This is a genomic window from Kitasatospora sp. NBC_01302 (assembly GCF_035976515.1).
Taxonomy (GTDB): Bacteria; Actinomycetota; Actinomycetes; order Streptomycetales; family Streptomycetaceae; genus Kitasatospora.
This window is the reverse complement of sequence record NZ_CP108404.1, coordinates 3,596,903-3,652,152: the sequence shown is the minus strand read 5'-3', so window position 1 is coordinate 3,652,152 and position 55,250 is coordinate 3,596,903. Positions and strand designations below refer to the sequence as shown.

At 73.5% G+C, this 55,250-nt stretch carries 50 protein-coding genes, 4 tRNA genes and 3 pseudogenes (1 of these 57 cut by a window edge); 18 read left to right on the top strand and 39 right to left on the bottom strand.

The window, feature by feature from the left end:
* Nucleotides 1-49: 49 nt before the first annotated feature.
* The 8 genes from OG294_RS15475 to OG294_RS15440 all read right to left on the bottom strand — a co-directional run bounded on the left by OG294_RS15475 (nucleotide 50) and on the right by OG294_RS15440 (nucleotide 8,020).
* A tRNA-Lys gene (locus tag OG294_RS15475) sits at nucleotides 50-123 on the bottom strand.
* Nucleotides 124-216: 93 nt separating this feature from the next.
* Entirely contained in the window at nucleotides 217-1,575 is a 1,359-nt protein-coding gene (locus OG294_RS15470) for a nitrate/nitrite transporter (protein ID WP_327067086.1), read from the bottom strand.
* Between the two features lie 28 nt (nucleotides 1,576-1,603).
* Nucleotides 1,604-1,948: a hypothetical protein gene (locus OG294_RS15465; protein WP_327067085.1), complete on the bottom strand. Its 345-nt coding sequence runs from the start codon at nucleotides 1,946-1,948 to the stop codon at nucleotides 1,604-1,606.
* Complete coding sequence (locus tag OG294_RS15460) at nucleotides 1,945-2,613, bottom strand: Rieske (2Fe-2S) protein (RefSeq protein ID WP_442789168.1); 669 nt, start codon at nucleotides 2,611-2,613, stop codon at nucleotides 1,945-1,947. The genes OG294_RS15465 and OG294_RS15460 overlap by 4 nt, the downstream gene beginning before the upstream one ends.
* Nucleotides 2,614-2,668: 55 nt before the next feature.
* Nucleotides 2,669-3,847: an MFS transporter gene (locus OG294_RS15455; protein WP_327067084.1), complete on the bottom strand. Its 1,179-nt coding sequence runs from the start codon at nucleotides 3,845-3,847 to the stop codon at nucleotides 2,669-2,671.
* 146 nt (nucleotides 3,848-3,993) lie between these two features.
* Nucleotides 3,994-6,069, bottom strand: a complete 2,076-nt coding sequence (locus OG294_RS15450; protein ID WP_327067083.1) for an ABC transporter ATP-binding protein — start codon at nucleotides 6,067-6,069, stop codon at nucleotides 3,994-3,996.
* Nucleotides 6,069-7,040 (bottom strand): ABC transporter permease, encoded by a 972-nt coding sequence (locus OG294_RS15445; protein WP_442789167.1) that lies wholly within the window; start codon nucleotides 7,038-7,040, stop codon nucleotides 6,069-6,071. Before OG294_RS15445 ends, OG294_RS15450 begins: the two co-directional genes overlap by 1 nt.
* On the bottom strand, nucleotides 7,040-8,020 hold the full coding sequence (locus OG294_RS15440; protein ID WP_327067082.1) for an ABC transporter permease: 981 nt from the start codon (nucleotides 8,018-8,020) through the stop codon (nucleotides 7,040-7,042). The genes OG294_RS15445 and OG294_RS15440 overlap by 1 nt, the downstream gene beginning before the upstream one ends.
* 414 nt (nucleotides 8,021-8,434) lie before the next feature.
* Here OG294_RS15440 and OG294_RS15435 point away from each other — a divergent pair, with 414 nt between their 5' ends.
* The 3 genes from OG294_RS15435 to OG294_RS15425 all read left to right on the top strand — a co-directional run bounded on the left by OG294_RS15435 (nucleotide 8,435) and on the right by OG294_RS15425 (nucleotide 12,526).
* On the top strand, nucleotides 8,435-10,150 hold the full coding sequence (locus tag OG294_RS15435; RefSeq protein WP_327067081.1) for an ABC transporter family substrate-binding protein: 1,716 nt from the start codon (nucleotides 8,435-8,437) through the stop codon (nucleotides 10,148-10,150).
* 473 nt (nucleotides 10,151-10,623) lie between these two features.
* On the top strand, nucleotides 10,624-11,814 hold the full coding sequence (locus tag OG294_RS15430; protein ID WP_327067080.1) for a low temperature requirement protein A: 1,191 nt from the start codon (nucleotides 10,624-10,626) through the stop codon (nucleotides 11,812-11,814).
* A gap of 73 nt (nucleotides 11,815-11,887) precedes the next feature.
* Nucleotides 11,888-12,526 (top strand): pentapeptide repeat-containing protein, encoded by a 639-nt coding sequence (locus OG294_RS15425; protein ID WP_327067079.1) that lies wholly within the window; start codon nucleotides 11,888-11,890, stop codon nucleotides 12,524-12,526.
* A 125-nt stretch (nucleotides 12,527-12,651) separates the two neighbouring features.
* Here OG294_RS15425 and OG294_RS15420 read toward each other — a convergent pair whose 3' ends face one another.
* Nucleotides 12,652-13,578: an SDR family oxidoreductase gene (locus OG294_RS15420; RefSeq protein ID WP_327067078.1), complete on the bottom strand. Its 927-nt coding sequence runs from the start codon at nucleotides 13,576-13,578 to the stop codon at nucleotides 12,652-12,654.
* A 91-nt stretch (nucleotides 13,579-13,669) separates the two neighbouring features.
* Here OG294_RS15420 and OG294_RS15415 point away from each other — a divergent pair, with 91 nt between their 5' ends.
* Nucleotides 13,670-14,236, top strand: coding sequence for a TetR/AcrR family transcriptional regulator (locus OG294_RS15415; RefSeq protein WP_327067077.1), 567 nt, complete (start codon nucleotides 13,670-13,672; stop codon nucleotides 14,234-14,236).
* On the opposite strand, the gene OG294_RS15410 is transcribed toward OG294_RS15415, so the two are convergent.
* From OG294_RS15410 to OG294_RS15375, 8 genes are all read right to left on the bottom strand, one after another.
* Entirely contained in the window at nucleotides 14,233-14,439 is a 207-nt protein-coding gene (locus OG294_RS15410) for a hypothetical protein (protein ID WP_327067076.1), read from the bottom strand. The two genes, OG294_RS15415 and OG294_RS15410, sit on opposite strands and share 4 nt — an antisense overlap.
* A 35-nt stretch (nucleotides 14,440-14,474) precedes the next feature.
* On the bottom strand, nucleotides 14,475-15,620 hold the full coding sequence (locus tag OG294_RS15405; RefSeq protein WP_327067075.1) for a class I SAM-dependent methyltransferase: 1,146 nt from the start codon (nucleotides 15,618-15,620) through the stop codon (nucleotides 14,475-14,477).
* An 89-nt stretch (nucleotides 15,621-15,709) separates the two neighbouring features.
* Complete coding sequence (locus tag OG294_RS15400) at nucleotides 15,710-15,916, bottom strand: DUF397 domain-containing protein (RefSeq protein WP_327067074.1); 207 nt, start codon at nucleotides 15,914-15,916, stop codon at nucleotides 15,710-15,712.
* A 25-nt stretch (nucleotides 15,917-15,941) separates the two neighbouring features.
* Nucleotides 15,942-16,148 carry a DUF397 domain-containing protein gene (locus tag OG294_RS15395; protein WP_327067073.1) on the bottom strand — a complete coding sequence of 69 codons (207 nt, stop codon included), beginning with the start codon at nucleotides 16,146-16,148 and terminating at the stop codon, nucleotides 15,942-15,944.
* A 26-nt stretch (nucleotides 16,149-16,174) separates the two neighbouring features.
* Nucleotides 16,175-16,381, bottom strand: coding sequence for a DUF397 domain-containing protein (locus OG294_RS15390; RefSeq protein WP_327067072.1), 207 nt, complete (start codon nucleotides 16,379-16,381; stop codon nucleotides 16,175-16,177).
* 25 nt (nucleotides 16,382-16,406) lie between these two features.
* Complete coding sequence (locus OG294_RS15385; RefSeq protein WP_327067071.1) at nucleotides 16,407-16,613, bottom strand: DUF397 domain-containing protein; 207 nt, start codon at nucleotides 16,611-16,613, stop codon at nucleotides 16,407-16,409.
* A 26-nt stretch (nucleotides 16,614-16,639) separates the two neighbouring features.
* Nucleotides 16,640-16,849 (bottom strand): DUF397 domain-containing protein, encoded by a 210-nt coding sequence (locus tag OG294_RS15380; protein ID WP_327067070.1) that lies wholly within the window; start codon nucleotides 16,847-16,849, stop codon nucleotides 16,640-16,642.
* Nucleotides 16,846-17,637 (bottom strand): helix-turn-helix domain-containing protein, encoded by a 792-nt coding sequence (locus tag OG294_RS15375; RefSeq protein ID WP_327071557.1) that lies wholly within the window; start codon nucleotides 17,635-17,637, stop codon nucleotides 16,846-16,848. The genes OG294_RS15380 and OG294_RS15375 overlap by 4 nt, the downstream gene beginning before the upstream one ends.
* Nucleotides 17,638-17,816: 179 nt before the next feature.
* Between OG294_RS15375 and OG294_RS15370 the strand changes: the two genes are divergently transcribed.
* Nucleotides 17,817-18,167 (top strand): hypothetical protein, encoded by a 351-nt coding sequence (locus tag OG294_RS15370; protein WP_327067069.1) that lies wholly within the window; start codon nucleotides 17,817-17,819, stop codon nucleotides 18,165-18,167.
* Nucleotides 18,164-18,352: a hypothetical protein gene (locus OG294_RS15365; protein WP_327067068.1), complete on the top strand. Its 189-nt coding sequence runs from the start codon at nucleotides 18,164-18,166 to the stop codon at nucleotides 18,350-18,352. Before OG294_RS15370 ends, OG294_RS15365 begins: the two co-directional genes overlap by 4 nt.
* On the opposite strand, the gene OG294_RS15360 is transcribed toward OG294_RS15365, so the two are convergent.
* Nucleotides 18,339-18,785: a MarR family winged helix-turn-helix transcriptional regulator gene (locus OG294_RS15360; protein ID WP_327067067.1), complete on the bottom strand. Its 447-nt coding sequence runs from the start codon at nucleotides 18,783-18,785 to the stop codon at nucleotides 18,339-18,341. The two genes, OG294_RS15365 and OG294_RS15360, sit on opposite strands and share 14 nt — an antisense overlap.
* Nucleotides 18,786-18,853: 68 nt before the next feature.
* On the opposite strand from OG294_RS15360, the gene OG294_RS15355 reads away from it, so the two are divergent.
* Together OG294_RS15355 and OG294_RS15350 are read left to right on the top strand one after the other, a co-directional pair.
* A complete protein-coding gene (locus OG294_RS15355; RefSeq protein WP_327067066.1) occupies nucleotides 18,854-19,720 on the top strand; it encodes an SDR family oxidoreductase in 867 nt (288 codons plus the stop codon).
* 97 nt (nucleotides 19,721-19,817) lie between these two features.
* Complete coding sequence (locus OG294_RS15350; protein WP_327067065.1) at nucleotides 19,818-20,066, top strand: hypothetical protein; 249 nt, start codon at nucleotides 19,818-19,820, stop codon at nucleotides 20,064-20,066.
* A gap of 117 nt (nucleotides 20,067-20,183) precedes the next feature.
* Here OG294_RS15350 and OG294_RS15345 read toward each other — a convergent pair whose 3' ends face one another.
* Together OG294_RS15345 and rfbB are read right to left on the bottom strand one after the other, a co-directional pair.
* On the bottom strand, nucleotides 20,184-23,390 hold the full coding sequence (locus OG294_RS15345) for a S41 family peptidase (protein WP_327067064.1): 3,207 nt from the start codon (nucleotides 23,388-23,390) through the stop codon (nucleotides 20,184-20,186).
* A gap of 49 nt (nucleotides 23,391-23,439) precedes the next feature.
* Nucleotides 23,440-24,426: a dTDP-glucose 4,6-dehydratase gene (rfbB, locus tag OG294_RS15340; RefSeq protein ID WP_327067063.1), complete on the bottom strand. Its 987-nt coding sequence runs from the start codon at nucleotides 24,424-24,426 to the stop codon at nucleotides 23,440-23,442.
* On the opposite strand from rfbB, the pseudogene OG294_RS41130 reads away from it, so the two are divergent.
* From OG294_RS41130 to OG294_RS41120, 3 genes and pseudogenes are all read left to right on the top strand, one after another.
* A pseudogene (locus OG294_RS41130) lies at nucleotides 24,382-24,525 on the top strand (hypothetical protein); the annotation flags it as partial. The gene rfbB and the pseudogene OG294_RS41130 overlap by 45 nt on opposite strands.
* Before the next feature lie 52 nt (nucleotides 24,526-24,577).
* Nucleotides 24,578-24,699, top strand: a pseudogene (locus tag OG294_RS41125) (carboxyl transferase domain-containing protein); the annotation flags it as partial.
* Nucleotides 24,676-24,852 (top strand): acyl-CoA carboxylase epsilon subunit, encoded by a 177-nt coding sequence (locus tag OG294_RS41120; RefSeq protein ID WP_329587566.1) that lies wholly within the window; start codon nucleotides 24,676-24,678, stop codon nucleotides 24,850-24,852. The pseudogene OG294_RS41125 and the gene OG294_RS41120, both read left to right, overlap by 24 nt.
* Here OG294_RS41120 and OG294_RS15325 read toward each other — a convergent pair whose 3' ends face one another.
* Nucleotides 24,853-25,302, bottom strand: coding sequence for a hypothetical protein (locus tag OG294_RS15325; RefSeq protein WP_327067062.1), 450 nt, complete (start codon nucleotides 25,300-25,302; stop codon nucleotides 24,853-24,855).
* A gap of 151 nt (nucleotides 25,303-25,453) precedes the next feature.
* On the opposite strand from OG294_RS15325, the gene OG294_RS15320 reads away from it, so the two are divergent.
* Nucleotides 25,454-26,098, top strand: a complete 645-nt coding sequence (locus tag OG294_RS15320; protein ID WP_327067061.1) for a TetR family transcriptional regulator — start codon at nucleotides 25,454-25,456, stop codon at nucleotides 26,096-26,098.
* 91 nt (nucleotides 26,099-26,189) lie between these two features.
* On the opposite strand, the gene OG294_RS15315 is transcribed toward OG294_RS15320, so the two are convergent.
* Nucleotides 26,190-26,263 (bottom strand) — tRNA-Lys (locus OG294_RS15315).
* A gap of 160 nt (nucleotides 26,264-26,423) precedes the next feature.
* Between OG294_RS15315 and OG294_RS15310 the strand changes: the two genes are divergently transcribed.
* Nucleotides 26,424-28,004, top strand: coding sequence for a Na+/H+ antiporter (locus OG294_RS15310; RefSeq protein WP_327067060.1), 1,581 nt, complete (start codon nucleotides 26,424-26,426; stop codon nucleotides 28,002-28,004).
* 97 nt (nucleotides 28,005-28,101) lie between these two features.
* Nucleotides 28,102-29,751 carry a glucose-6-phosphate isomerase gene (gene pgi / locus OG294_RS15305; RefSeq protein WP_327067059.1) on the top strand — a complete coding sequence of 550 codons (1,650 nt, stop codon included), beginning with the start codon at nucleotides 28,102-28,104 and terminating at the stop codon, nucleotides 29,749-29,751.
* A 180-nt stretch (nucleotides 29,752-29,931) separates the two neighbouring features.
* Here pgi and OG294_RS15300 read toward each other — a convergent pair.
* From OG294_RS15300 to OG294_RS15275, 6 genes are all read right to left on the bottom strand, one after another.
* Nucleotides 29,932-30,005, bottom strand: a tRNA-Lys gene (locus OG294_RS15300).
* Nucleotides 30,006-30,035: 30 nt separating this feature from the next.
* Nucleotides 30,036-30,668, bottom strand: coding sequence for a bifunctional DNA primase/polymerase (locus OG294_RS15295; protein ID WP_327067058.1), 633 nt, complete (start codon nucleotides 30,666-30,668; stop codon nucleotides 30,036-30,038).
* A gap of 201 nt (nucleotides 30,669-30,869) precedes the next feature.
* The gene (locus OG294_RS15290) at nucleotides 30,870-31,217 is read right to left on the bottom strand and encodes a hypothetical protein (RefSeq protein ID WP_327067057.1); all 348 of its coding nucleotides are present in this window, start codon (nucleotides 31,215-31,217) and stop codon (nucleotides 30,870-30,872) included.
* 184 nt (nucleotides 31,218-31,401) lie between these two features.
* Nucleotides 31,402-32,886, bottom strand: coding sequence for an AAA family ATPase (locus tag OG294_RS15285; protein WP_442789166.1), 1,485 nt, complete (start codon nucleotides 32,884-32,886; stop codon nucleotides 31,402-31,404).
* On the bottom strand, nucleotides 32,877-34,538 hold the full coding sequence (locus OG294_RS15280) for a hypothetical protein (protein ID WP_327067055.1): 1,662 nt from the start codon (nucleotides 34,536-34,538) through the stop codon (nucleotides 32,877-32,879). The genes OG294_RS15285 and OG294_RS15280 overlap by 10 nt, the downstream gene beginning before the upstream one ends.
* Entirely contained in the window at nucleotides 34,535-35,830 is a 1,296-nt protein-coding gene (locus tag OG294_RS15275; RefSeq protein ID WP_327067054.1) for a hypothetical protein, read from the bottom strand. The genes OG294_RS15280 and OG294_RS15275 overlap by 4 nt, the downstream gene beginning before the upstream one ends.
* Nucleotides 35,831-35,999: 169 nt before the next feature.
* On the opposite strand from OG294_RS15275, the gene OG294_RS15270 reads away from it, so the two are divergent.
* On the top strand, nucleotides 36,000-36,650 hold the full coding sequence (locus OG294_RS15270; RefSeq protein ID WP_327067053.1) for a histidine phosphatase family protein: 651 nt from the start codon (nucleotides 36,000-36,002) through the stop codon (nucleotides 36,648-36,650).
* Nucleotides 36,651-36,670: 20 nt separating this feature from the next.
* Here the strand turns inward: OG294_RS15270 and OG294_RS15265 are convergent, their stop codons facing one another.
* Nucleotides 36,671-38,113: a tetratricopeptide repeat protein gene (locus tag OG294_RS15265; protein WP_327067052.1), complete on the bottom strand. Its 1,443-nt coding sequence runs from the start codon at nucleotides 38,111-38,113 to the stop codon at nucleotides 36,671-36,673.
* 469 nt (nucleotides 38,114-38,582) lie between these two features.
* On the opposite strand from OG294_RS15265, the gene OG294_RS15260 reads away from it, so the two are divergent.
* Both OG294_RS15260 and OG294_RS15255 read left to right on the top strand, forming a co-directional pair.
* Nucleotides 38,583-38,984: a hypothetical protein gene (locus OG294_RS15260; protein ID WP_327067051.1), complete on the top strand. Its 402-nt coding sequence runs from the start codon at nucleotides 38,583-38,585 to the stop codon at nucleotides 38,982-38,984.
* A gap of 106 nt (nucleotides 38,985-39,090) precedes the next feature.
* The gene (locus tag OG294_RS15255; RefSeq protein ID WP_327067050.1) at nucleotides 39,091-39,993 is read left to right on the top strand and encodes a spermidine synthase; all 903 of its coding nucleotides are present in this window, start codon (nucleotides 39,091-39,093) and stop codon (nucleotides 39,991-39,993) included.
* Nucleotides 39,994-40,059: 66 nt separating this feature from the next.
* Here OG294_RS15255 and OG294_RS15250 read toward each other — a convergent pair whose 3' ends face one another.
* The 6 genes and pseudogenes from OG294_RS15250 to OG294_RS15225 form a co-directional block, all read right to left on the bottom strand.
* Entirely contained in the window at nucleotides 40,060-41,130 is a 1,071-nt protein-coding gene (locus tag OG294_RS15250) for a hypothetical protein (RefSeq protein WP_327067049.1), read from the bottom strand.
* Between the two features lie 324 nt (nucleotides 41,131-41,454).
* On the bottom strand, nucleotides 41,455-41,901 hold the full coding sequence (locus OG294_RS15245) for a DUF4442 domain-containing protein (protein WP_327067048.1): 447 nt from the start codon (nucleotides 41,899-41,901) through the stop codon (nucleotides 41,455-41,457).
* 122 nt (nucleotides 41,902-42,023) lie between these two features.
* Nucleotides 42,024-42,099 (bottom strand) — tRNA-His (locus OG294_RS15240).
* Between the two features lie 160 nt (nucleotides 42,100-42,259).
* Complete coding sequence (gene orn / locus OG294_RS15235) at nucleotides 42,260-42,862, bottom strand: oligoribonuclease (RefSeq protein WP_327067047.1); 603 nt, start codon at nucleotides 42,860-42,862, stop codon at nucleotides 42,260-42,262.
* Between the two features lie 1,683 nt (nucleotides 42,863-44,545).
* A pseudogene (locus OG294_RS15230) lies at nucleotides 44,546-45,593 on the bottom strand (helix-turn-helix domain-containing protein); the annotation flags it as partial.
* Between the two features lie 1,654 nt (nucleotides 45,594-47,247).
* A complete protein-coding gene (locus OG294_RS15225; protein WP_327067046.1) occupies nucleotides 47,248-48,132 on the bottom strand; it encodes an HAD family hydrolase in 885 nt (294 codons plus the stop codon).
* Nucleotides 48,133-48,864: 732 nt separating this feature from the next.
* On the opposite strand from OG294_RS15225, the gene OG294_RS15220 reads away from it, so the two are divergent.
* Nucleotides 48,865-49,317: a universal stress protein gene (locus tag OG294_RS15220; RefSeq protein WP_327071555.1), complete on the top strand. Its 453-nt coding sequence runs from the start codon at nucleotides 48,865-48,867 to the stop codon at nucleotides 49,315-49,317.
* A 341-nt stretch (nucleotides 49,318-49,658) separates the two neighbouring features.
* On the opposite strand, the gene OG294_RS15215 is transcribed toward OG294_RS15220, so the two are convergent.
* The 4 genes from OG294_RS15215 to OG294_RS15200 form a co-directional block, all read right to left on the bottom strand.
* Nucleotides 49,659-50,849, bottom strand: a complete 1,191-nt coding sequence (locus OG294_RS15215; RefSeq protein WP_327067045.1) for an acyl-CoA dehydrogenase family protein — start codon at nucleotides 50,847-50,849, stop codon at nucleotides 49,659-49,661.
* 174 nt (nucleotides 50,850-51,023) lie between these two features.
* The gene (locus tag OG294_RS15210) at nucleotides 51,024-52,076 is read right to left on the bottom strand and encodes a hydroxymethylglutaryl-CoA lyase (RefSeq protein ID WP_327067044.1); all 1,053 of its coding nucleotides are present in this window, start codon (nucleotides 52,074-52,076) and stop codon (nucleotides 51,024-51,026) included.
* Nucleotides 52,073-54,352 (bottom strand): acetyl/propionyl/methylcrotonyl-CoA carboxylase subunit alpha, encoded by a 2,280-nt coding sequence (locus OG294_RS15205; protein ID WP_327067043.1) that lies wholly within the window; start codon nucleotides 54,350-54,352, stop codon nucleotides 52,073-52,075. The genes OG294_RS15210 and OG294_RS15205 overlap by 4 nt, the downstream gene beginning before the upstream one ends.
* Nucleotides 54,353-54,456: 104 nt before the next feature.
* Nucleotides 54,457-55,250: the end of a carboxyl transferase domain-containing protein gene (locus OG294_RS15200; RefSeq protein ID WP_327071554.1), read on the bottom strand. Its footprint extends 901 nt past the window's final position; only the last 794 of its 1,695 coding nucleotides appear in the window; the start codon falls outside the window, past its right edge; it ends in the stop codon at nucleotides 54,457-54,459.

Sequence of the window (55,250 nt, the reverse complement as noted above, 5' to 3'; positions counted from 1 at the left end):
GGGAAACGCCGAAGGCCCCTCGCTCTCGCGAGGGGCCTTCGACCGTCTGTGCGCCGCCAGGGACTCGAACCCCGGACCCGCTGATTAAGAGTCAGCTGCTCTAACCAACTGAGCTAGCGGCGCTTGCTGACGTCGAAGACTTTACACGGCCCGGTCGGAATCACCGAATCGTCACCGGGCCGTCGCGCACTGTCAAGGCTGCGTACGCGGGCGGGCTCAGCCCGGCGCCGGTGCCCCGTCCCGGGCGTAGCACCACCAGCAGACCGCCAGGCAGAGCGCGTAGAAGGCGACGAAGACGTAGAGCGCGTCGGTGGCGGGGGCGAGCGCGAACATCGCCGGGACGAAGAAGGCGCCGCAGGCCGCCACCGCGGTGCCGAGGCCGGCGGTGGCCGACAGCTCCGCGGGGCCCAGCGGCAGGCGGGAGAGCTGGCGCAGGCCGGAGCCGGTGCCGAGGCCGGCGAAGAGGAAGATCAGCAGGAAAGCGGCGCAGCCGAGCCGGAAGTTGCCCGGATCGCCGGGCGAGGGCAGCGCCCGGACCGCCACGATGACGGCGAGCGCCAGCCCCGCGAAGCAGATCGTGGTGCACCAGGCGCCGCCCGCCCGTCTGCCCAGCCGACCGCCGAGCGGGCGGGCCAGCACGCCGACCAGCGGGCCGATCCAGACGAACCCGGTGGCCGAGCAGCCGGGGTCGGCCGCGGTGAAGGTGCGGTCGAGCAGGTTCGGCAGGGCGGCGGCGAAGCCGAGGAAGGAGCCGAGGGTGCCGAGCCGGAGCAGCGCCAGCAGCCAGGTGTGCCGGCGGCGCAGCACGGACCGGTACGGCGTGGTCGGCGCGCCGGGCACCCGCAGGTCGTTCATCAGGAACCAGGCCAGCACCGCCAGCAGCGCCAGCGGCGGGACCCACCCGAAGGCGGCGTTCGGCAGCCAGGCCTCGCCGCCGCCGTGCGTGGCCCGCCCCCGCCCGGCCGGCGCGCCGAGGAACCCGGTGGTGATCACGATCGGCGTGAGCGCCTGCACCAGGGCGATGCCGAGATCGCCCGCACCGGCGCTGCGGCCGCGGGCCCGGCCCTGCAGCGCCGGCGGGTAGAAGGGGTCGAGCGTGGCCTGCGCGGAGGAGGCGACGGCGCCGCCCAGCCCGCACAGCGCGGCGAGCGCCAGCAGCACCCCGTACGGCGTGCCGGTGTCGCGCACCGCCAGGCCGAGGCCGAGCAGCGGGCCGATCAGGACCGCCGTGCTGAGCGCCGTCCAGCGGCGCCGGCCGACCGCCGGGCCGAGCAGCGCGTAGCCGGCCCGCAGGATCGCGCCGGTCAGGCCCGGCAGCGCGGCCAGCCAGAACCGCTGCCCGCCGGAGAGCGCGAAGCCCGCCCGGCCGAGCTCCACCACCAGCACCGACCAGATCTGCCAGACCGCCGTGGCCAGCAGCAGGGCCGGCGCGGAGACCGCCAGGTTGCGCGCCGCCACCCGGCGGCCGGCGGTGGACCAGAACCGCGGGTCGCACGGGGTCCAGCGGCGGATGGTGGCCCCGGGCCGGAGATCCGGGCGGGGCCGGGACACCGCGGGCTCGTCGACAACGCTCAACGGTGCTCCCGGGAAAGGCGGTCGGCGGTCAGCGGTCCCCGCGCGGCGCGCGCCACCACAGGAGCAGCACGGCCAGGAAGGAGCCGATCGAGAAGGCCGTGGTCCACCAGGCGGTGTCGGTGTCGCCGACCATCCAGGCGTTGGTGGCCACCGTCAACGCCCACAACTGGCCGACCAGGACGGCCAGGGCGAGCACCGAGCGCGCCGCGAGCAGGGCCGGGCGATCGGCACCGCCCGATCGCCCGGCCCTGCTCGCGGCGCGGCCGGCCGGCGGGCGCAGGCGCGGCCGGCGGGCCGGGGTGCGGCGGTCGGCGCGCCGCCCGGCGCCGGCCGGGGGGTACGCGGGGGGCGGGGCGTCCTGGTGGTCCGTCATGTGCTGGCCACCGCCGTGGCGCTGGCGCTGGCCGGAGCCGAGGCGGGGGCGCCGGGCGCGTCGTTGCAGCCCGCCTGGTCGGCGAGTTGCGGATCGCGCTCGCGCAGCTGGCGGCAGAGGCCGTTCTCCTCGCTCTCGCCGGAGCGGGCGGTGCCGATCGCCCAGATGCCGCCGGCCGAGTCCTCCACCAGCACCACCTTCGGCAGTCCGCGCGGCGGCGGCCCGCCCGTCACGTCACCGGTCCGCACGTCGAAGGTGCCCTGGTGGCACGGGCAGTAGAGCTCGCCGGCGGTGCCGCCGTCGGGGCGCCAGAGCACCCCGCAGGCCCGGTGGGTGCAGACGGAGGAGTAGCCGACCACCGCGCCGTTGGCCAGCCGGATGCCGATCGCGCGGTCCTGCGCGGTGGGGTACTCGAAGGTCACCGTCTCGCCGGGGTCGAGCTGGTCGGCGACCTTGAGCGGGTCCGCGCCGCCGTCGCCGTGCCGGGGCAGCACGCCCGCGGCCACCACGGTGGAGCCGACCGCGAGGCCGCCCGAGACGGTGGCCAGCAGGCGCAGGCAGTCGCGGCGGGTGGCGCCGGGGTTGCCCTGGCCGAAGGCCGGGGGCAGGGCGGTGCCGGCCTCCTCGGGCCGGCCGGGCTGCTCCTCGGGGGGCGGCACGGTCACGCGGACACTCCCTTCCCGGACGCCCGGCGTCCGGTGGCTGCGATGCGCGCGGCGGTCACCTGGCGTCCCGTCGCGGCTGGGCGAAGTAGGCGTCACCGCGCAGCAGGCGCCGGCAGCGCCCGCAGTACGCGGCCCACCGGTCGAGGCCGAGGCGCGGCAGCAGGAGGCGGGCCCGCAGGGGGTCGGCGTCGGCTCCGGTGCGTTCGGCCCCGGCGTGCCCGGCGCCGGCGGGGGCGATCGCCTCACCGCAGCGGCGGCAGGCGAAGGCCGCGCCGCGCTGCCGGCCGGGCCCGGTCAGGCCCGCGAGCACGGCCGGCCGAAGGCGTGCGGCGGCCGGGCGCGGCAGTGGCCGGGTGAAGACGCCGAACGGCAGCAGGACCAGGGTCGGCACCACCGCGGCCAGGTGCAGCACGGCCAGGAACTGGTAGCCGCCGCCGTGCAGCGCGAGCGCCGAGAAGGTCAGCAGCAGGCCGGTCACCGCGATGGTCAGCAGCGCGATCAGCGGCAGGAACGCGGGGCCCGGCCGTGCCCCCGCGCCGCTCGCGCCGTCGCGCGGGCGCTGCCACAGGAGGTAGCCGGCGCCCGCGATCACCAGCACCGCCGCCAGGTCCAGGCCGTGGAAGAGCACCCAGCCGAGCAGGCCGTCGGCGTCGAAGCCGAGGATGCGAAAGCCCCACACCCGCAGCTGGTAGCCGGAGCCGGTCGGGTCGGGCACGGTGCAGGTGAGCCAGCCCCAGGTCAGCGGAACGGTGATCACGGTGGCGAGCAGCGTGCCCCAGAAGATCAGCTGGTGGGCGACCCGGCGCCGCGGCGCGTCCGCGCCGGTGGGCGGTCGCAGGCCGATCAGCGCGAGCGCGCGGCGCGGCAGCGCGGCCGCCGCGGTGCGCAGCCCGCGGAAGGAGCGCGCGGCCCGTCCGCCCGTCCGCCCGCCCAGCCACAGGGAGCAGCGGTGGGCCAGGCCGAAGGCGAGGAAGACGGTGCCCACCGTGTAGGGGAGCAGCGTGATGTCGAAGTCGCGCAGGCCCCGGCTGCCCAGCAGGATCGCCGCCACCACCGCCAGCACCGTCAGCGTGCCCGCCAGCGAGGCCCGTTGGGCGGGGGAGCGGGTGAAGCGGTCCGGCTCGGCCCAGGGCGGCGGGTCGGCGTCGAGCGGGTCGCCGTCGGGCGGGCCGGGGACCGGTGGCTCGGCGTCCGGCGGCTGGGACGCGGCCCTCTCCTGATCGGACACGGCCACCTGGGGACCTCCACGGACGGCTGCCGCGCACGTCCGCCCGGCACTCCCTGGCACGTTAGGCGGGCCGCGGGTGCGCCGCCCGTGGGGGCGGGCGTCCGGGTGACGCGGGGTCAGTGACGGGCTGATGCCGCGTCAGCCATGACGGGTCACAGCTCCGGGTAGTGGCAGGCCGCCGCGTGGTCGACGTCCGGGGCGGCGGGGGTCAGTGGTGGCGGGGTCGTCTCGCAGGCGGGGCGGCGTTCGGGGGACAGGGCGGCGTAGACCGGGCAGCGGGTGCGGAAGGCGCAGCCGGTGGGGCGGCTGGTCGGGGAGGGCGGGTCGCCGGGGAGCAGCAGGCGGGTGCGGCCACGCTCGGCGACCGGGTCGGGGATCGGCACGGCGGAGAGCAGCGCGCGGGTGTAGGGGTGGCGCGGGGACTCGAACACGGCGTCGACGGCGCCGTGTTCGACCGTGCGGCCCAGGTACATCACGCTCACCCGGTCGGCCAGGTGGCGGATCACCGACAGGTCGTGCGAGACGAAGAGGTAGGCCAGGCCGAGCTCGGCCTTCAGCCGGCGCAGCAGGTTCAGCACGCCGGCCTGGATCGAGACGTCGAGCGCGGAGACCGGCTCGTCCAGCACCAGGAGCTGGGGCTCGACGGCCAGGGCCCGGGCGATGGAGATGCGCTGGCGCTGACCGCCGGAGAACTCGTGCGGGTAGCGGGTGGCGTGGGCCGCCTCCAGGCCGACCTGGTGCAGCAGTTCGGGGATCCGGCGGGCGATCAGGGTGCGGTCGGCGCCCTGGGCCTGGAGCGGCTCGGCGATGATGTCGCCGATCGGCATCCGCGGGTCCAGGCTGGCCATCGGGTCCTGGAAGACGATCTGCAGCCGGCCCCGCAGCCGGTGCGCGGCCTTGGCGTCGAGGGCGGCGGTGGACTCGCCGAGGAACTCGATCCGGCCGGCCTCGGGGGCCCGCAGGCCGAGGACCTCGAAGAGCGTGGTGGACTTGCCGGAGCCGGACTCGCCGACCAGGCCCAGGGTTTCACCGTGCCGGATGTCCAGCGTGACGCCGTCCACCGCGTAGACCTCGCCGACCTTGCGCTTGAAGACGGTGCCCTTGAGCACCGGGAAGGTCTTGGCCAGGTCGGTGATGCTGAGCACGGCGGGCAGCGATGCGCGCGGGACGGGCGCGGCGGCGGGCTCGGGTGCGGCGGGCAGCTCGGGGACGGGGTAGACCTCGGCCGGGGCCGGCCGGTCGGCGGCCAGCTCGGCGGCGCGCAGGCAGGCGGCCCGGTGGTCCACCGGCCCGGTGAGCGCAGGCTCCGCCTCGCGGCAGCGGTCCTCCACCAGCGGGCAGCGGGCCGCGAAGGGGCAGCCGGGCGGCAGGTCGGTCAGGGCCGGCGGGTTGCCGGGGATCGGCACCAGCGGCCCGCCGCGCCGGTCCAGGCGCGGCACGGCGCCGATCAGGCCCAGGGTGTAGGGGTGTTGGGGCGCGCCGAACAGCTCGTCCACCGAGGTGTTCTCCACCACCCGTCCGGCGTACATCACCGCGACCCGGTCGGCCATCTGGGCGATCACCCCGAGGTCGTGGCTGACCAGGACCAGGGAGGCGCCGGTCTCGCGCTGGGCGGTGCGCAGCACGTCCAGGACCTGGGCCTGGATGGTGACGTCCAGCGCCGTGGTCGGCTCGTCGGCGAGCAGGATGTCGGGCTCGTTGGCCACGGCCATGGCGATCATCGCGCGCTGGCGCATGCCGCCGCTGAACTCGTGCGGGAAGCCGTCGAGCGCCCGCTGCGGGTCGGGGATGCCGACCAGGTCGAGCAGTTCGGCGGCGCGGCGGCGGGCGGCGGCCTTGTCGAGGCGCTGGTGGACCTGGACGGCCTCGGCGATCTGGTCGCCGATCCGGTAGACGGGGGTGAAGGCGGAGAGCGGGTCCTGGAAGACCATCGCGATCCGGCGGCCCCGGATCCGCGACAACTCCCGCCCCGGCAGGCCGATCAGCTCGTGCCCGTCGAGCTCGACCGAGCCGCGCACGGTGGCGGTGCCGGGCAGCAGGCCCAGGATCGCGAGCGCCGTGACGGACTTGCCGGAGCCGGACTCGCCGACGATGCCCAGCGTCTCGCCGCGGCCGAGCGTCAGGTCGACGCCGCGCACGGCGGTGGTGGCGGCCTTGCCGCGGGCGCCGGCGAAGTCCACCCGCAGGTCGCGGACGGCCAGCAGCGGGGTGGCGGTGGTGGTGCTCATCAGGCGTTGCCCTTGACTCGGTCCGTGCGGCGCTTGCGAGGTGAACTACTGCGCCCGGCGCGGGCGGTGGGGTCGAGCGCGTCGCGCAGCCCGTCGCCGATCAGGTTGACGGCCAGGACGAAGAGGACCAGCAGGCCGGCGGCGAAGTAGAACATCCAGGGGTAGGTGGGGGCGGCCTCGGTGCCGTCGGCGATCAGGGTGCCGAGCGAGACGTCGGGGGCCTTGACGCCGAAGCCGAAGTAGGAGAGCGCGGTCTCGCTCATCACCGCGGCGCCGACCGCGATGGTGGCGTCCACGATCAGGTAGGAGGCGGCGTTCGGCAGGATGTGCCGCCAGATGATCCGCAGCGGCCGCACGCCCATGAACTGGGCGGCGCGCACGAATTCGCGCTCCTTGAGGGAGATGGTCATGGAGCGCACCACCCGGGCGGTGATCATCCAGTTGAAGGCCGCGAGCAGCACCACGAAGGCGATCCAGCCGGTGTTCTGCAGCCGGGGCGAGACGATCGCGATGATCAGGAAGCTCGGGAAGACCAGCATCAGGTCGACGAAGAAGATCAGCAGCCGGTCGGTCCAGCCGCCGAAGTAGCCCGCGCAGGCGCCGACCGCGCCGGCCAGCACGGTGGAGAGCAGCGCCACCAGCAGGCCGATGATCAGCGACTTCTGCAGCCCGCGCAGGGTCTGGGCGTAGACGTCCTGGCCGAGGCTGCCGGTGCCGAACCAGTGGGTGCCGGAGGGGGGTTCGCGCAGCGCCGTGTAGTCGACGTCGGTGTAGCTCCAGTGCGTCAGGTACGGGCCGACGAAGGCGAGCAGGAAGAGCAGCACCACCACGGCCAGGCCCACCAGCGCGCCGGGGGCGGCCAGCAGCCGGCGCAGCACCAGGCGGCCCCGGCCGACCGGTCCGGCGGGGGCGGCGTCGCCCGGGGCGGGCGGCGCGTCGAGGGCGGCGGTGGTCACGGCGGCATCTCCCATCACACACGCACCCGCGGGTCGAGGGCGGCGTGCAGCGTGTCGGCCAGGAAACCCGAGGCCAGGATCGTCACGGCGGTGAAGAGGTTGACGGCCACCACCGCGTTGATGTCGTTCTCCTGGACCGAGCTGATGAACCACTCACCCATGCCGTGCCAGCCGAAGATCACCTCGGTGAAGGTGGCGCCGGTGAAGATGCTCAGGATGTTGTAGGCGAAGAGGGTCGACATCGGGATCACCGCGGTGCGCAGCCCGTGCTTGAGCAGCACCTTGCGGCGGCTCAGGCCCTTGGCCTCGGCGGTGCGCAGGTAGTCCGAGCCGAGCACGTCGAGCATGGTGCTGCGCTGGTAGCGGCTGTAGGTGGCGATGCCGGTGAGCGCCAGCGAGAGGGTGGGCAGCAGCAGGTGCACGCCCCAGTCGAGCAGGTGGGCGCCGAGCCCGCCGCTGAGCCCCGGGGTCTCGTAGCCGGTGAAGTTGATCAGCTGGTGGCCCGAGGCCTGGTTGACCGCGATCGCGCCGTTCTTCAGGAAGAGCGCGATCAGGAAGACCGGCGAGGAGAGCAGGACGAAGGAGAAGACGGTCAGCGCCCGGTCGGAGAGCCGGTACTGGCGCACCGCGCCCCAGGCGCCGGCCGCGACGCCGAGGACGGTGCCGAGCAGACTGCCGATCACCAGCAGCCGCAGCGAGACGCCGAGCCGGCGGCCGAAGTCGGCGTTGACCGAGGTGTTGTGGATGGTCTGGCCGAGGTCGCCGTGCAGCACGCCGTCGGCCCAGTGCTCGAAGCGCACCACCACCGGGGTGTGGTCGTTGATCCCGAGCGTCGTCAACTGCCGGTCCACCGCGGCGGCCGAGGGCCGGGGCTGCTTGTTCTCGAAGTAGGCGCGGGGGTTGAGCGCGGCGCTGGAGAGCGCGTAGGCCAGGAAGACCGCGACGACCAGGAGGACCACGTAGTAGGCGAATCGTTTCGCCAGATAGCGCAGCATCAGCGCCCTCTTCTGGCGCAGCAGAAGCCGCGACTCCCGATAGTCATGCTCAATTGCCTTCGCTCGATGGGTCTTCGGAGCAGCTTCGTGCAGCGGAATTCTGGGACCGACCTGTCGGCCGGTCAAGACCACGCGCACGGACTACTTCGACGGGTTCGGCGAAGCAGCAGGTCAGAGTCTTACAGTCAGTCGCAGCCGGGGTGTTGCCGCTGTGTTGCGCCCTGTTGCGATTCGATCAGAAGTGATCACATCCCTCTGGTCGCCGACCTGATCGGCTGTTACGTTCTGCTGGCTGGACACCCACTTGGCTGCCCACGTTCAAGTGCTGCCACACCTGGCTGCCGCACGCCGATCCGCACACCTGATCCGTCCCGCGCAGCCCGATCCACCCCTGATGCCTGAGGAGAACCCTCCATGGATGCCAACCAGCGGCCCGGCCGCACCCGTTCGCGGTTCCTGCGGTCGATGGTCCCGGCCGCCGCGCTCGCCATGGTGATCACCGGCTGCGGCTCCGGCGGCTCGGGATCGGGGTCGCAGGCGGCGCCGAGCGCGGTGCCCAAGCTCAACGCGGAGGACATCAACCCGCAGCCGCTGGACAACGTCAAGGACGGCGGCGAGTTCCGCGAGCCGCTGCAGCAGTGGATCGACCAGTGGAACCCGCTGCAGGTGGACGGCACCTACGGCGACTCGGTCGAGATCATGAAGATGGTCGAGCCGATGCTCTTCCGGATCGACGCCAGCGGCACCTTCCAGCCGGTCCCGGACTTCCTGCAGTCCGCGACCGTGGTCTCCACCTCGCCGCAGGTGGTGCTCTACAAGCTCAACCCCAAGGCGCACTGGTCGGACGGCAAGGCGCTCAGCTACCTGGACTTCAAGGCCCAGTGGCAGGCCGCCAACGGCAAGAACCCGGCCTTCAACGTGGCCACCACCGCCGGCTACGACCAGATCAGCGACGTCTCCCAGGGTGACGACCCGACCCAGGTCAAGGTCACCTTCGACAAGCCGTTCGCGGACTGGCAGAACCTGTTCTACCCGCTGCTGCCGGCCGCCGGGATCTCCACCCCGGACCAGTTCAACAAGGGCTGGATCGACCAGATCCCGATCACCGGCGGGGCCTTCAAGCTCGGCTCGCAGGACAAGGCCGCGCAGACCCTCACCGTGGTGCCCGACCCCAACTGGTGGGGCCAGAAGCCCAAGTTGGACAAGTTCGTCTACCGGGTGCTGTCCTCCTCGGCGATCACCCAGGCCTTCCTGAACAACGAGATCGACTACGCGAGCGCCGGCCGCGCGGACGCCTACAGCCAGCTCAAGGCCGACTCGAACGCGGTGATCCGCACCGCCGGGCCGTGGGACGAGGTGCACATCTCGTTCGGCTCCAACGGCGCGCTGGCCGACCAGAAGGTCCGCCAGGCGCTGGGCAAGGCGATCGACCGCAACGCGCTGATCCAGGTGGCCAGCAAGGGCGTTCCGGTGGTCTTCCCGGCGCTGGGCAACCACATCCTGATGACCAACCAGGCCGGCTACCAGGACAACTCCGGCGAGTGGGGCAAGTTCGACCCGGCCGCCGCCAAGCAGCTGCTCACCCAGGCCGGGTGGCAGGACGCCGGGTCCGGCAGGACGCGCACCAAGGACGGGCAGCAGCTGGAGCTGCACTACGTCATGCCGCAGGGCTCCCCGCAGCAGGCGGTCGACATCGCCACCGCGACCCAGAACATGCTGGCGCAGGTCGGGGTGAAGCTCGACGTCGACCGGGTGCCGGACAACGACTACAGCGAGAAGTACATCAACGTCGGCAAGTTCGACCTCGCGAGCTGGCGCAACACCGGGTCCTTCCCGCCCTCGGTGGCCATTCCGAACTACCAGATGCCCAGCGGCGACAACGTCTACCAGAACTTCTCCAAGCTGAGCACGCCGGAGATCGACGGTCTGCTCAAGCAGGCCGCCTCCACCCTGGACCCGGCCGCCGCCGCGAAGCTCTACAACCAGGCGGACGCCAAGATCTGGGAGCTGGGCCACACCCTGGAGATCTACCAGCGACCGCAGGTGACCGCGTTCCGCAAGGGCCTGGCCAACTACGGGGCCGCCGGTCTGGCGGACATCGACTACACGAAGGTCGGCTGGCAGAAGTAGGACCGGGTGGACATCGGAACGGCGCGCTGTCGGGCAGCGCGGTGATCACGAGGCCGGTGCGGACCGGCGGGGGTGTGCCTTCCCCGCCGCTGCCGTACCGGCCTTGACCTTCCGCGTTGCCCGCAGGACGCCTCTCTCGCTGTTTCCCTGGGAGGGAATCTATCGGGACATTCGGGGCGATCGCACCACGCGACACCCCAGGCAGGCGTGGCGGCGGGGACGCTGTCACCCGGTTCGCGCACTGCTTCGTCAACTCTCCTTGACCGCCGGACGGTGGCCGGCGGGGCGGTTGCGCGGGCCAGGTGACGCTTCCCGGTGGCGTGCCGCCGCGGTGCGTGCGCGGACCACCCCCGACTGCCACGATCGGCCGGGAACGCCGAGCGTGTTGGGAGTGTCGAGCGTGTTGGGAGTGGCGCAGCGATGACCGGAGAAGCCGTACCCGGGGTCCGAGGGAACCGGGCAGGAGCAGTCCGATGAGTACCGGGGCCGCCGAGCAGGGCGGTGCCACCCGGGAGCCCGTGGTGCGGCGCATGGTGCCGCGCAGCCGGGAGGAGGCGCACCGCACCGCCACCTCGCTGGAGCTCTTCTTCGACCTCTGCTTCGTGGTCGCGGTGGCCCAGGGCGGACGCCAGCTGGCGAGCGCGCTGGGCGAGGGGCACCTGCGGGTGGCGCTCCTCGGCTACCTGCTGGTCTTCTTCGCGGTGTGGTGGGCCTGGATGAACTTCACCTGGTTCGCCTCCGCCTACGACTGCGACGACGTGCCGTACCGGCTCACCACGCTGCTCCAGATCACCGGTGCGCTGATCCTGGCGGCCGGGATCCCGCGGATGTTCCTGAACCGGGACTTCACCCTCGGCGTGCTGGGCTACCTGGTGATGCGCCTCGCGCTGGTCAGCCAGTGGCTGCGCGCCTCGCGCGGCGAGACCGGCGCGGCGCGTTCGATGACGCGGCGCTACGCGGCCGGGATCGCGCTGGTGCAGGCGGGCTGGGTGGTGGTGCTGTTCCTGCCGAGTTCGGTGGTCCCGTGGGTGCTGCCGCTGGGGGTGATCGCCGAGCTGTCGGTGCCCGCGATCGCCGAGCGGCAGGTGCAGAGCGCCTGGCACCCGCACCACATCGCCGAGCGCTACGGGCTCTTCACGCTGATCGTGCTCGGCGAGACGGTCTCGGCGGCCACCGTCGCGGTGCAGAGCGCGGTGGACGAGCACGAGGCGCTGGGCAAGCTGATCCCGGTCGCGATCGGCGGCATCCTGATCTGCTTCGCGGCCTGGTGGATCTACTTCGCCGCGCCGATCCACGAACACCTGCGCACCAACCGGCAGGCCTTCCTCTGGGGATACGGCCACTATCTGATCTTCGGATCGGCGGCGGCGATCGGTGCCGGGCTGGAGGTGGCCGTCGAGTACGCGGTCGGCAAGGCGCACATCTCCGCCGTCGCCGCCACCGCCACGGTGACCGTGCCCACCGCGCTCTACCTGGTCACCGTCTGGGCGCTGCACTCGCGGCACAGCAAGACCGGGGCCGAGCAGTGGGTGCTGCCGGTGCTCGCCCTCGCGGTGCTGGCCTGCACGGCGGTCGGCGAGTCGGGGGTGCTGGTGGCCGGACTGGTCGTGGCGGCGGCGATCGGGGTGGGGGTGTGGCTGCACAGCCGGCCCACGGCGAGGTGAGCGGGCGGGCGGTTGTCGGCGTCGCCTGCGAGGATGCCGTGACCCTTGTGTCCCGCCGCTGAGGAGCCCCCTCGTGTCACTCGCCGACCTGCCCTACGCGCACCTGCTCCAGCTGCACGCCGGACCACTGCGCCGGGACCACCGGTACGACACGGTGCACTTCGACGGGCTCACCGTCGAGGGCGAACAGGCCGGCGGCACGCTCTTCCTGGAGTGCGCCTTCACCGACGTCACGCTCACCGAGGTGAAGCTGCGCCAGGCCCGCTTCACCGAGGTCTGGCTGGAGCGCTTCCGCCTGGTGGCCTGCGAGCTGGTGGAGAGCGAGTGGCAGGACGTCACCGCGCTGGGCGGGCTGCTCGCCGGGATCTCGGCCTACGGGGCGCAGCTGCGCCGGGTGACGCTGCGCCAGTGCAAGCTGGAGGCGGTCAACCTGCGCGGGGCGGTGCTGCGCGAAGTGGTCTTCGAGGACTGCCAGCTGCGGGACGTGGACTTCGGCGGCGCGAAGCTGACGGGCGTGAGCTTCCCCGGCAGCTCGCTGGAGGAGGTGCGGTTCGGCGGCGCCACACTGGCCAGGACCGACCTGCGCGGGGCGAGCCGGCTGCTGCTGCCGGACGGTCACGAGGGCCTGCGCGGTGCGCTGATCTCCTCGGCGCAGCTGATCGAGCTGGCGCCGCAGTTCGCCCAGGCACTGGGCGTGCAGGTGCGCGACTGACGGACGGACGCACGACTGCCGGCCGGGGGGCGTCGGGTGGCTGAGCGCAGGGGGTGCTTGCCGGGGGCGTGCTCGGGCGGCGGCCTGCCCCCCACGGGCAGGCCGCCGCGGTGCGTCCGGTCCGGTCAGGCAGGCTGGGTGCGGAAGTAGTGGCCCGCGTCGAGGTCTTCGAGCAGGGACGGGCGGGTGGGCTGCCAGGCGAGTCGGGTGCGGGTCAGGTCCGCGGAGGCGGGGCTGTCGAGGGCGGCCAGGGCGCCCAGGAAGCCGAAGTGGTCGGTGGCCTGCTCGGGGGAGACGGACTCGACCGGCAGGTTCAGGTGCTTGCCGATCAGCTCGGCGATGCTGCGGAACGGCACCCCGGCGTCGTCGACCGCGTGCAGGGTCGAGCCGGCCGGGGCCTGCTCCAGGGCTAGGCGGAACAGATGGGCGGCGTCGAGGCGGTGCACGGCGGGCCAGCGGTTGGAGCCGTCGCCGACGTAGGCCGAGACGCCCTTGGCGCGGGCGGTGCCGATCAGCGCGGGCAGGAAGCCGTTGTCCCCTTCGCCGTGGCAGGTCGGCGGCAGCCGCAGGACGGACGAGCGCACGCCGCGGGCGGCCAGCGCGAGCGTCGCCTCGGCGTTGGCGTGGCGGACCGCTACGCCGGTCGCCGGGGTGCCGTGCAGGCCGTGGCCGTCGCGCTCGGTCGCCACCTGCCCCGAGGTCACGCCGAGCAGCCCGGAGGCGATGACGAACGGGCGGTCGGAGCCGGCGAGCGCCTCGCCGAAGGTGTCGATGGCGCGGCGGTCCGCATCGGCGGCGCCCTGGAAGTCGCCGGAGAAGGCGATGTCGTGCTTGAACGCGAGGTGGAGCACGCCGTCCGAGGCGGCGGCGGCCTCGCGAAGGACGTCGAGATCGTCCAGCGAGCCGTGCAGGGCCTCGGCGCCGGCCTTGGTGAGGGCGTCGGCCGAGGCCTGTGAGCGGGCCAGGCCGACGACCTGGTGGCCCGCGTCGATGAGTTCGGGGACGACGGCTGAGCCGAGCCAGCCGGACGCGCCGGTGACGAACACGCGCATGGGAAACCTCCACTGAGGACAGTGATGTCAGGTGCTGACATCGCCAGCGTAGCTCTGATGTCAGCGGATGTCATCACGTATGATCTGGCCCATGGGTCGATGGGAGCCGAACGCGCGGGGCCGGCTGGAGCAGGCGGCCCTGGAGCTCTATGTCGAGCGCGGGTACGTGCAGACCACCGTCGCGGAGATCGCCGCACGGGCGGGTCTGACCGAGCGGACGTTCTTCCGGCACTTCGCCGACAAGCGCGAGGTCCTGTTCGGGGGCGCGGGCGGGCTGCGCGATCTCATGGTGGGCGCCGTGGTGGATGCCCCCGACTCGGCCGCCCCGATGGAGGCGGTCGCCGCGGCGCTGCGGGCTGCCGGCGCGATGTTCGAGGAGCGGCACGAGGGCGCCCGGCTCCGGCAGAGCGTGATTTCCGCGAACGCCGAGCTGCAGGAGCGCGAGCTGATCAAGCTGGCCTCGCTCGGCGCGGCGCTGGCCGAGGCGCTGCGCGGGCGGGGCGTCGGCGACCCGGCGGCGAGCCTGGCGGCGGAGGCCGGGATCGCGGTGTTCCGGGTCGGGTTCGAGCAGTGGATCAACGGGCCCGGCGAGCCGCCGATTTCGGAGGTCATGGCGGCGGCGCTCGGCGAGCTGAAGGCCGTGGTGGCTGGCGGTTAGCGCTGGCGCGCTGCACTGTCCGTGAGGCGTCCGAGCCGGACGAAGGTGACGACCGCCTGGGCCGCGAGTGCCACCAGGACGGCGGGGAGCACGGTCCACGGCAGCACCCCGGCGATCGCCAGCGCTGTGAAGACGACCAGCGCGGTGGCGAGGGTGGGCAGGGTGGCGGACATGGAGATGCCGACTCGGGCGCGGCGGGTCATGAGCACTCCTCTGGGCACGTGGTCGAGCGAGGAGATCAACGATGCTCCCTGACGTCGCGTGAGGTGCAAGCCCGGGGCGGGCTGGTGGGAGGGTGAGGGGCGTGGGTGACGTGGGTGGGGTGTGGCGGTTGCTGCGGGGTGGGGAGGCCGTGGGAGCGGTGGAAGTCGACGAGGTCGACTTTCCGTGGCTGCGTGGGATGTTCGTGGCGGAGCCGGGCTTCGAGGGGGTGCGGCCCTGGTTCGAGGAGGCTCTCGCGGCGATCGAGGGTGAGGAGTTCGAGCGGTTCGAGGCTGTGTACGACCGGATCGAGGGGGAGCTGACGCTGGTGGCGCCGGACGGGCGGCCGGTGTCGTTCCTGCTGCATGTGGCGGGCGAGCGGGCCTGGTTCCGGTGGGACGACGAGGCGGCTGGCCCGGCGTGAGTGGGAAGTCGGCCGGGTCGACTTTCCGGTGACGGTCAGGCGAGGCGGGCGCGGATCACGAGGAAGGGGGGGCAGGCCGACGCGCTGTGGCTGGTGGGCTGCCACGGCGGCGGTCGGGGTCGGCTCGGTGACGGCTTCCAGAACGAAGCCGTGCCGGAGCAGCGCGGTCAGGTAGGTGGACAGCGTCCGGTGCTGGTTGCCGGCCCGGCGGACGGCGGTGGGGTTGGCGGAGCGCCAGAAGCCCTCGGCGAGGTAGCCGCCGACCACCCTGCGGGCGGTGCCCTCGGTGGCCTGGGTCCAGGTGGCGTGGGGCGCTTCGAAGCAGGGGTGCGGGACGCTGAAGACCAGCACCCCCTGGGGCATCAGCACGCGCCGCACGGCGGTGAGCGCGCTTGCGAGGCTGGGCACGTGGTTCAGGGACAGCCCGGCGGTCACCCAGCCCACCGAGTTGTCGGCGACCGTTTCGAGCACGCATCCGTCGTCGACCGTGTAGAGCACTGTGCCCGGCCCGGTTGTCCCGGCGGCGCGGGCGTGTTCGATGAGGCGTGCCGCCGGGTCGATGCCGATGACGGCAGCCCCGCGAGCGGCGACCGCGCGAGTGATGATCCCCTCGCCGCACCCGAGGTCGAGGACGCGGTGGCCGCGAAGGTCGTCGGGGAGGTGGTCGAGCAGAGCATCCCGGTTGAAGTCGTTCAGGGCGGAGCCGGTCCGCAGGTGTTCGGCGTACCAGTCGGCGATGGTGTCCCAGGTGTCAGTCACCAAAGCCTGGTGGCTACTTGCACCTTCCGGCTGCCTCCACCGGTTTTCGCCCCGCCAGCCCGGGGGTGGGGTGGCGGGGCGTCCGTGGATCAGGAGGTGGCGAGGTCTCCGCGCTTCACGGCTGCGAGGAAGGAGCCGAAGGCAGCGGGGGAAAGGAGGAGGGCGGGGCCGGTGGGGTTCTTGGAGTCGCGGAGGGGGATGTGGCGGGGGAGGTTGAGGGCGACCTCGACGCAGTTGCCTCCGCCGCCGCTGTGGCGGGACTTGATCCAGCGGGGTTCGGTCGGGGTGGTGTGCACGCAAGTTCCTTCCGAGGGTGGTGGATCAGGAGGTGGCGAGGTCTCCGCGCTTCACGGCTGCGAGGAAGGAACTGAAGGCGGTGGCAGGGAAGGCGAGGGCGGGGCCGGTGGGGCTCTTCGAGTCACGGACGGGGACGAGGCCGGGGATGTCGGGGGCGATCTCGACGCACTCACCGCCGTTGCCGCTGTGGCGGGACTTGATCCAGCGGGTGCTGCTCAGGTCGAAGTCCATGCGAGTCCCTTCCAGGGGTCCTGGGCTCAGGAGTTGTCGAACTGTCCGCTTTTGACACCGGCGACGAAGGAAGCGAAGGCCACCGAGGGGAAGATGAGGGCAGGCCCGGCGGGGTTCTTGCTGTCACGCACGGGGGCGGCGTCGGGGACGTTCGTGGCGACCTCGACGCAGTTGCCGCCGTTGTCGCTGTGGCGGGACGTGATCCAGTGGGGCTCGGCCGGGGTGGTGTGCACGCAAGTTCCTTCCGAGGACGGCGGATCAGACGGTGTCGAACTCGCCGTCCTTGATGCGGGCGAGGAAGGCTGCGAAGGAGGCGGCGGGGAAGGCGAGGGCGGGGCCGGTCGGGTTCTTGGAGTCACGGACGGGGACGAGGCCGGGGAAGTTGGGGGCGACCTCGATGCAGTTGCCGCCGTTGCCGCTGTGGCGGGACTTGATCCAGTGGGTGCTGCTCAGGTCGAGGTCCATGTGAGTCCCTTCCAGGGGTTCTGGGCTCAGGAGTTGTCGAACTGTCCGTTTTTGACACCGGCGACGAAGGAAGCGAAGGCCCTCGTGGGGAAGATGAGGGCAGGCCCGGCGGGGTTCTTGCTGTCACGCACGGGGACGGTGTCGGGGACGTTCGCGGCTACCTCAACGCAGTTGCCGCCGTTGTTGCTGTGGGTGGACTTGAACCAAGCGGCGCCGGACAGGTCGGGGGTAGTCATGAGAGAAGATCCTTTCGAGCCTTACGAATTAGAGCCAGGGATGCGGTCTTCGACAGCGCTTCCACTTGCAGGTGATCGTACGCTCTCTCCCATGCCGCAAGGGTGTCTCGTGCGCGTTCGAGGTGTCCTCGCGCCTGCGACTCGGCATAGCCAACTAGTTGCCGGTTGGGGAGGGTCAGTAGGACGACGGGCATGGTGAAGGGGAGGTGCTCCCCGAGCTCGAATGGCGCCACCTGAAGGGTGATGTTGGGTCTGGTTGCCAACTCCTCAAGGTGGTGGAACTGCTCCAGCATCACGCTCGGGCCGCCGACTGGTCGGACGAGGCAGCTCTGATCCATCACCGTCTGGATGATCGGTGGGGACTTCTGTTCCAGTAGGCGCTGGCGGGCGGCCAGGTACCCGATGCGCTCGTCGGCTTCGTCCTGGGTGATGGCGCCGCGCTCCACAGCTGCGGAAGCCAAGGCAGCCGCATAAGAGGGGACTTGAAACAGGCCAGGGACTACCGTCAGCTCGAACTCACGTAGGCGGATGCAGCGAGCCTCGGCGTCGGCGAACTCGGGGAAGCCTTCGAGGAGAGCGGCGGCGGCGCATCGGCGCCACAGCTCGACGAAGGTGCCACCCGTCTCGAAGAGCTCGTCGGCTTTAACAGCGAATTTGCGTGATGGTGGTCGCTTCACTCGTTCGATGTACGAGACCAGGGCGTTCGAGTAGCCCATGCGCCTCCCGAGTTCAACCTGCGACCAGCCTCGTGCGCGCCTTGACCTGCGAAGTTCCAGGGCGAAGCGCACTTGCGGTGATGATGCTACGTCAGTTTCCTTGACGTTCAAGATCGTCAGATCCTTGCTACACGCCAGTTTCGTCAAAGTGCAAGCCCTATCGATCCTAGGGCTCCATGCCGATTCTTGTAGTGGAACGACTACAGAGCGCACTCTCTTCCCGATCGGTGCGCGAGAAGCAGGGGACCGTCATGACCTCAGACCTCACGCCCCAGGCTGCCAGCCACATCGAGACCTGGCGCCCCCCGTCCCTCGACCGCGGCCTGCCCGAGTGCGCGTGTCCCGCCGGCTGCGGTGGGCGCCCCGAGGCGATGATCCGCCTCGCGCCGGCGTACCCCACGATCGTCCCCGGCGACCTTCGTCCGCCGACCGACCCCTACGAACCCACCACGAGGGGCGAGTTGGTCTACGACGCGCTGAACCGCCGTACCGGCTCCCTGATGGCGCGGCTCGGCGGTGTGGCCTACCTGCGTCCCGAGGGCGGTGGTGTGGAGTGGGAGGTCCCGCTGTCCTGGTTGCAGCGGCCGGGGGTGGACTCGTGAACCCCGTGCGCCGTCAGTTCCGCTCCTCCGTCGCCGAGTTGACCGATGCGCTGGCGGCGAGGGGTGTCGAAATCGCGCCGCTCGCCGACGGCTTCCGGCTCACCGAGACCGGTACGGTCCTGATCGTCCTGCGCCCCCTGCTCCCGGCCGAGATCACGCAACTCGCGAAGGTCATCCGGGAGTAGCCGCCGGGCCCTGCTCGTCGAGCATCAGTGCGAGCAGGTCGCGCAGGGTCTCGCGCTGCTCCTGGCTCAGCGGCTCCAGGGGATGGCTGGCGAAGGGCATGCGGGCGCGCAGGTCGGCGATCACCGTCAGGCCCGTTTCGGTGGCCGCGACGAGCTTGACCCGGCGGTCGCCCGGGCTCGGGCGGCGTTCGGCCAGGCCGCGGGCCTCCAGGCGGTCGACGATGGCGGTCACGTTGGACGGCTCGGCGTGCAGGTACTCGGCGAGGCGGCGCATCGCGACCGGCTCCTCGGCGGCGAGCAGGGCCTTGGCCTGGAGGGGGGTCAGCTCGTACGGGGTGGCGGCGGCCTCGGACTCGCGGGCGTAGCGGCGGTTGATCGCGGCGAAGAGGGCCACGACCTGGGAGGTCAGTTCATCCGAGGGCACGGGAGGCATGACACCAGTCTACCGAGATGCTTGACAACGGAAAACATCGGCCTGCATAGTTATCGAGCCAGGTAGTTATGGTTAATAAGTATGAGGAATGGACCACCGTGAAGACTGTTCTGATCACCGGCACCTCCTCCGGCATCGGTCTGGCCACCGCCGTCGCCGCTGCTCAGGCGGGCTGGCGGGCCGTGGCCACGATGCGGGACACCTCGAAGGCCGACGCACTGCTGAAGGCCGCCGAGGCCGCCGGTGTGCGCAACCGCGTCGAGGTCCGGGTGCTGGACGTGACCGATCCCATCTCGGTCGAGACCTGTCTGGCGCAGGTCGTCGCCGACCACGGGGGTCTGGACGCGGTGGTCAACAACGCCGGGGCCGGCCATCTCGGGACGATCGAGGAGGAGACGGTCGAGGACGTCCGCTCCGTGATGGAGGTCAACTTCTTCGGCGTGGTCCAGGTGACCCGGGCCGCAATGCCGCTGTTGCGCGCCGCCGGCGGCCGGTTGCTCGCCGTGACCAGCGTCGGCGGCGTGGTCGGGCAGCCGTTCAATGAGGCGTACTGCGCGGCCAAGTTCGCCGTGGAGGGCTTCATGGAGTCGCTCGCGCCGGTGGCCGCCACCGTGGGCGTCAAGGTGAGCGTGGTCGAGCCGGGTGCGGTGGCCAGCGAGTTCGTCGCCAACGTCGGGTTCGACCCGACGGCGGAGCCGGCCCCGGGCCCCTACGCGCCAGCGCTGTCCGCCTACCTGTCCCACGCCATGGCGGCCTTCGGCGCCGCGCAGACCATCGAGCAGGCCGCGGCCTCGATCATCGAGGTGCTGACCGCCGAGCAGCCCGCGTTCCGGGTGCAGACCTCGGAGGCGGCCCGTCGCTTCACGGCCGTCAAGCTCGCCGACCAGGACGGGTCCGCCGTTCGGGCGTTCACCGCGCCCTGGGTGGTGAAGTAGCGCGAGCCCGCCCGACCTCCTCCGAATGCGGCTGCGCGCGAGCGGTGACATGTTGGTGACAGCCCTGGTCGACGAACCGCGAGGAGGAGCCATGGGCATGATGGACAGGATCAAGGAGATGCTCGGCGGCCACAGCGAGAAGGCCACCGACATGGCGGACACCGCCAAGGGGCGGGCCACCGACGCCGGTCAGCAGACCGCCGACCAGGCCCAGCAGCATCTGCCGGGCCCGGCCTCCGATGCCATGGGGAACATGACCGGCCGGGCGAAGCAGGGCGGCGAGAGCGACATCCAGCAGGCCGAGTCGGACATGGAGAGCGAGGGCGGCCACGAGTGGGAGAAGTAGCCCGCCCGAGCGGACCACGCAGGCCGAAGCAGAGCAGGCCGAAGCAGAGCAGACCGAAGCAGAGCGGGCGGGGCGCATCCGAGGACCGGATGCGCCCCGCCCGCTGTGCCGACCCGCTCACCCCCGGGGCGGCAGCGGCGGCCGGCGCAGGTCCGGGTGCGGGGTGTCGGCCGGCGGCGGGGCGGCGGCCGGATGGGCGCGCAGCAGCTCCAGGGCGACCCGGACGGCCTCGGCCAGCTCGGTGTTGTGCCCGGTCGCCCAGTCGGCGGGGGAGCGCAGCACCGGGATGTCCGGCTCGACGCCCCGGTTCTCCATGCCGAAGCCGTAACCGCCGCTGAACCAGGAGGCGTTGGCGGGCACCGAGATCTGGGTGCCGTCGCCGAGGGTGTGCCGGCCGATGGTGCCGACCACGCCGCCCCAGGTCCGGCGGCCCACCACCGGGCCGAGGCGGAGCAGTTGGACGGCGGCGATGATCACGTCCCCGTCCGAGCTGGTGGCCTCGTCGGCCAGCGCCACCACCGGCCCGCGCGGCGCGTCGCGCGGCCAGCGGGCCGGGCGGCGCCCGCGGGTGTGGTCCCAGGCGAGCACCCGGCGGCTGAGCTTCTCCAGGACCAGTTCGGAGACGTTGCCGCCGGCGTTGCCGCGCACGTCCAGCACCACGGCGGGGCGGTCGAGTTCGCGGCGCAGGTCGCGGTTGAACTGGGCCCAGCCGGAGCCGCCGAGGTCCGGGATGTGCAGGTAGCCGCAGAGCCCGTCGCTGAACTCCCGGACCAGGGCGCGGCGTTTGGCCACCCAGTCCTGGTAGCGCAGCGGCCGTTCGTCGGTCAGCGGGGTGATCGCCACCCGGCGCACCGGCGCGTCGGGGCGGCGCCGGAAGGCGACTTCGAGGGTGCTGCCGCCGGCCCCGGCCAGCAGCGGGGCCGGGCCGCGCACCGGGTCCGGGGTGCGGCCCGCGATCGACACCAACTCGTCGCCCTCGCGCACCTGGTGGCCCGCCAGCGGGGCCCGGGCGCGCGGGTCGGAGGACTCGCCGAGCAGCACCCGGTCCAGCAGCCAGCGCCCGTCCGGCTCCTGGTGCACCCCGGCGCCGAGCAGCCCGAGCGCCTGCTGCACCGGGGCGGGCCCCTCGCCGCGCCGGGCCGGGGTGACGTAGGCGTGCGAGGTGCCCAGCTCGCCGAGGAGTTCGCGCAGCAGGTCGGCGAAGTCGTCGGGGGAGGCGATCCGTTCCACCAGCGGCTCGTACTGGGCGACCAGCGCGGGCCAGTCCAGGCCGCCCAGCGCCGGGTCCCAGAACTGCTCGCGGACCACCCGGGCCGCCTCGTGGTAGGCCTGCTGCCACTCGGGGCCCGGGTGCACGGTGTGGGTGATCCGGCGCAGGTCCACGGTGGCCGCGCCGCCGCCGGCGCCCAGCGGCAGCAGCTTGAGCACCCCGGAGGCGAAGGTGGAGACCGCCGAGCCGTCCCCGGCCACCGCGTAGCCGTCCACCTGCTCCTGCACGGTGCTGCGGGTGGCGGTGGCCAGGTCGAAGTGCTCCAGCGCGGGGCGCCCGGAGATGTCGGTGGGGCTGGCGAAGGTCTCGCCGAGGGTGCCGGAGATCGGCCAGCGCAGCCAGAGCAGGCCGCCGCGCACCGGCGCGGGGGTGGAGTACTTGGAGGCGATCACCGGGAACGGCACCAGGCGCTCGGCCAGGCCCTCGGCGTCCACCAGCACGCTGCCGTCGCCGGGTGCCGGGTCGGCCTCGTCGCCCACCGGGGCGGCGAACGGCGAGGGCGTGTCGGCGGCCAGCGGCACCAGGTAGGGGCGGCAGCCCAGCGGGAAGGAGAGGTCGCCGGTGTGCACGTCGTGCACCGGGTCGAAGCCGCGCCAGGAGAGGAAGACCAGGTAGCGCCCGTCCCGGGTGAAGACCGGCTGCTCGTCCTCGAACCGCCCGTCGGTGACGTCCAGTGGCAGGGCCTCCGCGCTGTCCAGGCGCAGCAGCCTGATCCGGCGCAGCGAGCGTCCGGCCACCGGCTGCGACCAGGCCAGCCAGCGCGAGTCGGGGGAGAAGGCCAGGCCACGGATCGGCCCGTAGCCGGCCCTGGCCAGCTCGCGCACCTCGCCGTCGGCGCAGGTCACCAGCAGCAGCCGACCGTCCCCGGCGGCCACCGCCAGGCTGTGCCCGTCCGGGCTCGCGACCAGCTCCAGCACCCGGCCCAGGCTTCCGGCGGCTATCCGGCGCGCGGGCGGCTGGCTCTGGCTGCCGGGCAGCGCGGCCAGTTCGATCGCGTCCTCGCCCTCGGCGTCGGTGACCCAGGCGATCTGGCCGGTGCGGCCGAGCACGGCGGGCAGCCGGGCCCGCACGCCGGGCGTGTCGGCCAGTGCCCGGGTCGGGCCGTCGCGGTGGGTGAGCCAGTACAGGCTGCCGCGCACCCCGACCACCCCGGCCCGTCCGGTGCTGTCGCAGACCAGGTCGTTGAGGTGGCGGGCGGCGTTCACCTGGTACGGGCGGCGCCCGGTGCGGGCGCCGCCGAGGCGGACGACCAGGCGGCGCGGGGCGGGGGCGTCCAGGCCGTCCAGCAGCCACAGGTCGCCGGCGTGCTGGTAGACCACCCGGTGGCCGTCGGTGGCGGCCTCGCGCGCGTAGAAGGTGGCGTGGTCGGTGTGCCGGCGCAGGTCGGTGGCGTCCGGGCGGCAGGAGTAGAGGTTGGCGATGCCCTCGTGGTCGCTGAGGAAGGCCACCCGGTCGCCGACCAGCATCGGCGAGGAGAGGTGCCCGGGCAGCTCGGGCAGCAGCTGCTCGCCGTCCAGCCACAGGCGCCCGGTGGCGCCGCCCCGGTAGCGCTTCCAGGCGGCGGGCTCGTGCGGGGCGGCGCCGGTCAGCAGCAGGGTGTGGTCGGCGGTCAGGTGGGCGTCGCGCACCGGGCCGAAGGGCAGCCGGCGGCCCGGCGCACCGTCCGGCGGCAGCGCGCGGGCCCAGGTGTAGTGGGCGAACGGCTCGTGGTACGAGGTGACCGCGAGCACCTCGCCGCTCGGCAGCCAGCCGCGCACCCGGGTGTCCTGGCTGCCGAAGTAGGACAGCCGCACCGACTCGCCGCCGTCGGTCGGGGCCGTCCACACCTCGGGGGTGAGTGCGGCCCAGCTGGTCCAGGCGATGGTGCGCCCGTCGGGGGAGAGCCGGGGGTGGCTGACCCGGGTGCGGTCGCAGCTGACCCGCCAGGCGCGGCCGCACGAGCCGTCGGGATCGAGCGGGGCGAGCCAGACGTCGTCCTCGGCGGTCATGGTCAGCAGGTTGCCGCCCAGGTGCGGGTGGCGCAGGTATCCGGGCTTCTCGCTCACCTCTCCCATGGTTCGGCGGTGCCGGGGGCGCGGCAACCGGAAGCGGACGGGCGGCCGGTCAGGTGGCGCTCCGGCGAGCGCGCTGCAGGGCCGCCTGCCACCAGGCCCGGTTCTCCCGGTACCAGGCCGCGGTCTGCGCCAGGCCCTCGGCGAAGTCGATCCGCGGTGCCCAGCCCAGCTGCTCGCGGATCTTCGTCGCATCCAGCGAGTAGCGCAGGTCGTGGCCCTTGCGGTCGGCCACCCGCCGGATCGCGCCCTGGTCGGCGCCGAGCAGCTCCAGCAGCTGCTCGGTGACCTGGAGGTTGGTCAACTCGGTTCCGCTGCCCACGTTGTAGACCTCGCCGGCGCGGCCGTGGGTCAGGACGAGCTGGATCGCCCGGCAGTGGTCGTCCACGTGCAGCCACTCGCGCACGTTGCGGCCCTCGCCGTAGAGCGGGACCTGCTCGCCCGCCAGCAGGTTGGTGACGAAGAGCGGGATCAGCTTCTCCGGGTGCTGGTAGGGCCCGTAGTTGTTGGAACAGCGGGTGATCGACAGGTCGATCCCGTGGGTGCGCCAGAAGGAGCGGGCGATCAGGTCCGAGCCGGCCTTGGAGGCGGCGTAGGGGGAGTTGGGCAGCAGCGGCGAGTCCTCGGTCCAGGAGCCCTGGTCGATCGAGCCGTACACCTCGTCGGTGGAAACGTGCACTACCCGCCCGACGCCGGTTCGCAGGGCGGCCTCCAGGACGTTCTGGGTGCCGCCGACGTTGGTGCGCACGAACTCCGCGGCCGACTCCAGCGAGCGGTCCACGTGCGACTCGGCCGCGAAGTGCACCACCGCGTCATGGCCGGGCAGCAGCTGGAGCAGCAGGTCGAGGTCGTTGACGTCGCCCGGCACGAAGTCCAGCCGCCGCTCCCCGTGGGGCAGGTTGTCCCGGTTGCCCGCGTAGGTCAGCTTGTCCAGCACGGTGACCCGGGCGTCCGGGGTGCCCGGGTAGCCACCCGCCAGCAGGGTGCGCACGTAGTGCGAACCGATGAAACCGGCCCCGCCGGTGACCAGGACCCTCATGCCGCGTTCTCCATCCGGTCAGTATCCGGGGCTGCCCGCGCCGGGGCCCGGACCGGGGAGGGTGCCACGGCGCCGGCCGGCTACGGCGGCATCTTCCAGCGCAACATCCGCGCCTCCGGGATGATCCCGCAGATCTCCGTGATGCTCGGGCAGCGAGCTGATGCACCCGTACTACGCGTCGAACGCGGCCTGGTGGACGACGTCATCGACCCCGCCGAGACCCGCGCCGTCCTCGCCCACGCCCTGGCCATGCTCCGCACCAAGCACGCCGACCAGTCCGACGAGGAGCTCGCCGCCCTCACCGCCGTCCTGCTCACCCGCGCCGCTGCGAACGCCGCCGCCGCGGCGCCGCCCGCGCGGCCGATGCTCCGGCCGGCCCCGCACCTGGCCTACCGCTCCCCGGTGAGCTGGCTGCAGGCGGCCTGATCAGCCCTGGCCGGGCCGCTCGCTGCCGGTCGGCCACACCTCGTGCACCCAGAGCCCGGCCCGGCGGGTCAGCCCCGCGATCTCGGCGGGCTCGCCGCCGGGGGTGCCGTCCCAGACCGCGATCAGCTCGTCCACCATGCCGACCAGGGCCCGGCCGAGGTCGTCCCCGAGTCCGCCGGCCGCGACCGGCGCCAGCCGGTGCACGGCGGTCGCCTCGCGGGCGAGCCGGGTGTCCGGCAGCGGCCCGGCGCCGGCCGGCAGGATGATCTCCACCTTGCCGCCGTGCTCGCGCACCGCCCCGGCGAACCAGGTCTCGGGGCCGGGGCGCAGCGCGGTGACGCCGACCAGTTCGTACGGTCCGTAAGCGGTCACCAGGCGCCACAGCTCGCCGCGCACCAGCAACTCGGTCAGGTCGGAGAGCCCTTGGTACCCGGTGATTCCGACGCGCATTCTCGTGCCCTTCGGTCAGGGCCGTGCCGCCGCCCAGAATAGCCCCGGCGGCTCCGCCGGGTCGGCGGGGTGCCCTGGTGCCGGCGCTCCGGGAAAACGTCACCGAGTCACAAATGTGACCCGGTATCGCAGCGCCTGCTAGGGTGCTCGCATGGAACCCGTGCCAGGCCTGCGTGAGCAGAAGAAACAGCGCACCCGCGAGCACCTCGCCGCCACCGCCCTGCGGCTCTTCCTGGAGCGCGGCTTCGACGAGGTGTCGGTGGTGGACGTGGCGGCGGCCGCGCAGGTGTCGAAGCCGACCCTGTTCCGGTACTTCCCCAGCAAGGAGGACCTGCTCCTGGACCGGTTCGCCGACCACCAGGGCGAGGCGGCGCGGGTGGTGCGGGCCCGGCCGGCCGGGCAGACCCCGGTGCAGGCGCTGCACGAGCACTTCCTGGACCGGCTGCGCGAGCACGATCCGGCCACCGGGTTGAGCGATCATCCGGACGTGGTGGCCTTCCAGCGGCTGCTCTACGGCACGGCGAGCCTGCAGAGCCGGCTCCTGCACTACCTCGCCGGCGATGTCGAGCTGCTCGCCGAGGAGTTGGCGACGGTCTTCGCGGACCCGCTCGGCGCACGACTGGCCGCACTCCACCTGCTGGCGGTGCGCAACGAGCTGGGCCGGCGGAACTTCGAGCGGATCGCGGCGGGGTGCAGTGCGGCCGAGGCCTACCCGGCCGCGGTGGCGGACGCCGGCCTGGCCTACGGGATGCTGGCCGAGGGCATCGGCGGCGTCGGGATCGTGCCGGGCGCCTGAGCGGCGGGCGCTTGAATGCCGGGCGCCCGGGCGCCGGAAACGACTCAAGGCCCCCCTCGCCGAAGCGAGAGAGGCCTTGAGTACCGACAGGTGCGCCGCCAGGGACTCGAACCCCGGACCCGCTGATTAAGAGTCAGCTGCTCTAACCAACTGAGCTAGCGGCGCCTGCTGACGAAGAGAACATTACCTGGTCAGCAGCCGATTCTCCGAATCGGCCACCGGCCCCGGGCGGCCCCGGGCGCCGGCCCCCCGTCGGCGCGGCGGGGCAGGTCGCGTCGGTTTGTCATATCTACACTCTCCCTGTCCGATAGGAGAGGATCCGCGCGTGGCCCAGCTGTCCCTGCTCTTCCTGGTGCTGCTCGCCTCCGTGGTCACCATGCCGCTGGGCCGCCGCACCGGCGTTCCGCAGCCGGTGCTGATGACGGTGCTCGGCCTGGTGATGGCGCTGGTCCCGCAGATCCCCAACGTCGCGGTCGACCCCGACCTGATTCTGCCGCTGGTGCTGCCGCCGCTGATCTTCGCGGTGGCCCGGCGCGCCTCGCTCGCCTACTTCCGGGCCAATCTGCGCTCGATCCTGCTGCTGGCCGTCGCCCTGGTGGTGGTCACCACCACCGCGGTCGCCGCGGCCTTCCACCAACTGGCGCCCGCGCTGCCGGTGGCCGCCGCGGTGGCGCTGGGCGCCCTGGTCTCGCCGCCCGACCCGGTGGCCGCGGTGGCGGTGGCCGGCAGCGTCGGCCTGCCCCGGCGGCTGGTGTCGGTCCTGGAGAGCGAGGGGCTGTTCAACGACGTGACCGCGATCGTGGTCTACGCGCTGGCCGTCGAGGCGGTGGTGGACGGCGACTTCTCGGTGCCGCACGCGCTGCTGCGCTTCGTGCTGTCGGCGGTGGTGGCCGTGCTGGTCGGCGGCGTGGTCGGCTGGCTGGCCACGAAGATCGGCTCGCTGCTCGACGACCCCACCCAGCAGGTGGCGCTCAACCTGCTGGTGCCGTTCGCCGCCTACACCCTGGCCGAGGAGATCGAGGGCTCGGGCGTGCTGGCCGTCGTGGTGGTCGGTCTCTACCTGGCCGACCGGGCGGCGGACGCCGCCGACGTCTCCTACCGGCTGGTGGGCGGCGCCTTCTGGGACATCGTGGAGACCCTGATCACCGGTGTCGCCTTCGGCCTGATCGGCCTGGAACTGGCCACCGTGCTCAAGGACGCCGGAGCCGGCTGGCACTCGATGCTCGGTGACGCGGCGCTGGTGATCGCCGTGGTGGTGCTGGTCCGCCTGATCTGGCTGCTGCCGGCCGCCTGGCTCTCCCGACGGCTCAGCCGCGGCGAGGAGGACACCCCGATCAGCTGGCGCGAGACCGTGGTGCTCTGGTGGTCGGGCATGCGCGGGGTGGCCACCGTGGCGCTCGCGCTGGCCATCCCGTTCACCACGCACGGCGGCCACGACTTCCCCGGGCGCGGCCGGATCGTCTTCACGGCGTTCAGCGTGGTGCTCTTCACCCTGCTGGTGCAGGGGCTCTCGCTGCCCTGGCTGGTCCGGCGGCTCGGCATCGACCCGCACCTCGACCTGCGCGAGCAGGAGCAGCGGCGGCTGTGGGGCCGGGCGGCCCACGCGGCGCTGGCGCGGCTGGCCGAACTGGAGGAGGCGGACCAACTGCCGATCGAACTCGTGGAGAAGCTCCGGGAACGCCAGCACGACCGGCTGAAGCGGCTCTGCCCGGAGCAGTACGAGGAGGACGAGGCGGCCGAGGCCCGGCAGCGGGTCTCGCGGCTGCGCAAACTGCGCGAGGTGGAGCAGGAGTTGCTGGCCGCCTCGCGCCGCGAGGTGCTGCTCGCCCGCGGCGAGCCGGGCGCGGACCCGGAGCTGGTCGACCAGGTGCTGCGCGGTCTGGACCTGCGCTCGGACCGGAAATGACGGCACTGCGTCAGGTGCGGGTGGCGTGAGCAGCCCTGACTGTTCCGTAGGCTGTCCCCGACTGACGACATGCGGCGCAGAGACCGAGGAGAAACCGATGGCCGACGGCCGAACCCCCCTGGACCGTACCCCGCAGTGGGCCGCCCTCGGGAAGCACCGGGAGGAGATCGGCGAGCTGCACCTGCGTGAGCTGTTCGCCGCCGACCCCGAGCGCGGCAGCCGCTACACCCTGCAGGTCGGCGACCTGTACCTGGACTACTCCAAGCACCTGGTGACCGACCGGACCCTGGAGCTGCTGCGCGAGCTGGCCGAGGCGATGGACGTGGCGGGCCTGCGGGACGCGATGTTCCGCGGCGAGAAGATCAACGTCACCGAGGACCGCGCCGTGCTGCACACCGCGCTGCGCGCCCCGCGCGGCGCCGTGGTCGAGGTGGACGGCGTCAACGTGGTGCCCGAGGTGCACGCCGTCCTGGACAAGATGGCCGCCTTCTCGGACCGGGTGCGCAGCGGCGCCTGGACCGGCCACACCGGCAAGCGGATCAAGAACGTCGTCAACATCGGCATCGGCGGCTCCGACCTCGGCCCCGCGATGGCCTACGAGGTGCTGCGCTCCTACACCCAGCGCGACCTCACCGTCCGCTTCGTCTCCAACGTCGACGGCGCCGACCTGCACGAGGCGGTGCGCGATCTGGACGCCGCCGAGACGCTCTTCATCGTCGCCTCCAAGACCTTCACCACGATCGAGACGATCACCAACGCCACCTCGGCCCGGGACTGGCTGCTGGGGCAGCTGGGCGCCGGCCAGGAGGCGGTGGCCAAGCACTTCGTGGCACTGTCCACCAACGGCCAGGGCGTGGCCGACTTCGGCATCGACGTCGAGAACATGTTCGAGTTCTGGGACTGGGTCGGTGGCCGCTACTCCTACGACTCGGCGATCGGCCTGTCGCTGATGATCGCGATCGGCCCGGAGCGCTTCCAGGAGATGCTGGACGGCTTCCGCCTGGTCGACGACCACTTCCGCACCGCCCCGGCGGCCGAGAACGTCCCGCTGCTGCTCGGCCTGCTCGGCATCTGGTACGGCCAGTTCTTCGACGCCCAGTCGCACGCGGTGCTGCCGTACTCGCACTACCTCTCCAAGTTCACCGCCTACCTGCAGCAGCTGGACATGGAGTCCAACGGCAAGTCGGTGCAGCGCGACGGCAACCCGGTCGGCTGGACCACCGGCCCGGTCGTCTGGGGCACCCCCGGCACCAACGGCCAGCACGCCTACTACCAGCTGCTGCACCAGGGCACCAAGGTGATCCCGGCCGACCTGATCGGCTTCGCCAAGCCGGTCGCCGACCTGACCCCCGGCCTGGTCGCCCAGCACGACCTGCTGATGGCCAACTTCTTCGCCCAGGCGCAGGCCTTCGCCTTCGGCAAGACCGCCGAGGAGGTCCGCGCCGAGGGCGTGGCCGAGTTCCAGGTCGCGCACCGCACCTTCCGCGGCAACCACCCGACCACGGTCTTCCTCGCCGAGGAGCTGACCCCCTCGGTGCTCGGCCAGCTGATCGCGCTCTACGAGCACAAGGTCTTCGTCCAGGGTGCGATCTGGAACATCGACTCCTTCGACCAGTGGGGCGTGGAGCTCGGCAAGGTGCTCGCCAAGAAGATCGAGCCGGTGCTGCTGACCGGTGAGGGCGGCGACCACCTGGACAGCTCCAGCGCGACCCTGGTCGCCAAGTACCGCACGCTGCGCGGGCGCTGAGCACGGCTCGGAACCAGGCGAAGGGCCCCCGGACAGCCGTCCGGGGGCCCTTCGGCCACCCGGTTGCCACCGGGAGGCAGCAACGGGAAACGCGGGAAACGGCTCCGGGAAACAGGCCGGGAAACAGGCCCAGGAAACGCCGAAGGCCCCTCGCTCTCGCGAGAGGCCTTCGACCGTCTGTGCGCCGCCAGGGACTCGAACCCCGGACCCGCTGATTAAGAGTCAGCTGCTCTAACCAACTGAGCTAGCGGCGCGTGCTGACAGAGAAGACTCTAGCAGCGGCCTCAGGCGGAGCCAAAATCGAATACCGCCAGGGGGGCGCCGTCCGCCGCTGCACCGGCCGGATCGGCGGCCGGCCCGGTCGCCGGATCGGCGGCCCGGCCGGAGGCCTGCCCCGCGGCACCCCGGGCCGCCCGCACGCAGGCCCAGAGCAGCACGCCGGCGCTCGGCAGCCAGGGCTCCCGGGCGTCCGGGGCGACGATCCAGCGCCCCGCCGCCGCCGGTGCGACCGACGGCTCCGCCGCCCGCCGCACCGGCGGCACGGTGACCGCGTCCCCGAGCCCGTGGCAGAGCAGCGGCGGAACGTCCCGGGCCCACTCCTCCCAGGCGAGCAGCGTGCGCAGCCGGGGGGCGGCACCGGGCTGGACGAACAGCAGGGTGCGCCCCCGGTGCTCGGCCACCGGTCCACAGCCCGGCCCCGAGGACCACAGTTCGTCCAGCACCCGGCGGCCGAACAGCGCCGGCAGGCTGATCACGTCGAAGGCCCGGCCGCAGGGCAGCACGGTCGGCGCCCAGGGCCGGGCCTCCCACAGCGCCCGCAGGCTGCGCGGGTACTGGCTGGCCGAGGCCAGCCAGGCCTCGCCTGCCGGGGTGAGGTGCGCCACGGACCGCTCTGATTGCTCCGTCCAGATATCCACGCGCAGCAGGGTGCGCCGACTCGCGCCGGGGCCGCAACGAAAGCCGGATTCGCCGGACAGGGCCGGGGCGGTCGGCGTAGGCTTCCCTCCCGCATATGCCAGCGGCCCGGTGGGGGCCGCTGCCCGAGCCGGTGTCCGACCCGGTGCTCAGGCCCGTGCTCAGGCCGGTGCGTGCGGGCCGCGCGGGGCTCCCGGCGGTGCTCAGTCCTCGTCGGGCCGACGCGGGCGCAGCAGACCGCGGCCGTACTCGACCATCCGGGCCGCGTAGTCCGCCGTCCAGTCCGCCCGGGCCGCCACCTCGGCGGGCGTCAGGGCGTCGAACCGGCGCGGATCGGCCAGCTGGGCGGCGGCGATGGCCTGGAAGTCAGTGGCCCGCTCGGCCGCCGCCCGGAATGCGAGCGCCAACTCGGTCGACCGGCGCAGCAGTTCCGCCGGGTCCTCGATGCTCTCCAACTGGAAGAACCGCTCCGGTTCGGCGACCAGGGCATCGGGCTCGAAGAGCAGCGGAGCCGGCCGCAGGCGGCGCGGCGGGTCTTGGCGATCGGGCATGCGAGGGCACCTTTGATGACGGGGACCGGCAGCATCGCCGGTCGGCGAGTGGCCGTCGTCCGTTCGGCCGTCGTCCATTGTCGCTCGTGCCCCACCCCGGACGGAACGGTGCCAAGACGGGCGCTCCCGCGGATACCGCGCCGGGGGGCGCGTGACCGGCCCGTTCGTACCGGTCCGACCGGTCCTACAGTCGCACCCGGTGCTCGCCCAGGTGCTGGAGCACCTGGTAGTTGGCCTCCCAGCCATCGGGGAAGTGGGCCCCGACCCGCTCCAGCAGCGGGATCATCCGGCTGCCGATCTGCTCGTCCCAGCCGGGCGGGACGCGCAGCGCGCTGCCCAGTTGCACCGGCTCGGTGGCCGGATGCTCGTCCAGCAGCTCGGGGATCCCGGCCCTGGCCACCACGATGCAGGCGTGCCGGTGGCGCGAGGCCAGCACGCAGAGCCGGCCGGTCTCCAGGTGGAAGGCGGTGGCGTCCGGGCGGCCGGAGAGCGGGTGCAGCACCACCGTCACGTCGTACTCGCGCCCCTGCAACCGGTTGGCGGTGTCCACGGTCACGGCCGGGCCGACCACCGGGTCCACCGGGACGCCGAGCCCGGTGAGCGCGGCCCGCACGGCTGCCGCCTGGTCGCGGTGCGCGGTGCCGACCGCGATCCGCCCGGGGGTCAGCGTGGTCCGGCCCTGCTCCGAGCTGGCCGTGAGGCCCCGGTCCAGCAGCCGGCGCACGGTGGCCGCGACCGCCGCCACCGCCTGCGGATCGGTGCGCACGGTGCGCCGGGCGGGCAGTTCGAGCAGCGCCCAGCCGTGTTCGACGGCCTCGTCGATCGCCGCGTCCACCGGGCCGCCGTCGGCCCGCTCGCGCGGGACCAGCAGCCGGTCACCGGGCCCGGTTCCCGAACGGAACGGCGTGTACGGGTAGAACGCCTGCGAGATCAGCGGCGCCGCCGAGGCCGGCAGCCGCCAGGAGACCGGCAGCCGGTGCGGCACGATGGCCGGGTTGTGTGCGAGCAGGGTGACCACCGCGCTGCTGGAGGGGTCGTAGGAGAGCCCCGTCCACTGCTCGGTGCCGACCACCGTGAACGGGTCGAGCTGCCCGGGGTCGCCGACGAACAGCGCCCGCTCGAAGAGCCGGGCGACGGCCAGCAGCGCGTCCGAGCGCATCTGGTACGCCTCGTCCACGATCGCGTGCCGCCAGGGCTCGACGTCCTTGACCCACTGCCACTTGGCGGCGGTGGAGACCACCACGTCCAGCTCCAGCAGGTCGCCCGGCTTGCTGCTCGCCGTCACGTTCGGGTGCCGCAGCGCCTCGGCCGCCGGGTGGGCGTCCCCGCTGTGCAGGCGGCCCACCGTCAGCTCGGGGCCCTTGGCGGCCAGCCGGTCGACCAGGTCGTCGACCTGACTGTTCGTCTGGGCCACGATCATCAGCCGCTCACCGGCCGCGACCAGCTCCCGGGCCGCCTTGACCACGAGTGTCGACTTGCCGGCGCCGGGGGGTGAGTCGACCACCACGCCGCGCGGTGCGCCGGGGGCGGGTCGGACGGTGGCCGCCAGGATCGCCGCGACGGCGGCGTCGGCCGCCGCGGACGGGTCGGCAGCGGCGGTCGCACCGGTGGCGGCGGTCGGGTCGGCGGGGCCGGGCGTCAGAAGGCTCACAGTGCTGCTCATGCCCATTCCTCCACTCCGGAAGTCGAACTCCGGGCGGCCGACGGCGGACCGCCGTGTGTCCACGGAGTGTCGGCCGGCTCGGGCAGCGGGGCGGACTGGCGCGGGGTCAGCTCGAAGAGGGTGAACACCACGGTCTGACCGGGCTCGGGCAGACTGCCGGGCTCGGGCTCCTTGCGGCGCCCCATCCCGGTCAGCACCCGCAGCGTGACCAGCCCCGCCGCCGGGTCGAACGCCACCACCTCGGCCTTCTGCGCGGTGGGTGCCGAGGCGCGGTGCACCTCCCGGCCCGGATCGGCGTGCGGCTGGTCGGCGGTGCGCAGCACCAGCAGCGGACGCGGCTTGGGGGAGCGACCGCTGGTGTCGTACTCCGGCACCACCTCGACCACCACCGCGCTGAACGCCTCGCCCGAGAGCCGCCGTTCGGCCATCGCCAGTGGATCGTCCAGCGCCTCCTGCACCTCGACCCGGACCTGCTCGCGCTCGCGCTGGGCGAGCTTGCGGGCCGCCGTCACCGCGTCGTCCACCCGCGGCTGGGGCGGCTCACCGGCCGCCAGGCGGTCCCGGTGACCGGTGTAGGACCAGCGGTCCCCCTCCCAGCGCTCACCGACGTGCCCGCCCGGCGGCAGCCCGCGCAGCAGGTCGAGCCCGCGCCAGACGTCCTCCCAGGTGGGCAGCAGCACCCCGAGCAGCAGTCGGCGCAGCTCAGCGACGCTCTCCCGCACCGCAGCCTCGGCCTCCCGCACCCGCGCCCCCTCGCCGCCCAGGACCGTTCCCCCCGCTACGTCCCCTGCTACGTCCTCGGCCGCGGCTCCGGCCGCAGCCTGACGGCCGCGGGCCTGGCGCAGCGCGGCCAGCGCCGCGTCATGGCGGGTGATCGCCGGGGCCAGCAGCTTCTCGTCGAAGCGCGGGTCGGTGGCCGGTCCGGCCGGCGGGTGCAGCAGCTGGCCGCGCCCGTCCCGGGCGGTCTCGGCCAGCTCGGCCTGCTCCGCGCCGGTGGTCCCGGGCGGCGGGCTGTGCCAGGCCAGCTGGGCGGCCAGCTGCTGGTCCTCCAGCAGGCTCTGGCCGGTCGCCCAGTGCCGGGCCAGCAGCCCGGTCATCGGCAGCAGCAGGCTGGCCCCGGGCACCTGGGCGCGCTCGGTGAGGTGGGTGAGCCAGCGGCCCAGCAGCGGCACCCGGGCCGGTGCGGGGTAGGGGCCCGGATCGGGCTCCTCCGCCGTGCGGCGGAACCGGGTGGCCCGCCCGAGCAGCGCCAGGTGCCGCACCGAGCCGGCGTTGGGCACGATCAGCTGCGGCGCGTCGGCGCACAGCTCGCGGGTGACCGGGGTCTTCTCGCCGGTGGCGGGGTCCTTCTCGGAGCCCTCGATCAGCTCGACGGTTCCGGCGTAGGACTCCAGGTAGGGCAGCAACTCGTCGGCCAGGGCGGCCAGGAACTCCGCGCGACCGTCCCGGTTGAGCGGCTGCGGCACGAAGTGCAGCCGCGGCTCGGCGCGGTCGGTGCCGAGCAGCACGGCCAGCGGCGCGCCGTCCTCCGCCGCGGTGGCGAGCGGGATCAGCACCATCGGTGAGTCCGAGAGGTGCCGGTGCCGCACGGTGGCCAGCGGCTCGGCGTGCCCGCTGCGGATCGCCTCCAGCCGGGCGAGCGTGCTCAGCAGGCTCACCCGGACGCCGCCGCCGGCCCGACCGCTACCGGCTCGACCGCCACCGGCCATCCATCGGTGACCAGCGCGGGCCCGCCCAGCGCCTCGGCGCGCAACGCGGCGGCGTACCGCAGCCGCTCGGCCGCCTCGTCACCGTCGCCGCCCACCGCACCGCCTCCGTCGCCGCCCGCGCTCTCCCGACGCGCTGCCGCCGCCCCCGGGCAGGCCGCCGCCAGCACGCCGTCCACCGTGCGCAGGTCGCCGAGGTCGGCCCGCACCCCGCGCCCCAGTTGCTCGACCGCGCCCGCCGCCCGCGCCTGCGCCCGGCAGTGGAACCCCAACTCGCAGGCCGACAGGCACTCCGGACCGTAGGCGGCCGGCACGGAGTCCACCGCCGTCGCCAGTTCGGCCACCGGCCGGGTCGGCCGGCCCGCGTCGTCCGGCGCGAGGTCGAAGGTGGTCCCGGGCGGCAGGGTGTCCAGCAACTCCTCGATCCGGGTCATCCGGGCCAGCTGGCGCCGGGTGGTGGCCACCTCGCGCCGGACGTCGATCGCGGCGGCCACCGGCGTCTGTCCGAAGTCCTTGGGGCAGACCAGCAGCACCACGGGCTCCGGGGCACCGGGCAGGGCCGGGGCCGGCGGCTCGGGGAAGGCGGGCCGGTGCCGCTCGTCGTGCCCGGCCGCCGCCAGCAGCGCCAGGACGTAGACCGCGGCCTGCCGGGTGGCCGCGCCGACCTTCGCGGGGTCGGCCGAACCGTCCAGCACCGGGAAGGACTTGATCTCGACCACGGTGCACCGCCCGCCGTGCACCAGGACCGCGTCCGGCTCCAGGTAGGCGGGTGCGCCGGCCACGGTGAGCCGAAGCAGCGGGTGGTCGAGCAGCGTCCAGCACCCCGGGTCCGCCAGCGAGGCGGCGACCGCCGCGGCCAGTGCCTCGGCGGTGCGCGCCGCCCGCACCGCCGGACCGGAACGGGGCAGCAGGTCCGGGGTGTCCAGCCGGGTGCCGTCGTCGGCCGGCAGGCCGAGGTGCCGGCGCAGCGGCTCCAGCAGCGCCGCACAGCCGTCGGCCTTCAGCCGGGCCTCGAAGACCGTGCCGCGGGCGATCGCGAAGGGTGAGCGGCCGAAGGGAGCGGGCCGGCCGAGCCGGCCCGCCACGGCGCCCTTGTCCACCCCGGCGGCGTCCAGCAGGGCCCGGCGCCGGCAGCCGGGATTGGCCGCCAGCGCGGCCAGCGCCCGGGCGTCCAGGCCGCGCTGCCCGGCGGCGCCGCGCAGGACCGAGAGCCGCGGACCGTGATCGGTGAGCGAGACGTTCATGGTGCTCGCCAGTCTCGCACCCGGCACCGACAACCCGGGCAGCACCCCGCCGGACCTCGCGCAGTGCCCGGGGCCGCCCCGGCAGGGGTGTACCGATCGGTAACCGACGGGTAGGGAATCATGGCAGTGCACCGACCGCTTCACCGCACCTAGTCCTCAGGAGTCCGCGATGCCCGCTCGACTGATCCTTGTCCGCCACGGTGAGACCGCCTGGTCGGCGAGCGGCCAGCACACCGGTCGGACCGACATCCCGCTGACCGAGGAGGGCCGGCAGATGGCCCGTGCCGTCGGTGCCCGGCTGCACCGCGCGCCGTGGTCCGGCCTGCCGGAGGCCGACGTCTACACCAGCCCGCTCTCCCGCGCCCGGGAGACCTGCGAGCTGGCCGGCTTCGGCGACCGCGCGGTGGACCGGCCCGAGCTGCTCGAGTGGGACTACGGCGCCTACGAGGGCCGCACCGGTGCCGAGATCCGCGAGCACGACCACCCCGGCTGGCTGATCTGGCGCGACGGCGTGCCGCAGGGCGAGAAGCTGGCGGAGGTCGGCGCCCGGGCCGACGCCTTCCTCGCCGGGATCGAGGAGGACCACGGCACCCCGCACCCCGAGACCACCACGATGCACGCCGCCGACCGCGACGTGATCGTCTTCGCCCACGGCCACCTGCTGCGGGTCCTGGCCGCCCGCTGGCTGGGCCAGGCACCGGAGTTCGGCCAGCGGCTCAAGCTCGGCACGGCGGCGCTCTCGGTGCTCTCCTGGGAGTACGGCCTGCCCGCCGTCGAGATCTGGAACGACCACAGCCACCTGGACACGCCGACCGCCTGAGGTCGGGCCGGGCCGCCGGATCAGGCCGCAGCGCGGTCGAAGCCGGCCAGGAACACCCCGACCTCGCGCACCCCCCGGAAGGGGCGCAGCCGCTCGGCCGTGTCCGCGAGCATGCCGCGGATCCGCGCCGAGCGGACGTCGCCAAGCAGGGCGACCGCCGCGCTGCCGTGCCCGGCGGCGCCGGCCAGGTCGCCGCGGCCGAGCCGGTCATGGGCCAACTCGGCGGTGTACAGGGCCCGGTTGCGCACGAAGTGCGGCTCCTGGAGCGCTATCGCCAGCCCGGCCCGCTCGCTGGCCAGGTCCCACTCGCCCAGTGCCGACCAGCACTGCGCCTCCAGGCCGGCGATCTCGGCCTCGCCGTAGAAGGACATCCACTCCGGGTCGGACTCGCTCTCGCCGCGTTCGAAGAGCGTGTACGCCCGGGCCAGCGCCCGCTCGCAGGCACTCCGGTCGCGCAGCAGCGCCCAGCCGCCCGCCTCGCGCATCACCAGCAGCGAGAGCAGGCGCTCGGAGTCCAGGTGGCGGGCGGCGCTCTGGCCGGCCTGGGCGGCCCGCAGCGCCTCGCGCGGGCGCCCCGCGTCCCGGGCCAGGAAGGCGCTGTTGCAGAAGACATGGGCCTCCAGCGCCGAGTCGTTCGCCATCCGCGCGGTGGCCAGCGCCTCGGCGTAGAACGAGCGGGCATCGGCCAGCCGTTGTGAGTCGTGCGCCAACCAGCCCACCGAGATGGCCAGTTCGCCGGCCGTCGACTGCAACCGCCGCTCGGTGGCGAGGGTGTAGTCGCCCTCGTTGAGCAGCACGTACGCCTGCCGCAGCGACTGCCCGGCCCGCTCGAACAGGGTGTCGCCGCCACGCACGTCATCGGCCAACCGGATCTCCCGGACGGCCTCTTCGACGATCTGGACGTCGGCTCCGCCGACCTTGCGCGGTGCGGGCAGCGGCGGCAGCGGCGGCAGGCCGGGCAGCGGCAGCGCGGCGGGTGCGGCGGCGGCCGCGCGGGCCGGCGCATCGAGGCCGAGCACGGTGGCCAGGGCGGTCGGACCGCCACTCAGGAACGTACGGCGACGCACGTCGTCGTTCTCCTCGTCGGGATGGTGCGGGGAGAGCCGCAGGGCGGCCGGCCGGGCCGGCACGACCCCGCCGGCCGGGCGACCGCGGACGGCCGTCCTGGGGGAGAAGCCGAGGTCCTGCAGCGAACGGTCCGGCCACATATGGCGGAACACCCGCTCGTACGCGTAGTTGGGACAGCGGATCGCGCCGGCCTCGACCCGGCCGATGTACCGGGCGTCGCACGACACGTGCTCGCCGATCTCCCGCGCGGCGCGGCGGATCGCGGTGGCGAACTCGGCGGGGGAGAGGTCGCCGCGCAGCTCGCGCATCGCGGTGTTGGGCGTCGGCGCGTGGGTGGTCGTGGTCGTGGTCGCGGGACCGGTCACAGGTGCGGGCGCGGCGATTGTGGGGGCCATGGTGCGCTCCGGGGCGAGACGGTGCTAGCCGTACGGTCGGCGCCCGTCCGGTAACAGGGCGGGCGGCTGAGCCTCGATGGACCGAAGCGGCCCGGTGAGGCACAGCTCGACAGTACCGGCTGTCATCAGGTGATCACGATGGGTTTCCGGGAAAATAACCACTATTCAGTGGCAAATCCGACATATCTCAAGGGTTCTGCCATGAAATGCCATGGCTTGCTGTAGGAAGCCCCGTGGCTAATCCGGGCTCGGTTCCGTTGTGTTGATATCGGGCGGCCGGTGGGGACGGTCTCCCGACGCACCACCCATCCATCGTTCAGCTTCAGTAGCCATTCATACCATCAGTTCACTTCTCTCACTGACAGTCCCTCAGTCTGTCCTGTACGAGGGGGAGTTCGACGGCGGGCGGTCGAACGTGGGGGAAAGCGGACGTGAGCGGCGAGGAGCGAACCGAACCAGGAGGGCCCACATGATGGTCACCGGGATGCCGCAGTTCCGTACGTTCCTCACCGGGGAGTTGCCACGCCGGCGGGAGGGCGGGCAGCGCTGTGACACGGTCATCGTGCCGCTGCGGCTCGGCCTGGAGACGCTCGACATCCTCAGACTGCGCCGGGCCTGCGGTTCGGTCGCCCAGGGAGCCGGCGGCGCCAGCGTCAGCTTCCTGGTGCCGGCCGGCACCGCCGAGCGCTGGCACCTGCCCGGCACCTGCTGTCTGCCCGGCGCCATGCCGCTGGCCGCCACCGACCCGCGCTGGCTGGTGCCGCCCGCCGGTGCCGAGTCCGCCGTGGCCACCACCGACCCCTGGGTGCTGCGCTCGGCACTCTGCGAGGCCGCCCGCACCCTCACCGCGAGCGGCCTCGGTCCGTTCTGAGCCCGGTCCCCCCGTCCGGGTCCGCTCTCCCCGCAGTCCGGCCCCCGAGCCGTCGCGTCGGCTCCCACCTGCGCGTTCACCCGGCAGCCGGGGGATACTTCGTTCCATGGGACGAGAGCAACGAGCCCCCCGCAGGCGTTCGACCACCCCCGAGGAGCCCGCCGCCACCGGCCCTCGTTCGCACCGCACCGAGTTCGGCCTGGCCGAGCTCCTCCCCGACCGCGACCACCCGCAGGCCTGGTCACTGCTGCTCGACGGCGCCCCGCAGTCGCACGTCGACCTCGCCGACCCGACCCGGCTCGCCTTCGAGTACCAGCGCAGGCTCGGCCACCTCATCGACCTCGCCGCCGCCCCCGGCAAGCCGATCCGGGTGCTGCACCTGGGAGGTGGCGCACTGACCCTGGCCCGCTACACCGCCGCCACCCGCCCGCGCTCGCGGCAGCAGGTCGCGGAGCTGGACACCGCGCTCACCGAGTGGATCCGGGCCGAACTCCCCACCCCGCCCGGCTGGCAGATCAAGGTCCGCGGCGGTGACGCCCGCGCCGTGCTGGAACGCGCCCCCGAGGCCGGCGCCGACCTGGTGATCGCCGACGTCTTCGCCGGTGCCCGGGTGCCCGCCCACTGCACCACGGTGGAGTTCGCCACCCTCGCCGCCCGCGCGCTCGCGCCCGGCGGCTGCTACGCCGTCAACATCGCCGACGGCGGCGCGCTGGCCTTCGCCCGCTGCCAGGTCGCCACCCTCCTCGCGGTCTTCCCCGAGGTGGCGCTGATCGCCGACCCCGCGGTGCTGCGCGGCAAGCGGTTCGGCAACCTGATCCTGGCCGCCTCCCACGCCCCGCTGCCGATCGCGGAGTTGAGCCGCCGCACGGCCGGGGACGCCGCCCTCGCCCGACTGGAGCACGGCCGCGAGCTCGCCGCCTTCACCGGCGGCGCCCCGGTGGCCACGGACGCCTCGGCGGCCCCGTCGCCCGCGCCGCCGCCGGACACCTTCAAGCACGTGGGGCGCTGAGCCGTCCGGCGGCCGGGGAGTCTCAGCAGCCCGGGGCGAGCGGCCGGTGTGTCGCTGGTCGGCGCGTCAGTGGCCGCGCGGCAGTCCGCGGTGCTTGTACATCGCGGCCCCCGTCAGCAGCAGCCCGGCCGCGATCGGCATCAGTACCGCGTCCTGTGAGCCGGTCGCCGCGAGCGGCTCGGCGGACGTGGTGCCACCTTCGGCCGCGGTGCCGCCCGGCGTGCGCGAGCCGCCGCGGCCCGCTGCCCCGGTTCCGGCGCCCCCGCCGGTCGTGTTCGGTCCGCCGACGGAGGCCGAACGTCCGCCGTCCCGTGAGGCGGTGAGCTCCACCGTGTGCGCGGAGGCCGCGAGCCCGGACAGTCCGTCGGCCGTCGGGCTCCCCGCGCGGGCGCCGGTGGAGCCGCCCGCGGCGCCCGCGCTCCGGGCCTGCGCGGCGGTGCTCCAGTCATCCGCCAGGCCCCCCTGGCCCTGGGTCGTCGTTCCGGTGGGCGGCAGTCCACCGCGCGGCAGCGGCAGGCGGGGGAGCGCGCCGCCCCGCCCGGTCACGCCGGTCTGCGCGGCGGACTGCCCGTCCCCCGCGCCCGAGCGCGCGTCCTGCGGCGAGCGGCCCTGCGGCGGCACGGACGGGAGCAGGACGCCCGCGATCGCGAACGCGTCGGGCACCGCCTTCGTCGCCTGCCCGGGCAACGGCAGGTCGCCGGCCCGGATCCGGCTGTGCAGCAGCTGGTTGACGTCCCCGGTCCCGCCGGTCGCGCCGACGGCCGTGCCGGTCGCTGTGCCGGCGGCCTCGCCGAGTCCGGTCGAGCCGAGCACGCCCGATCCGTTCGGCTCGACCGCATCCGCCGCGCCGGGGGCCCGGATCGGCGTCGACCCGTCGGTGAGCCCGGCCGGCGGGGTTCCCGAGCCGCCGCCCGGCGCGCTGCCCGTGGCCGGGTCGTTCGCCGCCGGTCCGTGCGTCGTGCGCCGGGCGGGCGAGGCGGCGGTGTCGCGCGCGCGGGTCGTGGTCGTCCTGAACACCTGGGCCGGTGCCGCGGCGCGAGCGGGCTCGACCGCCCGGACCGGTCCGGCCGGCGGGCCGACGGCCGCGGCGTGCCCGGCGCCGAATCCCAGCCCCAGACCCCAGACCTGTGCCAGCACCGCACCACCGGCCGCCAGGACACGGGCGGGCGAGCGCCGGCTGCTCCGTAACCCGCGCTGTGCTGGCAGGACCGCCGCCGACCGCGAGGCAGACGACGGCTCGGGCGCGGGGAACGGATGATTGGCTCGCACGTGAGGGGAGAACGACCCCACCCGCCGGAAGGTCACGCGGAAGGCTGACGCCATGGACGGCCGAACGCGCCAACGAGGTCGATTTCCAGCCGATCCGGCGTCAAGTCGGCGGGAGGGGGCGCGCGCCGCCGCGGGCGGTCGGCGCGGGGCGCCCGCGGGTCGGCCCCGCGGTGCCCGAGTGCCCTGTGCGGCTCAGGAGTTGGGCCGCAGCGTCCAGAGCACGCTCATCTCGCCGGTCACCGCGCCGTCCGCGCGGGTGATCTCCACCGTGACCGGGAACTCCGGGCGCTGACCCGCGTCCAGCTCCGCGATGATCTCCGCGATCGGGCGCCCCAGCGTCGCGGTCGCGGTCACCTCGCCCTTCGCCAGCTTCTTGTAGGCGATCTGCGCGCTGACCGCGAGCGGCACGGCCCGCGAGAGCTGGTCGCCGAAGGCCGCCAGCACGATGCACCCGCTGGCCGACTCGCCCAGCGTGAACATCGCACCGGCGTGCGGGCCGCCCACGTGGTTGTGGAAGTCCGGCTGGTCCGGCAGGCGCAGCACCGCCCGCTCGGGGGTCGTCTCCAGGTACTCCAGGTTCAGCGTCCGGGCCATCGGGACGGTGGAGGCGAGCAGCTGGCCGATCGTGGGTGTCGTCATGGGCGCTATGTTACTTGCCGGTAGCCTGTCGCGGCAGGGGGGTCCTGCGACTGCTCTCCGCCCGGCCGTCCGGAAAACGACTGAGGGCCTGATCTCCGACTGGAGATCAGGCCCTCAACTGATGGGGTGAGTGACGGGACTCGAACCCGCGGCCACCTGGACCACAACCAGGTGCTCTACCAACTGAGCTACACCCACCATCTGTCTTGCGCGTTCCCGCGCTGACAGGAAGAACTCTACAGGATCCGAGAGGGTGCTCGCGCCAGGGTTTCCGTGCCCGCCCAGGTGGGCGGCGGTGGCCGGCGCCGGAGGTGACCTGGGCCACAACGCCGGCGCCGGGACGGGCGGACGCCGGGGTTCAGTCCGACGGCTGCTGATACTTGGCCGCGATCTCGCGGGCCGCGTCACCGTCCGGGCCGGGCTGCGGGACGAACACCGCCTCGCGGTAGTACCGCAGTTCGGCGATGCTCTCCCGGATGTCCGCCAGCGCCCGGTGACTGCCGCCCTTCGGGGGGCTGTTGTAGTACGCCTTCGGGTACCAGCGGCGGGCCAGCTCCTTGATCGAGGAGACGTCCACGATCCGGTAGTGCAGGTGCCCCTCCAGGGCCGGCATGTCCCGGGAGAGGAACCCGCGGTCGGTGGCCACGGAGTTGCCGCACAGCGGGGTCCGCCCGGCCTCCGGGGCGTGCTGGCGGACGTAGTCGAGCACCATCTGCTCGGCCTCGGCCAGCGTCACCCCGTCCGCGAGCTCGTCGAGCAGGCCGGAGGAGGTGTGCATCTCGCGTACCACCTCCGGCATGGTCACGAGCGCCTCCTGCGGCGGGCGGATCACGACGTCCACGCCCTCGCCGAGGATGTTGAGCTCGGAGTCGGTGACCAGCGCGGCCACCTCGATCAGCGCATCGCGCTCGAGGTCGAGGCCGGTCATTTCACAGTCGATCCATACCAAACGGTCGTTCACATGACTCACCCTACGGTGCAAGCCCACCGCGCGGGCAGCACCAGTACCGCCATCGTTGCCGTTCCCGTTGCCGCACCCGCCGGGCCGGCCGGCGCAGATCCCGGCGCGGGGCCGAGCCCGGAATCCGCGGGCCGGGTCACCGAGCGGCTCCCCGGCTCGGACACCTGCTCAACCGGCCCCCCGCCCGGGCGCCCTGGCAGAGGCCGACGGGACGTCGTGCCCGGCCCCCTCCGGGCCGAGCACCGAACGCCTTCCCGTCCCGGGGGCTCGCCCGGCGGCCGACCGGGCCTTCTCGCGTGCAGCCGCCGGGCGGGTGAGGCCGGGCATCCTGCTCTCAGCCCTCGGCTCTCCGCCCTCAGGTATCCGCCGGGGCACCTCCCTGACCCTTCGGTCGGGAGGTGCCCCGGCGGAGCCGTCCACCGATCCGACGTGAACCGTCGGACAGGCCCTACTCGGCCGCGCTGTCGGCCCCGGTGTCCACCGCGTCCATGGCGTCCATGGCCTCCATGGCATCGGTGAGGTCCCGTCGGGACGGCGTGCCCGCCGACGGCTGGGCCCGGCGCTGCTCCGACCCACCCGGAGCGGTCTCCCCGGTGAACGCGCCGCCAGGACGGGCCGCCGGGTTCGGCAGGCCGTACCCGGCGCCCCGAGCGGCGGGCCGCTGACTGCCCGACAGCCTGGGGCGGTCCGCGTGATCGGCCGTGCCGCGACCAGCTGTCGGCCGAGTGCCACCGTCGGCCGGCCCTGGACCGCCGGACGCGCCGGTCACCCCGGCCGCCCGACCACCGGGCACGGCCCGGCCGCTCCGCTCTGCCGCAGCCCGCTCTGCCGCAGCCCGCTCAGCCGCAGCCCGCTCGGCTGCGAGCCGGTCCGTGGCCGAGCGGTCCACCTTCGACCGGTCCACTGCCGACCGGTCAGCCGCCGAGCGGTCCACTGCCGGGCGCTCGGTGCGATGCCCGCCGCCGGTGCCCCGAGCGCTCGGCTGCGAGTGGCCGTCCTCCGCCACCGCGTGCTCGACCGGTCGCGGCGGACCGGCCGGACCACGTCGGGTGGCCGGACCGGGCTGCGGCGGAACCAGCGGCCGTATCCGGTTCTTGCCCGGAGGCGGCAGCGCGCCGGGCGGCAGTCCCCGCCCGGTCGCGGCCGACCCGTTCACGCCCGGCCGACCGGTGCCCCGGGGAGCGCCGGTTCCCGCCGGGCCCTGGACCGCGCCGCTGTCGGCCGCTCCGTGGCCGGGCGGCAGTCCGCCGTAGCCCTTCCCCGCGCTCTTCCCAGCACCCTTCCCGGCCGCACCGGCGCCGCCCGCGGCGAGCGGGCCGGTGGCGCCGACCGGACTGCCGGGCGTCCCGGGGGCCGCGGCCCCTGGTCCCGCGGATCCGCCGCCCGCACCGCCGACGCCGCCGCCGACGCTGCCGCCCAGGGCACCGCCGGACGCCGCCGCGCCGCCGACAGCCGTGAAGCCCCCGGCCGGTGCCGCCGTCCCGCCGGGAGTGCCGGCGACACCGACAGCGCCGGAGACCCCGACGCCCGTGGCGCCGCCCACGCCGGTACCGCCGCCGAAACCCGCACCGACGGCCGGGGCTCCCGGTCCGCCGGTGGTTCCCGTCGACCGCTCGGCAGCGCGGTCACCGCCGCGCTCGGCCGACCCGCCCTGTGCGGGCACGCCGACCACCGGGCCGGGCCCCGGGCGGCGAGCCCGGTAGCTGGTCCGGTAGGCGGCCGGTGAGACGCCGAGCTGGCGGCGGAAGTGCCCGCGCAGCGCGACCGGCGAGCGGAACCCGCAGCGCCGGGCGACGTCGTCGACCGAGAGCTCGGAGGTCTCCAGCAGCCGCTGTGCCTGCAACACCCGCTGGGTGATCAGCCACTGCAGCGGCGCGCTGCCGGTGAGCGTGCGGAACCGCCGGTCGAAGGTCCGCCGGCTCATGTACGCGCGTGCCGCCAGCACCTCGACGTCGAACTGCTGGTTGAGGTTCTCCAGCGCCCAGGTCACCACCTCGGCGAGCGGGTCGTTGCCGATCTCTTCCGGTAATGACTGATCGATGTACTGGGCCTGACCGCCCCCGCTGCGCCGGTTGGGCACCACCAGGCGGCGGGCCAGGGCGTTGGCGGCCTCGGCGCCGTGATCGCTGCGGACCACGTGCAGGCACAGGTCGATGCCGGCCGCGGTGCCCGCCGAGGTCAGCACGTCGCCGTCGTCGACGAAGAGTTCGCGCGGATCGACGTGCACCCGCGGGTACCGCTTGGCGAGCGTCGGCGCGTACATCCAGTGGGTGGTCGCGGGCCGTCCGTCCAGGAGCCCGGCGGCGGCCAGGACGAAGGCGCCGGTGCAGAGTCCGATGATCCGCGCGCCCTCGTGATGGGCCTTGCGCAGGGCGGCGATCGCCTCCACCGGCGGCGGCTGCGAGATCGAGCGCCATGCGGGCACCACGATGGTGCCGGCCCTGGCCAGTGCCTCCAGGCCGAACGGGGCGGTCAGGGTCACCCCACCCGTGGTGGTCAGCGGTCCGTCCTCGCCCGCGCAGACCAGCAGCCGGTAGCGCGGCACACCCGCGTCCTGGCGGTCGACGCCGAAGACCGAGAGCGGGATGGAGCTCTCGAAGATCGGTGCCCCGCTGAAGATCAGCACGGCGACGGTCTCACGCCGTCGCCGCCCGGCGAGCTTGCGCGGTGCGACGCTGACGGCGGGTGCACCGGAGCCGCCGGCCGTGCCGAGGCCGGGCGTTCCGCCCAGCGCACCGCCGCTCGCGCCGCTGCCGCTCAGCGCTCCGCCACCAAGTCCGTTGCCCCCCAAGCCGTTCCCGCTCAACCCGCCGGCCCCCAAGCCACTGCCCCCCAAGCCACTGCCCCCCAAGCCACTGCCCCCCAAAGCACTGCCCCCCAAGCCGCCGAGCCCACTGCCGCCCAGCCCGTTCGGGCCGCCCGGGGCCGGATTGCCCAACCCGCCGTGGCCGGTCGGCCCCAGCGGTCCACCGAGGCCGCCGCCGAGCGCGGAAGCGCCGCCGAGGCCGGAGCTGACAGGGTGTCCGCCCAGGACGCCGCCTTCGTTCGAGCCACCGATCGGACCTGATGCCACACCGCGTCCCAGGCCGATCCCGGCCACCGCACCCGCGCTCGTCGTCCTGGCCGTGGCCGCCGCCTGCTGGACGGCGAAGAGCAGCGCCTCCGGTCGGCCGGGGAAGGCCTCGCCGAAGGACTGCTGACGACCGGAGGGCTCCTGACGAGCCGTCCGGTTCCGCTCGGCCCCACTGCCGCCGGAGACGAGGGGGAGACGGGGCGAGGACGGGGAGCGGGGCGCGACCGCCGGCGGGGTGAGCGAAGCCGACGGGGCGAGCGGGGCCGCACCTCTCGGTGCGTGGCCAACATGGCCGGCCGGGGACTGGCCGCTGTCAGGACCTGTCTCGCTCCTGCTCACCCTGTTCAAGGCGCCCAAGCCCCCTCGGTGGTGTGGTGTGGTGATGCGGCACTGCTCAACAAGATCGAATCTAGTGGGTGCACCGTCGCCGTTGTGACAAGTTCACCATCCGACGCTATGTCGACATGGCAATTTGGCGTGATGCATTCGATCACGAAGCGTGGCACCCGTCGACCCCTCTGGGAAGGGGGCGGGCACGCGGGTGGCTGGTTGCGGTACGGCGGATCCCTGCGAGGAGCGGATCGTTGACCTCCTGAGGCGTCGTCGGCTGGAGGTATCTCCAACCTCAGTCGCTCGGCCCAAAATTGACTGAAAACAGGCGTTGCGGAGTTGGGGCGTGCAGTGTCCGCGTGCGCCTTGCGGACCGGTGACGAGCGCCCCGTTCTGCTGCCGGGCCCGGTCGGTCGGGCGATCGCCGCCGGTCGGAGCGCCGCTTCACCGATGATCCGGCGCGTCCGGGGGCCGCCGGAGCCGGCTCGAACAGGCCACGCGCCTCCGGGGTCGCGGGGCCGGCGGCGGGGCGTTCGGCCGAGCGATCGGTGGGGTTGCCGACAGGCCGGCCGTCGGCGCCGGGATGGTGCAGCCGAGCGGGCCGGCGGCTGGTGCCTTCGGCGGCCGGTGGCCCGCGGGCGGCGATTCCGGTGGAATTCCCGCCGGACGCCGTGGGCGACTCCGGATATCGGATCACTATTTCCCGATGGATCAATCATGCGCGCCATGATCTCTGTAGCCGAACTGACAGTAATACGAATAACCACTCGACGTCGTCCCTCCTCCCTATCCATCCCCTTCGCCCTCCTCCGTCGCAGAGAGTCGCTGCCCCCACGCGGACGATTACCCTGACGCTCATTCCGAGGGCGTCCTGCCGCGCTCCGGAGAGCCGCCCATCGCTGTGCGCGCTTCCGCACTCGAACGTCGCCCGCGGCCCGCGGCGCTCGTTTTTCTCCGTCCACAGTCGAACGGCTGCCGCGGGTCAGCCGACGGTGACGGCGATCGCCGCGGCGGCCGCCGGGCTGTCGCGCCCGGCCAGCCGCTCGAGCGGCACCGGGGCGGGCCCGCCGACCTCCTCGGCCCCTTCGGCCCACTGTCCGGCCTTCTCGGCCTGCCGAGCGGCGCCCGCTGCCTGGGCGCTCCCCTTCCCCTTCCTCTTCCTCTGTGCGTCGTTCGGTGCGGCCGCTGCTGCCGCCGGTACGGCCGCTCCCTCGGCCAGGACCAGGGCGACGGCCTCCGGCAGCGTCGCGGCGCTGTGCGTGGGCCGGTAGGCCTGCTCGGACCACGGGCGGCCGTGGTGCAGCCAGACGCTCCGCAGGCCCGCCGCGGCGGCCCCGGCGATGTCCGCGGGAGCGTGGTCGCCGATCACCCAGGTGTCGGCGGTCCAGTCGGTCGCGAGGTCGATGCCGCAGCGCTGCGCCGCCGTCTCGAAGATCAGCGGGTCCGGCTTGGCGCAGCCGGCCTCCTCCGACACCACCCAGGCGTCGACCAGCGAACCGAGCCCGGTCCGGCGGATCTTCGCCACCTGAGCGGTGGTCCCGCCGTTGCTCACGATGGCGATCGTCCAGCCTGCCGCCCGGGCGGCGCGCAGTGCCCGCAGGTGGTCGCCGGGGCAGCTGATGTGGGAGTTCATCCCCCTCCGGTAGTGGGTGAGGAGGCTGTCCAGGGACAGGTCGAGGCCGTAACGCCGCCGGGTGGCACCCAGCACCGTGCTCCGCGGGACGTAGCCGCCGCCGTCCATGACGGTGAGCCACCCCACGTCGCCGGGGGGGAGCCCGAACTCTCCGAGAAAGCCTGCGGCCCAGGCCTGGAAGGCGGCGTCGCGCGGGAGCAGGGTGTTGTCCAGATCGAGCAGTAACAGCGGCATGGCGTGCATGCTGCCAGTGCGGACTGCCAGGAGGAAGCGTGCCTGCCTGGTGGAGGCCTCAGGCGCCACATTCATCTCATCAACCCCAGGGGTCCCCGAAGTTCGTGCCTCTGGTCTGTGGTCGACCTGTTGCATCGGCAGACTCCGTCAGGCAAGCTCCTGGGAACCACGCGAGGGCGGGGCGTGATCTGGCTGCTGCGGGGCGCGTGCTGATTACCTCGCGCCGCTGCCATTAGCGGGATCATTGTCATACCTTGCCGCAATGGCTGGGCGACTACGCTCGCCCGTCGTACTCTGAAAGGAACAGGTCACTTACGGTGCCGCTCGGCCACAACCGACCACGTGCCAATGAATGGCCTGCCGCCTGGGCAGCGCTGTCCTTCCTGTCGGCCCATCTCACTCGAAGAGTCTCGATTCATGGCCGGTTTTGAGTCTCCGCGATCTGCGGACCCGTTCCGCATTCTCGGCGCGGCGGATTTCTCCTCCACGGATTCGCTGCCCGATTCCACCTGGTGTCGGCAGTCCCCGCCAACACCGCAGTCACGTCCCGGTGGTGCAAGGGCGCGCCGGGTTTGGCCCAAGCCACGGCAGCGTCGCGAGGAGTCGGCGGCCGCTGCGGCGGGGGGTTCGGATGGCGCCGGTACCGCACCTGGCGCCGGTCAGAATGGTGGAGGCGACGTGAAGTCCCGGCACTCCAAGCAGACTGTTCCGCTCGGCGGGCAGGCTCCCGACGTGCAGTCCGAGCCGGTCCGGCCGTGCGATCCGGCCTTCCAGCACGGCGTGGTGGTCGGCTTCGACGGCTCGCTCTCCAGCGAGCGGGCACTCGCCTACGCGGTGGGCATGGCCCGCCGCTCCCACTGCGGCCTGGTCATCGTGCACGTGGCCAACCGCCTGCCCGCCACCGTCTGGGCCGGCTGTGAGCCACCGGTCTTCGTCGACCTGCCCGACCACCGCACCGAGGTGCTCGGCCTGGAGCTGGCCTGTGCGGACTTCCTGTCCGGCGTGCCCTGGATCCTGGTCGAGCGTGGCGGAGACATCTGCCACGAGATCGAGGAGGTCGGGAAGGAGTACGCCGCCGACGCGATCGTGGTCGGTACGACGCACGGCCTGCTCGGCCGCCTCTTCGGTTCGGTCTCGGGCCGTCTCGCCCGGCGGGCCAACCGCCCGGTGATCGTGATCCCCTGATCCGCGCTCAGCTGCTCGACGGGACGCGGTTCTGAATGCCCCGAGGGTGATGGGCGGGCCATCGAGTGGAATGGCCAGCCGATATTCCGTCATTTCCGCGCCCAGGCGGGCGGCGCCTCCGAGCCGTGCGCCGCTGCCGCGAACCACGGGTCGTCGCTGGAGGGGACTGGCGGCGGGGTGGTCGAGCGGCCCCGCCAGAGCGCTCTGACGAAGGATCACCGCCCGAACGTCCACCAGTCGTCCTCATGCACAGCCGTCCCACTCGACGGCTCTCCCACGCCCGGCCGTCCGCACCGGGCCGTCCCCGCTCCTCCTGGCCGGCCTGCTCCTGGTGGCCAGCGTCAGGAGGACATCCCCAACTCGCGGGCGATCAGCATGCGCTGGACCTCGGAGGTGCCCTCTCCGATCTCCAGGATCTTGCTGTCGCGCCAGAAGCGGGCAACGGGATACTCGTTCATGAAGCCGTAGCCGCCGTGGATCTGGGTGGCCTCGCGGGCGTTGTCGACCGCAGCTTCGGAGGAGTAGAGCTTTGCGATGGCGGCCTCCTTCTTGAAGGGCTCGGCGAGTAGCAGCCGGGAGGCCGCGTCCCGCCAGGCGAGGCGTGCGAGGTGCGTCCGCATCTCCATGTCGGAGATCTTGAACTGGATCGCCTGGTTGGCCCCGATCGGGCGGCCGAAGGCGCGCCTGGTCGCGGCGTACTGGAGCGACTGGTCGACGCAGCCCTGAGCAAGGCCTGTGGACAGAGCTGCGATGGCAATGCGGCCCTCGTCGAGGATCCGCAGGAACTGGGCGAAGCCGCGGCCTCGCTGGCCGAGCAGGTTGGCCTCGGGGACTCGGCAGTCGGTGAAGGACAGTTCGCGGGTGTCGGAGGCGTTCCACCCGACCTTGGAGTACTTCTTCGACACCTGGAACCCGGGGGTGCCGACAGGCACGATGATGGAGGAGATCTCGCGCTTTGACGAGCCCTCGCCGCCGCCTTCACTCGAACGAGCGATCGGTTCGGTCAGGGCGGTCACGGTCACCAGGCCGGTGATGTCGGTGCCGGAGTTGGTGATGAAGCACTTGGTGCCGTTGATCACCCACTCCCGGGTGGCCTCGTCGAACCGGGCCGTGGTCCGGGTGGCGCCCGCGTCGGAGCCGCCCTCGGGCTCGGTCAGGCCGAACGCGCCGAGCATCTCGCCCGAGGCGAGCTTCGGCAGCCACTCGCGCTTCTGCTCCTCGGTGCCGAAGCGGTAGATCGGCATCGCGCCCAGCGAGACGCCGGCCTCCAGGGTGATGGCCACCGAGGAGTCCACCCGGGCGAGTTCCTCGAGGACCAGGCAGAGCGCGAAGTAGTCGCCGCCCATGCCGCCGTACTCCTCCGGGAACGGCAGGCCGAACAGGCCCATCCGGCCCATCTCCTTGACGATCTCGTACGGGAACTCCTCCCGCTCGTAGAAGTCGCCGATCGTCGGAGCGATCACGTCGGCGGCGAACTCGGCCACCGTGCGGCGCAGCTCCTCGTACTCGGAATCCAGTCGGTGGTCGAGCATCTGATCCTCCAGTCGTTCGCCCGGGTCGGATGGTCCGGGCGCAGAGTGGTGCGAAGGGCGGAAACGGGTGCCACGGGCGCGTGTTGAGAGCGCTCAGCGGCGCGTGGCAGAAGGGTGCGCCGACCGGCGCCACCAGCCAGTCGGCAAGGTGACGCCCGGTCGGCGATGGACTTGTCAGTTGGCCGGGGACACGGTTCCGGCCAGTGCCTGCACGGCACGTGAGGGGCTGGGACGGCCGAGCTGCCCGGCCAGCCAGACGCTGGTGCCGACGAGTGCCGGGAGGTCCACGCCGGTCTCGATGCCGAGGCCGTGCAGCATCCAGACCAGGTCCTCGGTGGCGAGGTTGCCGGTGGCGCTCTTCGCGTACGGGCAGCCGCCCAACCCGCCGGCCGAGGAGTCGACCACGGTCACGCCGTGGCGCAGCGCGGTGAGCGTGTTGGACAGCGCCTGCCCGTACGTGTCGTGGAAGTGGACGGCGAGCTGCCCGACCGGCACCCCGCCCCGGGCGAACGCCGTGAGCAGCTGCGCCACCTGGCCGGGCGTGGCGACGCCGATGGTGTCCCCGAGGCTCAACTCCGTGCAGCCGAGCTCGATCAGCGCCCGCCCGGCCTCGACCACCTGCTCGGGCGCGACCGGCCCCTCCCAGGGGTCGCCGAAGCACATCGAGAGGTAGCCGCGGACCTTGAGGCCGTGCTCGGTCGCCCGCCCGACCACCGGGCGGAACATCTCCAGCACCTCGGCCATCGAGCGGTTGAGGTTGCGCCGGGCGAACGTCTCGGTCGCGCTGGCGAAGACGGCGACCTCGTCGGCGCCGTGCGCCAGTGCGCGGTCCAGGCCGCGCTCGTTGGGGACCAGCACGGGCAGCCGCAGTCCGGGGTACCGCGTGCGCAGCTCGGCCAGCCGGGGCAGCAGCTCCTCGGCGTCGGCCAACTGGGGGACCCACTTCGGGTGCACGAAGCTGGTCGCCTCGATGGTCCGCAACCCGGCGGCGGCGAGCCGCGCGATGAACTCGGCCTTCACCTCGACCGGGACCAGGGCGCTCTCGTTCTGCAGCCCGTCGCGGGCGCCCACCTCGTGGATGCGGATCCGGGCCGGCAGTGCCGGGTCCCCGACCACGCTGGGCAGGCCCAGGTCGAGCGTGCTCGGGTCGCCGGCCGGTTGCGCCGTCCGGGTGGTTTCCGCGTCCTGGGATCCGTGCGGGCCCGCTGTCACCTGATCGGCGGTCATGAGTTCACCTCTGCGGATTCGTCGGCCTCGGCGGACTCCTCGGGGAGGACGACCGCGAGCAGCTGCTCCATCGCGACCGTGGCGCCCGCCACGGCGTGCAGTTCGCTGACCACGCCGTCGTGCGGCGCGGCGATCACGTGCTCCATCTTCATGGCTTCCAGGACCATCAGTGCCTGTCCGCGCCGGACCACCTCGCCGACCGCGGCCTTGACCACGGTGACCGTGCCCGGCATCGGCGCGGTGAGGGCGCCGTGATGGGCGGCGGTGGCCGAACCGCGCTCGGCCACCGGGTCGTACGGGTGCACCGCCCAGCTGTCGCCGCCGATGCCCAGCCAGAGCACCGGGCTGCCGCCGGGCGCCGAGGCGGAGTTGTCGGTCGCGTACGCGAAGGTGGTGCGCAAGCCGTCGACGGTGAGGGCGAGATCGGTGGCGCCGAGCACGGCGCGGGCCCGGCGGACCGGACCATCGCCCAGACGGACCAACAGATCCGAGAAACCACTTGAAGAAGTGTCGGTGGCCTCCACTACGGTGTCGGCACTGACAGGTCGTACTCGTACCGGCACCGGCTCCTGCCCGGGGATCCGCAGTCGGTGCGTCGTCCAGGCCGGCTCGCCGGCCAGGCGCCAACCGGAAGGGAGCGAGAACGGGTCGGTCCAGCCGTCGGAGGCGACGGCCGGTGCGAGCCCGAGGTGCCGCACGAGTGCCGCGGCGATCAGTACGGCCTCCGATGCCGCGGTGGCGTTCTGCGCCGCGCGGTCGCCCGGTTCGACCAGCAGTTCGGGGTGCTGCTGGACGAGTCGCTCGACCAGACCGGTGTCGAGCCGCCCGGCCACCACGTCGGGGTGGGCGAGGAGTCGGCGCAGGAAGCCGGCGTTGGTGGTGATGCCCAGGATCCGGGTGTCCGCGAGGGCGGTGCGCAGCCGCAGCAGCGCGGTGGCGCGATCCGGGCCGTAGGCGATGACCTTGCCGAGCATCGGGTCGTACGCGCTGGTGACCGTGGTGCCCGCGGTGAGTCCGGAGTCCACCCGGACCCCCTCGCCACGCGGCTCGTCCAGCAGCAGGATCCGGCCGCCGGTCGGCAGGAACTCCCGCGCGGGGTCCTCCGCGCAGATCCGAGCCTCTACGGCATGACCGAGAAAGGAGACGTCCGACTGGGCGAACGACAACGACTCACCAGCGGCGACGCGCAGTTGCCACTCGACCAGGTCGAGACGCTCGACGGCCGGTGCCCAGCCGGCGGGCGTCCCGTCCGGGGCCGGGCGGGTGATCGCGACCGCCAGCTCGGTCACCGGGTGCTCCACCTGGAGCCGGGTGTTCATCTCCATGAAGAAGAACTCGCGGACCGCGTCCGTCCCATCCTCGTCAGCCTTGCCCGAAGCCGAACCCGCGTCCTGGGCAGGGGAGATCTGGTCGGGATCGTCGCCGGGCACGATGAACTCCACCGTGCCGGCGCCGGTGTAGCCGCAGGCCTCGGCGGCTCGCACGGCGGCGGCGCCCATCGCGGCCCTGGTCCGCTCGTCCAGGAGAACGGAGGGTGCCTCTTCGATCAGCTTCTGATGACGGCGCTGCAGGCTGCACTCGCGCTCGCCGAGGTGCACGGTGGTCCCGTGGGCGTCCGCGAGGACCTGGACCTCGATGTGCCGGGGGCGGTCGACCCAGCGCTCCAGGAGCAGGGTGTCGTCGCCGAAGGCGGTGCGGGCCACCCGGCGGGCCGCGGCGAGCTCGGAGGGGAGTTCGGCCGGGTCGCGGACCAGCCGCATGCCCTTGCCGCCGCCGCCGGCGGACGGCTTGATCAGCACCGGATAGCCGATCTCCTCGGCCGCGCGGATCAGGTCCTCGTCGCTCGTCGCCCCGCCCCGGCTGCCGGGCACCACGGGGACGCCGACCGTGCGGACGGCCTCCTTGGCGTTGATCTTGTCGCCCATCAGCTCGACCGCCTCGGCGGGCGGGCCGATGAAGACCAGCCCCGCCTCGGCGCAGGCGCGGGCGAAGCCCGGGTTCTCGGCCAGGAAGCCGTAGCCGGGGTGGATGGCCTGGGCTCCGGTGCGCAGTGCCGCGGCGATGATCTGATCACCGCGCAGATAGGTCTCGGTGGCGGTGCTGTCGCTCCGGTCGGCCGGCCCGAGCCGGACGGCCAGGTCGGCCTCGCGGACGTGCCCCGCGTCGGCGTCGGCGTCGCTGTACACGGCGACCGACCGGATGCTGAGCCGCCGCAGGGTACGGATCACCCGGACGGCGATCTCACCGCGGTTGGCGACCAGGACGGTGTCGAACATAGGAGGCGTTCCTCCGGGACGAGGGGAGTGGTGCGAGGGAAGACGATCAACGGGACGGTGGCCAGGGGCTCACCCCCGGTGGTGACCAGGGGCTCACCCCCGGCTCACATCCGGAACACGCCGTACGGTGCGGGCGGCGCGAGCGGGGCGTTGGCACAGGCGGTCAGGGCGAGGCCGACCACGGTGCGGGTGTCCATCGGGTCGATCACCCCGTCGTCCCAGAGCCGCGCGGTGGCGTAGTACGCGTTGCCCTGCCGCTCGTACTGCTCGCGCACCGGCCGCTTGAACTCCTCCTCGGCCTCGGCGGCCCACTCCTCGCCGCGGGCCTCGAACTGGTCGCGGCGGACGGTGGCGAGGACCGAGGCGGCCTGCTCGCCGCCCATCACGGAGATCTTGGCGCCCGGCCACATCCACAGGAAGCGCGGCGAGTAGGCCCGGCCGCACATCGAGTAGTTGCCGGCCCCGTACGAGCCGCCGATCACCACGGTCAGCTTCGGGACCCTGGTGCAGGCAACCGCCGTCACCATCTTCGCCCCGTGCTTGGCGATGCCACCCGCCTCGTACTGGCGGCCGACCATGAAGCCGGTGATGTTCTGCAGGAAGAGCAGCGGGATGCCGCGCTGGTCACAGAGTTCGATGAAGTGCGCGCCCTTGAGCGCGGATTCGGCGAAGAGCACGCCGTTGTTGGCGACGATGCCCACCGGGTGGCCGTGGATCCGGGCGAAGCCGGTGACCAGGGTGGCGCCGTACTCGGCCTTGAACTCGGCGAAGCGGCTGCCGTCGACCAGACGGGAGATCACCTCGCGGACGTCGTAGGGCGTGCGCGGGTCCACCGGCACCGCACCGTACAACTCGGCCGGGTCGACGGCCGGGGGCTCGACCGGGGCGAGCGGCCAGG

Coding starts and splice junctions, on each gene's coding strand:
- OG294_RS15290 (WP_327067057.1), bottom strand. CDS start 31,217: ATGCCCGATCGCCAAGACCCGCCGCGCCGCCTGCGGCCGGCTCCGCTG.
- rfbB (WP_327067063.1), bottom strand. CDS start 24,426: ATGAGGGTCCTGGTCACCGGCGGGGCCGGTTTCATCGGTTCGCACTAC.
- OG294_RS15325 (WP_327067062.1), bottom strand. CDS start 25,302: ATGCGCGTCGGAATCACCGGGTACCAAGGGCTCTCCGACCTGACCGAG.
- pgi (WP_327067059.1), top strand. CDS start 28,102: ATGGCCGACGGCCGAACCCCCCTGGACCGTACCCCGCAGTGGGCCGCC.
- OG294_RS15260 (WP_327067051.1), top strand. CDS start 38,583: ATGATGGTCACCGGGATGCCGCAGTTCCGTACGTTCCTCACCGGGGAG.
- OG294_RS15265 (WP_327067052.1), bottom strand. CDS start 38,113: ATGGCCCCCACAATCGCCGCGCCCGCACCTGTGACCGGTCCCGCGACC.
- OG294_RS15420 (WP_327067078.1), bottom strand. CDS start 13,578: ATGCGCGTGTTCGTCACCGGCGCGTCCGGCTGGCTCGGCTCAGCCGTC.
- OG294_RS15465 (WP_327067085.1), bottom strand. CDS start 1,948: ATGACGGACCACCAGGACGCCCCGCCCCCCGCGTACCCCCCGGCCGGC.
- OG294_RS15255 (WP_327067050.1), top strand. CDS start 39,091: ATGGGACGAGAGCAACGAGCCCCCCGCAGGCGTTCGACCACCCCCGAG.
- OG294_RS15205 (WP_327067043.1), bottom strand. CDS start 54,352: ATGTTCGACACCGTCCTGGTCGCCAACCGCGGTGAGATCGCCGTCCGG.
- OG294_RS15450 (WP_327067083.1), bottom strand. CDS start 6,069: ATGAGCACCACCACCGCCACCCCGCTGCTGGCCGTCCGCGACCTGCGG.
- OG294_RS15350 (WP_327067065.1), top strand. CDS start 19,818: ATGATGGACAGGATCAAGGAGATGCTCGGCGGCCACAGCGAGAAGGCC.
- OG294_RS15215 (WP_327067045.1), bottom strand. CDS start 50,849: ATGCTCGACCACCGACTGGATTCCGAGTACGAGGAGCTGCGCCGCACG.
- OG294_RS15275 (WP_327067054.1), bottom strand. CDS start 35,830: ATGAACGTCTCGCTCACCGATCACGGTCCGCGGCTCTCGGTCCTGCGC.
- OG294_RS15380 (WP_327067070.1), bottom strand. CDS start 16,849: ATGACTACCCCCGACCTGTCCGGCGCCGCTTGGTTCAAGTCCACCCAC.
- OG294_RS15440 (WP_327067082.1), bottom strand. CDS start 8,020: ATGCTGCGCTATCTGGCGAAACGATTCGCCTACTACGTGGTCCTCCTG.
- OG294_RS15395 (WP_327067073.1), bottom strand. CDS start 16,148: ATGGACTTCGACCTGAGCAGCACCCGCTGGATCAAGTCCCGCCACAGC.
- OG294_RS15415 (WP_327067077.1), top strand. CDS start 13,670: ATGGGTCGATGGGAGCCGAACGCGCGGGGCCGGCTGGAGCAGGCGGCC.
- OG294_RS15210 (WP_327067044.1), bottom strand. CDS start 52,076: ATGACCGCCGATCAGGTGACAGCGGGCCCGCACGGATCCCAGGACGCG.
- OG294_RS15320 (WP_327067061.1), top strand. CDS start 25,454: ATGGAACCCGTGCCAGGCCTGCGTGAGCAGAAGAAACAGCGCACCCGC.
- OG294_RS15435 (WP_327067081.1), top strand. CDS start 8,435: ATGGATGCCAACCAGCGGCCCGGCCGCACCCGTTCGCGGTTCCTGCGG.
- OG294_RS15445 (WP_442789167.1), bottom strand. CDS start 7,040: ATGGGAGATGCCGCCGTGACCACCGCCGCCCTCGACGCGCCGCCCGCC.
- OG294_RS15285 (WP_442789166.1), bottom strand. CDS start 32,886: ATGGGCATGAGCAGCACTGTGAGCCTTCTGACGCCCGGCCCCGCCGAC.
- OG294_RS15430 (WP_327067080.1), top strand. CDS start 10,624: ATGAGTACCGGGGCCGCCGAGCAGGGCGGTGCCACCCGGGAGCCCGTG.
- OG294_RS15355 (WP_327067066.1), top strand. CDS start 18,854: ATGGTTAATAAGTATGAGGAATGGACCACCGTGAAGACTGTTCTGATC.
- OG294_RS15245 (WP_327067048.1), bottom strand. CDS start 41,901: ATGACGACACCCACGATCGGCCAGCTGCTCGCCTCCACCGTCCCGATG.
- OG294_RS41120 (WP_329587566.1), top strand. CDS start 24,676: ATGCTCCGCACCAAGCACGCCGACCAGTCCGACGAGGAGCTCGCCGCC.
- OG294_RS15345 (WP_327067064.1), bottom strand. CDS start 23,390: ATGGGAGAGGTGAGCGAGAAGCCCGGATACCTGCGCCACCCGCACCTG.
- OG294_RS15370 (WP_327067069.1), top strand. CDS start 17,817: ATGACCTCAGACCTCACGCCCCAGGCTGCCAGCCACATCGAGACCTGG.
- OG294_RS15385 (WP_327067071.1), bottom strand. CDS start 16,613: ATGGACCTCGACCTGAGCAGCACCCACTGGATCAAGTCCCGCCACAGC.
- OG294_RS15360 (WP_327067067.1), bottom strand. CDS start 18,785: ATGCCTCCCGTGCCCTCGGATGAACTGACCTCCCAGGTCGTGGCCCTC.
- OG294_RS15410 (WP_327067076.1), bottom strand. CDS start 14,439: ATGACCCGCCGCGCCCGAGTCGGCATCTCCATGTCCGCCACCCTGCCC.
- OG294_RS15270 (WP_327067053.1), top strand. CDS start 36,000: ATGCCCGCTCGACTGATCCTTGTCCGCCACGGTGAGACCGCCTGGTCG.
- OG294_RS15225 (WP_327067046.1), bottom strand. CDS start 48,132: ATGCCGCTGTTACTGCTCGATCTGGACAACACCCTGCTCCCGCGCGAC.